The sequence below is a fragment of the Thermodesulfomicrobium thermophilum DSM 16697 genome, assembly GCF_059568695.1.
Window position 1 is genome coordinate 1 of sequence record NZ_JCANTW010000015.1, and the last position, 57,671, is coordinate 57,671.

Annotated in this window: 43 protein-coding genes and 2 pseudogenes (1 of these 45 running past the window's edge); 25 read left to right on the forward strand and 20 right to left on the reverse strand. The window is 60.7% G+C overall.

Annotation, left to right across the window (positions count from 1 at the left end; all coding sequences use genetic code 11):
- Window positions 1-254, forward strand: a pseudogene (locus tag BR00_RS08515) (ISNCY family transposase); the annotation flags it as partial.
- Window positions 255-335: 81 nt separating this feature from the next.
- Window positions 336-632: pseudogene (locus tag BR00_RS08520) on the forward strand (secondary thiamine-phosphate synthase enzyme YjbQ); the annotation flags it as partial.
- Here BR00_RS08520 and BR00_RS08525 read toward each other — a convergent pair.
- The 5 genes from BR00_RS08525 to BR00_RS08545 all read right to left on the reverse strand — a co-directional run bounded on the left by BR00_RS08525 (window position 633) and on the right by BR00_RS08545 (window position 6,729).
- Window positions 633-1,211, reverse strand: a complete 579-nt coding sequence (locus BR00_RS08525) for a class I SAM-dependent methyltransferase (protein WP_496477169.1) — start codon at window positions 1,209-1,211, stop codon at window positions 633-635. It lies immediately after the preceding pseudogene.
- Between the two features lie 77 nt (window positions 1,212-1,288).
- Complete coding sequence (gene ilvD / locus BR00_RS08530; protein WP_496477170.1) at window positions 1,289-2,950, reverse strand: dihydroxy-acid dehydratase; 1,662 nt, start codon at window positions 2,948-2,950, stop codon at window positions 1,289-1,291.
- A gap of 15 nt (window positions 2,951-2,965) precedes the next feature.
- Window positions 2,966-3,823: a cell division protein FtsX gene (locus BR00_RS08535; protein WP_496477171.1), complete on the reverse strand. Its 858-nt coding sequence runs from the start codon at window positions 3,821-3,823 to the stop codon at window positions 2,966-2,968.
- Window positions 3,820-4,470: a cell division ATP-binding protein FtsE gene (locus BR00_RS08540; protein WP_496477172.1), complete on the reverse strand. Its 651-nt coding sequence runs from the start codon at window positions 4,468-4,470 to the stop codon at window positions 3,820-3,822. Before BR00_RS08540 ends, BR00_RS08535 begins: the two co-directional genes overlap by 4 nt.
- 15 nt (window positions 4,471-4,485) lie before the next feature.
- Window positions 4,486-6,729 carry a vitamin B12-dependent ribonucleotide reductase gene (locus tag BR00_RS08545; protein WP_496477173.1) on the reverse strand — a complete coding sequence of 748 codons (2,244 nt, stop codon included), beginning with the start codon at window positions 6,727-6,729 and terminating at the stop codon, window positions 4,486-4,488.
- Window positions 6,730-7,182: 453 nt separating this feature from the next.
- Between BR00_RS08545 and BR00_RS08550 the strand changes: the two genes are divergently transcribed.
- From BR00_RS08550 to BR00_RS08640, 19 genes are all read left to right on the forward strand, one after another.
- Window positions 7,183-8,370, forward strand: coding sequence for an iron-containing alcohol dehydrogenase (locus BR00_RS08550; protein ID WP_496477174.1), 1,188 nt, complete (start codon window positions 7,183-7,185; stop codon window positions 8,368-8,370).
- A 318-nt stretch (window positions 8,371-8,688) separates the two neighbouring features.
- Complete coding sequence (locus tag BR00_RS08555) at window positions 8,689-9,462, forward strand: MogA/MoaB family molybdenum cofactor biosynthesis protein (protein ID WP_496477175.1); 774 nt, start codon at window positions 8,689-8,691, stop codon at window positions 9,460-9,462.
- A 586-nt stretch (window positions 9,463-10,048) separates the two neighbouring features.
- Window positions 10,049-11,056: a two-component system sensor histidine kinase NtrB gene (locus BR00_RS08560; protein WP_496477176.1), complete on the forward strand. Its 1,008-nt coding sequence runs from the start codon at window positions 10,049-10,051 to the stop codon at window positions 11,054-11,056.
- Complete coding sequence (locus BR00_RS08565) at window positions 11,053-14,031, forward strand: UvrD-helicase domain-containing protein (protein ID WP_496477177.1); 2,979 nt, start codon at window positions 11,053-11,055, stop codon at window positions 14,029-14,031. Before BR00_RS08560 ends, BR00_RS08565 begins: the two co-directional genes overlap by 4 nt.
- The gene (cbiR, locus tag BR00_RS08570; RefSeq protein ID WP_496477178.1) at window positions 14,028-14,759 is read left to right on the forward strand and encodes a cobamide remodeling phosphodiesterase CbiR; all 732 of its coding nucleotides are present in this window, start codon (window positions 14,028-14,030) and stop codon (window positions 14,757-14,759) included. The genes BR00_RS08565 and cbiR overlap by 4 nt, the downstream gene beginning before the upstream one ends.
- Window positions 14,747-15,241: a bifunctional adenosylcobinamide kinase/adenosylcobinamide-phosphate guanylyltransferase gene (locus tag BR00_RS08575; protein WP_496477179.1), complete on the forward strand. Its 495-nt coding sequence runs from the start codon at window positions 14,747-14,749 to the stop codon at window positions 15,239-15,241. The genes cbiR and BR00_RS08575 overlap by 13 nt, the downstream gene beginning before the upstream one ends.
- 7 nt (window positions 15,242-15,248) lie before the next feature.
- On the forward strand, window positions 15,249-16,253 hold the full coding sequence (locus tag BR00_RS08580; RefSeq protein WP_496477180.1) for a DHH family phosphoesterase: 1,005 nt from the start codon (window positions 15,249-15,251) through the stop codon (window positions 16,251-16,253).
- Window positions 16,244-18,763, forward strand: coding sequence for a DNA polymerase I (locus BR00_RS08585; protein ID WP_496477181.1), 2,520 nt, complete (start codon window positions 16,244-16,246; stop codon window positions 18,761-18,763). Before BR00_RS08580 ends, BR00_RS08585 begins: the two co-directional genes overlap by 10 nt.
- A 40-nt stretch (window positions 18,764-18,803) precedes the next feature.
- Window positions 18,804-19,973, forward strand: coding sequence for a pyridoxal-phosphate-dependent aminotransferase family protein (locus tag BR00_RS08590; RefSeq protein WP_496477182.1), 1,170 nt, complete (start codon window positions 18,804-18,806; stop codon window positions 19,971-19,973).
- Window positions 19,970-20,254, forward strand: coding sequence for a DUF1844 domain-containing protein (locus BR00_RS08595; RefSeq protein ID WP_496477183.1), 285 nt, complete (start codon window positions 19,970-19,972; stop codon window positions 20,252-20,254). The genes BR00_RS08590 and BR00_RS08595 overlap by 4 nt, the downstream gene beginning before the upstream one ends.
- Before the next feature lie 8 nt (window positions 20,255-20,262).
- Window positions 20,263-21,315 (forward strand): N-acetyl-gamma-glutamyl-phosphate reductase, encoded by a 1,053-nt coding sequence (gene argC, locus BR00_RS08600; protein WP_496477184.1) that lies wholly within the window; start codon window positions 20,263-20,265, stop codon window positions 21,313-21,315.
- A gap of 46 nt (window positions 21,316-21,361) precedes the next feature.
- Window positions 21,362-22,597, forward strand: coding sequence for an EAL and HDOD domain-containing protein (locus tag BR00_RS08605; protein ID WP_496477185.1), 1,236 nt, complete (start codon window positions 21,362-21,364; stop codon window positions 22,595-22,597).
- A complete protein-coding gene (locus BR00_RS08610) occupies window positions 22,597-23,361 on the forward strand; it encodes a prepilin peptidase (protein ID WP_496477319.1) in 765 nt (254 codons plus the stop codon). Before BR00_RS08605 ends, BR00_RS08610 begins: the two co-directional genes overlap by 1 nt.
- Window positions 23,362-23,546: 185 nt before the next feature.
- On the forward strand, window positions 23,547-25,472 hold the full coding sequence (locus BR00_RS08615) for an NADH-quinone oxidoreductase subunit 5 family protein (RefSeq protein WP_496477186.1): 1,926 nt from the start codon (window positions 23,547-23,549) through the stop codon (window positions 25,470-25,472).
- 1 nt (window position 25,473) lies between these two features.
- Window positions 25,474-26,334: a respiratory chain complex I subunit 1 family protein gene (locus tag BR00_RS08620; protein ID WP_496477187.1), complete on the forward strand. Its 861-nt coding sequence runs from the start codon at window positions 25,474-25,476 to the stop codon at window positions 26,332-26,334.
- Window positions 26,335-26,349: 15 nt separating this feature from the next.
- Complete coding sequence (locus BR00_RS08625; RefSeq protein ID WP_496477188.1) at window positions 26,350-26,874, forward strand: NADH-quinone oxidoreductase subunit B family protein; 525 nt, start codon at window positions 26,350-26,352, stop codon at window positions 26,872-26,874.
- 3 nt (window positions 26,875-26,877) lie between these two features.
- Window positions 26,878-27,258: an NADH-quinone oxidoreductase subunit C gene (locus BR00_RS08630; protein ID WP_496477189.1), complete on the forward strand. Its 381-nt coding sequence runs from the start codon at window positions 26,878-26,880 to the stop codon at window positions 27,256-27,258.
- Window positions 27,255-28,334 (forward strand): hydrogenase large subunit, encoded by a 1,080-nt coding sequence (locus BR00_RS08635; RefSeq protein ID WP_496477320.1) that lies wholly within the window; start codon window positions 27,255-27,257, stop codon window positions 28,332-28,334. The genes BR00_RS08630 and BR00_RS08635 overlap by 4 nt, the downstream gene beginning before the upstream one ends.
- An 11-nt stretch (window positions 28,335-28,345) precedes the next feature.
- A complete protein-coding gene (locus tag BR00_RS08640) occupies window positions 28,346-28,714 on the forward strand; it encodes a 4Fe-4S binding protein (protein ID WP_496477190.1) in 369 nt (122 codons plus the stop codon).
- Window positions 28,715-28,986: 272 nt separating this feature from the next.
- Here the strand turns inward: BR00_RS08640 and drmC are convergent, their stop codons facing one another.
- The 10 genes from drmC to BR00_RS08690 all read right to left on the reverse strand — a co-directional run bounded on the left by drmC (window position 28,987) and on the right by BR00_RS08690 (window position 45,373).
- Window positions 28,987-29,763 carry a DISARM system phospholipase D-like protein DrmC gene (gene drmC, locus BR00_RS08645; RefSeq protein WP_496477191.1) on the reverse strand — a complete coding sequence of 259 codons (777 nt, stop codon included), beginning with the start codon at window positions 29,761-29,763 and terminating at the stop codon, window positions 28,987-28,989.
- Complete coding sequence (gene drmB, locus BR00_RS08650) at window positions 29,760-31,607, reverse strand: DrmB family protein (protein ID WP_496477192.1); 1,848 nt, start codon at window positions 31,605-31,607, stop codon at window positions 29,760-29,762. The genes drmC and drmB overlap by 4 nt, the downstream gene beginning before the upstream one ends.
- The gene (gene drmA, locus BR00_RS08655; RefSeq protein ID WP_496477193.1) at window positions 31,604-35,470 is read right to left on the reverse strand and encodes a DISARM system helicase DrmA; all 3,867 of its coding nucleotides are present in this window, start codon (window positions 35,468-35,470) and stop codon (window positions 31,604-31,606) included. Before drmA ends, drmB begins: the two co-directional genes overlap by 4 nt.
- Before the next feature lie 11 nt (window positions 35,471-35,481).
- On the reverse strand, window positions 35,482-35,736 hold the full coding sequence (locus BR00_RS08660) for a hypothetical protein (RefSeq protein ID WP_496477194.1): 255 nt from the start codon (window positions 35,734-35,736) through the stop codon (window positions 35,482-35,484).
- Entirely contained in the window at window positions 35,733-36,161 is a 429-nt protein-coding gene (locus BR00_RS08665; RefSeq protein ID WP_496477195.1) for a hypothetical protein, read from the reverse strand. Before BR00_RS08665 ends, BR00_RS08660 begins: the two co-directional genes overlap by 4 nt.
- Window positions 36,158-38,695: an Eco57I restriction-modification methylase domain-containing protein gene (locus tag BR00_RS08670; RefSeq protein ID WP_496477196.1), complete on the reverse strand. Its 2,538-nt coding sequence runs from the start codon at window positions 38,693-38,695 to the stop codon at window positions 36,158-36,160. Before BR00_RS08670 ends, BR00_RS08665 begins: the two co-directional genes overlap by 4 nt.
- Window positions 38,696-38,773: 78 nt before the next feature.
- Window positions 38,774-40,534: a hypothetical protein gene (locus BR00_RS08675; protein ID WP_496477197.1), complete on the reverse strand. Its 1,761-nt coding sequence runs from the start codon at window positions 40,532-40,534 to the stop codon at window positions 38,774-38,776.
- Window positions 40,535-40,537: 3 nt separating this feature from the next.
- Window positions 40,538-43,726, reverse strand: coding sequence for a DISARM system SNF2-like helicase DrmD (drmD, locus tag BR00_RS08680; protein WP_496477198.1), 3,189 nt, complete (start codon window positions 43,724-43,726; stop codon window positions 40,538-40,540).
- 4 nt (window positions 43,727-43,730) lie between these two features.
- Window positions 43,731-44,225 (reverse strand): very short patch repair endonuclease, encoded by a 495-nt coding sequence (locus BR00_RS08685; protein ID WP_496477199.1) that lies wholly within the window; start codon window positions 44,223-44,225, stop codon window positions 43,731-43,733.
- On the reverse strand, window positions 44,222-45,373 hold the full coding sequence (locus BR00_RS08690) for a DNA cytosine methyltransferase (RefSeq protein WP_496477321.1): 1,152 nt from the start codon (window positions 45,371-45,373) through the stop codon (window positions 44,222-44,224). The genes BR00_RS08685 and BR00_RS08690 overlap by 4 nt, the downstream gene beginning before the upstream one ends.
- 336 nt (window positions 45,374-45,709) lie before the next feature.
- Here BR00_RS08690 and BR00_RS08695 point away from each other — a divergent pair, with 336 nt between their 5' ends.
- Window positions 45,710-46,297 carry a DJ-1/PfpI family protein gene (locus BR00_RS08695; protein ID WP_496477200.1) on the forward strand — a complete coding sequence of 196 codons (588 nt, stop codon included), beginning with the start codon at window positions 45,710-45,712 and terminating at the stop codon, window positions 46,295-46,297.
- 34 nt (window positions 46,298-46,331) lie between these two features.
- On the opposite strand, the gene BR00_RS08700 is transcribed toward BR00_RS08695, so the two are convergent.
- Together BR00_RS08700 and BR00_RS08705 are read right to left on the reverse strand one after the other, a co-directional pair.
- Window positions 46,332-48,194: an acetate--CoA ligase gene (locus BR00_RS08700; protein WP_496477201.1), complete on the reverse strand. Its 1,863-nt coding sequence runs from the start codon at window positions 48,192-48,194 to the stop codon at window positions 46,332-46,334.
- Between the two features lie 29 nt (window positions 48,195-48,223).
- The gene (locus tag BR00_RS08705) at window positions 48,224-49,078 is read right to left on the reverse strand and encodes a LytR/AlgR family response regulator transcription factor (RefSeq protein WP_496477202.1); all 855 of its coding nucleotides are present in this window, start codon (window positions 49,076-49,078) and stop codon (window positions 48,224-48,226) included.
- A 144-nt stretch (window positions 49,079-49,222) separates the two neighbouring features.
- On the opposite strand from BR00_RS08705, the gene lepA reads away from it, so the two are divergent.
- Genes lepA through BR00_RS08720 form a run of 3 tightly spaced genes read left to right on the forward strand, consistent with a single transcriptional unit; the run spans window position 49,223 to window position 53,203 of the window.
- A complete protein-coding gene (lepA, locus tag BR00_RS08710; RefSeq protein WP_496477203.1) occupies window positions 49,223-51,028 on the forward strand; it encodes a translation elongation factor 4 in 1,806 nt (601 codons plus the stop codon).
- A 38-nt stretch (window positions 51,029-51,066) separates the two neighbouring features.
- Window positions 51,067-51,669 (forward strand): signal peptidase I, encoded by a 603-nt coding sequence (gene lepB, locus BR00_RS08715; protein WP_496477204.1) that lies wholly within the window; start codon window positions 51,067-51,069, stop codon window positions 51,667-51,669.
- A 4-nt stretch (window positions 51,670-51,673) separates the two neighbouring features.
- Window positions 51,674-53,203, forward strand: a complete 1,530-nt coding sequence (locus BR00_RS08720) for a YifB family Mg chelatase-like AAA ATPase (RefSeq protein WP_496477205.1) — start codon at window positions 51,674-51,676, stop codon at window positions 53,201-53,203.
- A 17-nt stretch (window positions 53,204-53,220) separates the two neighbouring features.
- On the opposite strand, the gene BR00_RS08725 is transcribed toward BR00_RS08720, so the two are convergent.
- The 3 genes from BR00_RS08725 to ald form a co-directional block, all read right to left on the reverse strand.
- Window positions 53,221-55,230 carry a methyl-accepting chemotaxis protein gene (locus tag BR00_RS08725; protein WP_496477206.1) on the reverse strand — a complete coding sequence of 670 codons (2,010 nt, stop codon included), beginning with the start codon at window positions 55,228-55,230 and terminating at the stop codon, window positions 53,221-53,223.
- A 35-nt stretch (window positions 55,231-55,265) separates the two neighbouring features.
- Window positions 55,266-56,366: a cache domain-containing protein gene (locus BR00_RS08730; RefSeq protein ID WP_496477207.1), complete on the reverse strand. Its 1,101-nt coding sequence runs from the start codon at window positions 56,364-56,366 to the stop codon at window positions 55,266-55,268.
- Between the two features lie 198 nt (window positions 56,367-56,564).
- Window positions 56,565-57,671, reverse strand: the 3' portion of a protein-coding gene (gene ald / locus BR00_RS08735) for an alanine dehydrogenase (protein WP_496477208.1). It continues 9 nt past the right edge of the window; 1,107 of the gene's 1,116 nt are visible here — the last part of the coding sequence; its start codon lies beyond the right edge, outside the window — the gene reads right to left on this strand; the stop codon is at window positions 56,565-56,567.

Consider the following 57,671-nt stretch of genomic DNA (forward strand, 5'->3'; position numbering starts at 1 on the left):
TCACCGTGGTCGAAAAGCTTGATGACGAGCTCATGGCGCTGGCGGACGGAGAGGCCTTTGTCCTTGTCCCCGTTGTCACGGGAAAATCTTCGGAAGAACCGGCTTCTGAGGAAAAATCGTTGGCAAGAGGGGCCCAGGAACGGGAGCAGACCTCCCCTGCGGCAGAATCCTCATGGCACTGGTATCTTCACCCTCGTGAACCCATAGCGAGGGCGATTCATAACCCCCAGGAGACAACTCCGGGGACTTGGTAGGGGAACAACAACCATTGGTGGAAACCATGACATTTTTATTGTCCCAAACCGTCCCAAAAAGGTGACATTTTCATTGGCGGTTTACACGCCATGCACATCACGGCATCGGTTTTTATCAACGACGATGAGCCGGGTCTTCACCACGATTACGAGAAATGGCTGGAGCGGCTCGCGCCTCATGAGCCAGTGCATCAATACCGGCACAACGTGGGGGAAGACAATGCCGACGCCCACATGAAGCGCCAGATCATGGGGCGTGAGGTCGTGGTGGCGGTCACGGAAGGCCGGCTGGACCTCGGACCGTGGGAACAGATCTTTTACGGGGAATTTGACGGCCGCAGAAAAAAACGCGTCCTCGTCAAGATCATCGGCGAGTAATCAGGAGATTTCCACCCCATGCCGCCACGCCCACAGCGGTGTGGTAGTGGGTGTGGGAGAGAAATCGTGCAGGATTCCGCAGCAAGGTCCGATTCCTGGCGGCAAAAGCGGCGTGCTTGCGCCCCAGGGAAGCTTGAGCCCAGGGACGACCGAGGCCGAGCGGATGCGCCCTGCTGGGTGGACCAGACGCAGAAGCCGACGCAGCCCCCACCACGGCCCAGTCTGCGGCAGGGAAGGGGTCAAGGGTCTGGCCAAAGCGAGGGTATCGCCAAAGACCAGCATCACTCCGCTGCGGGCTACGCGGACGGCCTCGGTGACGACGGCCTGACGGTTTTTCGGGGTCATGGCAAAGAGCACGAGGGCGTAGTCCACGGCATCCTCCTCCCAGGGAAGATGGTCTGGTTGCGCCAGATGAACGTCCGCTGCGTCCCCCAAAGATTGCCGTGCCTCGGCCAAGACCCGGGGATCCGGCGCGGCCAAGATCACATCAAAGCCGCACGACCAAAAAAACCGGCAGTGGATCCCGGGGTCGGCGCCAATCACCAAAAGACGCCGCCCCCGGCGCGGCCAGGAGACCATCAAGGCCTCCATCAACCGCTGAATTGTCCACACAGCCGCCATGCCGAGCAAAGACGGGGACCAGATCCCTGCAGCCATCAATCGAACACGGCTCCTTGGGCGGCAGACGCCGCCAAACGGGCATAACGGCGCAGCACCGGCGAAGTGATTTCTTTCTTCACGGGCTTCCAGGCCGCTTTGCGCCGGGCAAGTTCCGCTTCGTCCACCATCAGGTCCAAACGCCGGTTGGGGATATCGATGCCAATGATGTCCCCATCTTGCACCAGCGCGATGGGTCCTGCCTCCGCCGCCTCCGGGCTCACATGGCCGATGGCCGCCCCGCGGGTGCCGCCGCTGAAACGGCCGTCGGTAATGAGGGCCACGCTCTCCCCAAGGCCCATACCGGAAATGGCCGAAGTGGGGGTGAGCATCTCCCGCATGCCTGGGCCGCCCTTGGGGCCCTCGTAACGGATGACCACCACGTCTCCAGGCTGGATGGCGCCGCCCAAAATAGCAGCCACTGCGGCTTCCTCGCCGTCGAACACCCGGGCGCGGGCCTCTCGCTGGAGCATCTCGGCAGCCACGGCCGATTGTTTCACCACAGCCCCATCCGGGGCCAGGCTTCCACGCAAAATAGCGATACCGCCCTCAGGCGAATACGGATCTACAGCCGGCCGAATGACATCGGTGCGCAGCACCCGGACACCAGCGAGATTTTCTCCCAGGGTCTTTCCAGTGACCGTGGACACGGAAAGATCGAGGATACCAAGGTTGGCAAGCTCGCTCATGACCGCAGGGATGCCTCCTGCTTCGTGCAGGTCTTCGATGTGCTGGGATCCTGCGGGAGAGAGACGGCACAAGTTGGGGGTCCCGCGGCTGATGGCATCGAAGAAATCGAGGTCGAGATGCAGTCCTGCCTCCCGGAACACTGCAGGCAAGTGGAGTACGGTATTGGTGGAACACCCCAAGGCCATATCCACAGTGACCGCGTTTTTGAGGCTCTTTTCCGTGATGATATCCCGTGGCCGCACCTCTTGGCGCACCAGATCCATCACCCGCATACCCGCCTCTTTGGCCAGGCGCAGCCGGGCGCTGGTGGCCGCCGGGATGGTCCCATTGCCCGGTAATGCCACTCCCAACGCCTCGCACAGGCAGTTCATGGAATTGGCCGTAAACATGCCGGCGCACGAACCACACCCCGGGCACGCGCATTGGGCGAGGTCTTCCAGTTCGGCCTCGGTCATGGCGCCGGAGCGCACCTTGCCCACGCCCTCAAACACCGTGATGAGATCCACCGCAGCGCCGCCCCGGCGGCCGGCATACATGGGACCACCGCTCACCATGATGCTTGGGATATTGAGGCGGGCCATGGCCATGAGCATACCAGGCACGACTTTGTCGCAATTGGGGATGAACACCAAGCCGTCAAACGGGAGCGCCACGGCGCAGATTTCAATACTGTCGGCAATGAGTTCCCGGCTGGGCAAGCTCATGCGCATGCCGGCATGATTCATGGCAAGCCCATCGCAGACACCGATGACCGGAAATTCCATGGGAACTCCCCCCGCCATGCGCACCCCGTCTTTGACTGCCTGCGCGATGGTATGAAGATGCATATGCCCGGGAACGATCTCATTGGCGGAATTGACGACACCAATGAGCGGCCGCCCCATTTCTTCTTGGGTGAGCCCAAGTGCATACAGAAGAGAGCGATGTGGCGCTTTTTCGAGTCCAGAAGTCATCACCGAGCTGCGACGCATAACCAACCCCAATTTTTAAAATTGACGAAACGAGATATATGAACCAAGAATAGAAAAAAGTATTACTGTTCCAATACATATAAAAATATACGACTGCGGAAGAAAAGAAAACGCAAAGAGCGTTCCTTGAAACATTGTTTGAAGATACCGATGTACTCCGTAAAGCATGGAAATGGCGATGAGACTTGCTAAAATCCCTTGTGTTGCCGCGCCGACGACCAATGGAATACGCATAAAGAATGGACTTGCGCCGACCAGGCTCAGAAGCTCCAATTCTTCCCGTTTCACCGCAAGAGTCACCCGTACTGCAACACCACTGGCAAGGGCAATCAACGTCAAAAGGACTGTCGCAACGGGGATAAAGAGGCGTTTGCTCCAGGAAAACCACGACGCTGCGCCATCCACCCGCAAGGGATCATAATGGACCTGCTCGACCCCTGGAAGCGCAAGCAAACGATCATGCATGGCCTGCATCCAGGCCCGCGGGTCGGCTTCTGGTACACGAGCATAGATCAATGCGGTATAAGGGAGGGTTGTTTCCAGAGAAAGATTATCCTCAATGGAAAACCGATCTTTGAGCTTGTTCAGCGCGTCCAGTGGTGTGAACGTCTCCAAGGAAATGACGCCGGGCATTTCGCCAATGGAGCTCCAATGCTGAAAAACGGTCTCTTTGGGTGCATCCGGCTTCCAATAGATTTGAAAGACGACTTCACCTTGTGATGCTTTGATATTGCGATCAAGATTATAAAGAACGAAGAGAAAAGAACTTCCTAAAAAAATAACGACCGTTAGCGAAAGCACCGTGGTGGCAAGAGAAAGCGGCGTCCGAAAAATATCCCGCACTCCCTGGGAAACGAGACGAACAAGCATCATACGACCCGGCCCTCCTGAATGTTCAGGACACGCGCTTCCGGGACACGTGCAACCATCTCCGGATTATGGGTTGCCAGAAGCACTGTAGTACCAAATCGATTGAATTGGCGAAACACGTCCATCATGCGCAGAGCAAGAGTGCGATCGAGATTTCCTGTGGGTTCATCGGCCAAAAGGACTTTCGGTTTGACCACAATGGCCCGAGCCACGGCAACGCGTTGCTGCTCACCGCCGGAAAGCTCTTCGCAGCGCACCTGGACTTTATCTTCGAGGTGCAGGCTACGCAGTACGACAGCAACACGTTTATGAATGATATCTTTTGCTGTTCCACGGACAAACAGCGGCAACGCGACGTTGTCGAAAACCGTACGGTGGGGAAGGACTTTGAAATCCTGGAAGACGACACTGACCATGCGGCGCAGCAGATGGCGGTTCCAGGAAGTAATTTTACGCAGTTCAAATCCTGCCACGGTGGCCTTTCCCCGAGTCAGCGGCAGGGCACCGTGGAGGATACGCAGCAGCGTCGTTTTTCCAGATCCCGATGGCCCCATGAGAAACGCAAACTCCCCTTGTCCCAAGGTGAAGGAGACATCCTGGAGCACCAGGTGATTTCCAAAGGAAAAGGAGAGGTGAGTGACGTCAATCATGGAAAGCCAGCCACATCATCCACACCGGGTAAACCCACATGCCGCACACAAAAAGCAGCCTTCCTGGAAGGTCAGCTCCCGTCCACAATCGGGACAGATGGGTTTCACCAGACTCGTTGCCGACGATGGAATATTTTCCTCGCCCAGATAGTGCTGGGCCAAGACCCAGGCGACGGCGTCCGGAATGGAAAGGAGCATGCCTTTTTTCTGAAACACCGGATGCTCACCGCCGATCCCCTTGAGCTGCTTGACGATCTCGCGCACGTGAATGCCTGAGCGCAACGCCAAGGACACCAGACGACCGATGGCTTCGGCCTTGGCGGTGATGGAGCGGCCAGAGCGACCGATAGTGGCAAAGACCTCAAAAGGCCGGCCGTCGATCTCGTTGACGGTGAGATAGAGATCTCCCAAGCCAGTCTTTACCTTTTGGGTGAATCCATACACGATATCCGGCCGCTCCATGGGGGTGCATTCCCCCAGAACCCTGGGGGTGTCTTCCTTGTTGGCGGCGCCATCTCCCGTGCAAAGAACTTGGCTCGCCTTGCAACCGTCGCGGTATACCGTCACTCCTTTGCAGCCTTCCTGATACGCCAGGAGATAGATGGTCCGGATGTCTTCTTCCGTCGCCGCATTGGGGAGATTGACCGTCTTGGAGACGGCATTGTCCGTATGGCGTTGGAAGGCGGCTTGCATCTTCAAATGCCATACCGGCTCGATGTCCATGGCCGTGACAAAGACCCGGCGCACGGTTTCCGGAAGGAAGGCAAGCTCCCGTACAGAACCCGTGGCCAGTACATGCTCCACAACGGCCTGCTCATCCACTCCATCCACTTCCCGAAGGGCTTCGAGGAAATAGGGGTTGATTTCGCGAAGCTTTTCCCCATCCATGACCTGGCGCACAAAGGCGAGCGCAAACAACGGCTCGATGCCGGAAGAACATCCCGCAAGAATCGAAAGCGTCCCTGTCGGGGCAATGGTGGTCGTGGTCGCGTTGCGATACGGGCCTTCACCACGGGCGGCGTAGACTGACGTCGCGTAGGCAGGGAACGGACCACGTTCTTCGGCAAGCGCTGCAGAGGCAATTTTGCTTTCGTGCTGGATGAACGCCATTACCTCTTCAGCAAGATCGAGCGCCTCAGGGCAGTCATAGGGAATACGAAGTTGAAAGAGCATATCTGCCCATCCCATGATTCCCAGACCGATCTTGCGATTGCGGTGCACTGTTTCTGTGATGCGCTGCAATGGGTATTGCGATGCATCGATGACGTTATCGAGAAAACGCACTGCGAGATGGATCGTTTCCCGAAGCCTCTCCCATTGGATCGGCGTATCGTGCTCCGGATCCACAAAGAGCGCGAGATTGATCGATCCGAGATTACACGCCTCATAGGGAAGGAGCGGTTGCTCACCACATGGGTTGGTGCTTTCGATCTCCCCTTGGTCGGGGGTGGGATTGTCGCGGTTGATGCGGTCAAGAAAGATGATGCCCGGGTCTCCGCTCTCCCAGGCCTTGCGCACCAAGAGATCGAACACTTCCCGGGCCTTCAAGGTGCGGACGATATTGCCGGTGTGGGGGGCAATGAGGGGATAGTCCTCGTCGCGTTCCACCGCCTGCATGAAGGATTCGGTGAGGGCAACGGAAAGATTGAAGTTATTGAGCTCACCGTCCTTTTCCTTGGCACGGATGAAATCCAGGATATCCGGATGGTCCACCCGTAAAATCCCCATGTTGGCCCCGCGTCGGGTGCCGCCTTGCTTCACCTGCTCGGTGGCGGTGTTGAAAATCTTGAGAAAGGAAAGAGGTCCGGAGGCGATGCCCCCGGTGGATCCCACCCGGCTTTTGTGCGGCCGCAGTCGGGAAAAAGAAAATCCCGTACCGCCGCCGGATTTATGAATCAGGGCGGCGTGTTTTACCGCATCGAAGATTTCTTCCATGGAATCGCCCACTGGCAGCACAAAGCAGGCGGCCAGCTGTCCCAGCTCGGTGCCGGCGTTCATGAGGGTCGGAGAATTGGGAAGAAAGACCCGGTTCACCATCAGGTCGTAAAAGACCCGGGCAAGTTCGGGCGCTTTCCAGGGTGAGTTCGGGTACTGGATTTCCACCTGGGCAATGGACGAAGCAACACGCCAGAAGAGCTCCTGCGGGGTTTCCGTGGGCTGCCCTTCGAGGTTTTTGCGAAGATAGCGTTTGGTGAGCACGAGTTCGGCGTTGGCGGACAGGTGCACTGGCGGCAGATCCGAAGGCATGGGAATGGACATCACTGATCACCTCGAAAAAATGGAACGTGGAGACGAAGTGCCGCCGTGTGTAGCCCACACCCGCGGGAACCGCAATGCGCCTCTCCTGGGAGGATATGGAGACAATGACTCCAACTATCTTGAAGAAAGAAAAATTTGTGGAAGAGAATAGGGGGTGTACTCATGTTTCTTTTTACGGTATTTGTTTGATTTTTTTGGGTAAATTATGACATATCCTCCAACATGTCTGGAAACACGAAAACGGTTTCGGCAGAAGTAGGAGGGGAGAGAACGAGAGCGGGACAACTCGAACACCCATGTTCCACAGGTGTTCTTTGTGCACGTGCTCGATGTCCTGCCGTGCTCATGTGCGCAGCTTGCCATCGGCCCGAGTTGCCTCAGGCTTCTCGAACAGATACTCTTTGAGGCGATTGGATGGATGTTATGAAACTTTGATGAACAGGAGGAATTCGTATGCATTTTGAATTCTACAACCCAACACGGCTTGTTTTCGGGATTGGAAATCTTTCAAAAATTGGAGAAATCACCAAGAAATATGGCTCAAAGGCGCTGATCGTCACCGGAGGTGGCAGTGTCAAACGTGCAGGGATCTTCGATCGCGTCGTCACAAGTCTGCACGAAGCTGGAGTTCGCTTTGCGGAATGTTCTGGAGTGGAGCCCAACCCCAGAATCGATACCGTCAAGCGTGGTGCAGAAATCGCAAGAATCGAGCAATGTGATGTGGTCATCGCCTTGGGTGGCGGAAGCACCATGGATGCCGCGAAAGTCATGGCTGCGGCGTTGTATTACGACGGAGATCCATGGGATATGATTCATGACGGAAAAAAGGATCCGTATATTCCGCAAAAGGCATTACCGATCATCACGGTACCGACACTTGCGGCAACGGGTTCCGAGATGAACGCCAATGCAGTCATTACTAACCCAAAAACAAAAGTAAAATCATTTGTCCGTGCCGAGTGTCTGTATCCGAAAGTGGCTCTCGTGGATCCGGAACTGACGGTGAGTGTGCCCAAAAACCATACGGCCTATGGAATCTGTGACCTGATCACCCATGTGACGGAATCGTACTTCAATGGGGTCGATCACACCCCCATTCAAGACCGTTTTGCGGAAGGGGTCATTCTTGCTGCCATGGAGTGGGGCCCGAAAGCACTGGCTGATGGACACGATCTGCAGGCCCGCACCCAGGTTCAATGGGCGTCCATCGTGGCGCTCAACGGCTGGGTCAGCGCAGGAACCAATGGCGCCTTTCCCGTGCATATGATCGAGCATACGCTGTCCGCGTACCATGACATTCCCCATGCGGCAGGGCTTGCGGTGGTGAATCCGGCATGGATGCGCTTTGCCGCCAGAAAACGTCCGGAAAAATTTGTCCAGTTTGCCCGCCGTATCTTTGGCATAGAGGTCAAAGGGCCAGAGGATATCGCAGGTGCGCTTCAGGGGATCGATGCCTTCGAGGCGTTTCTCCAACGCATTGGGTGCCCAACGCGGTTTTCCGACCTTCAGATCGATGGGACGCTGATTCCACAGTATGCCAAGGATACTTTGCAGGTGGTTCATGATGAAAATGGGAACCTCCCGGGGCGTCCCCCGATGACCGAGGCCGATATCATCACGGTGCTCCAGTCTGCGCTGTGATCGACCCGGATTTGAAATGCGGCACAGGAACGGGCCTTTCCGACAAAGAGAGGCCCGGTATCATTTATGAAAAAATGGTGGAAAAGTTTGAGGCTGTGTTTTTGTCGATAAAATATATAATCATTTGATTTTTATATATAAAATATGAACACTGAAGTATCGGCATCAGTGACTTGAGAAACGAAGAGCGCGGGATCTCCGCGAAAACCTTTGAAAACATTCCGAGAATCCTTGTGGTATTCCACAGGTGTTCCCATGGGTGACAGGGCAGCGTGCCTTTGTTAGGCACCCATCGCCATATGCATCAGGAGGCCTCATATGCATCTCGTTGCCAATCGCCTTTCCAGTTCGAACTTTTGGGCCTGGATAGCAGTTCCTGGATCGGAAGCGCCTTTGCCGTGTCCGGTGCGCATCGAGGAAGCGCCGCGCCGTTTGCGCGTGGGAGATGTGTGCACGGTGCGCAGCACTCAGGTAATGGTGCATGCGGTGAGCATCTGTCCGGACGCACAAGGAATGCTTCACCAATTGGTGGCATGCCGAATCACCTCGGGCAGACTGGCTCAAGGGGCCTCCACTGTGGAGCTGACGCGGCCTGGTCTGGCAGTGGCAGTGGTCACCTTGAGCGACAAGGGATCGCGCGGTGAACGCGAGGATACCAGCGGACCTGCGGTCTTGGAGCTGCTTCAGGACTCCCTTGCCGTGACCACCCATGCCATGGTGGTCATCCCTGACGACGCCCCCACGCTCAAGCGCTATCTCATGGACCTCTGCTTGGTGCAGGGATTCGATCTCGTCGTCACCAGCGGCGGTACTGGCGTGGCCCCGCGGGACATCACCCCAGAGGTGACCCTTGCGGCCATCGAGCGGCGTTTGCCGGGGCTCGAAACCGCCATGATGCTCGCAGCCTTGCAAAAAACCCCGCATGCGGCCCTTTCCCGGGCAGTTGCAGGCACTTTGGGGGAGAGCATCGTCCTCAACCTCCCCGGAAGCCCCAAGGCTGTTCGAGAAAATTTGGCCGCAGTGGTTTCCGCCCTGCCCCACGCCATTGCCAAGCTTCAGGGAGACGAGTCGGACTGTGGCTCCAAACATTGACGCAGCCTTTGCCCTGCAGCTGCGCTCTTTCTTTCTGAAGTGTACTGCTTCCCGTTTGGGGATTGTTACTGTCTGTCTTTTGACCGTGATTGCTGAGTGGCTTCATCTCTCAGTACGGGAGATGGTCTTTATTCCTCAGCGCCAGCTTTTATACGGAATATTTTTCTTTTTTGGATTTGGAGCGAACATCGTTTATCTCTTGCTCCAACGTTGGTTTCTTCATGAGCACTGGTTTTTTTCTTCTCAAATTGTTATCGATATTATTCTTTCCACTTTTTGGATTTTTTTGACAGGAGTAACGTTTAGTCCATTTCTTTTTATTATCTTTATCATGATTTTTTATTATGGAAAATTTCATGGAATCCAAAAATCGATAATTATTTCTTTTGTTTTTATATTTTCACTTTTTTTTCTTTCGTGTTTTCAATTTTATTTTCCTTATTATTGGGGAGAAGAACATATTCGAGGTTCATATATCGCATACAATTTTTGTATGCTTTGTGTTGGATTTTTGCTTGTCAACGGATTGGTCCGTATCCAAAAACACGGAGAATTGGAGATTCTACGCCGTCTTCATGAGCGGGATATGGCCCTCAAAAAGGCGGAGGATCTCCAACGCAAAGTGTTTCATGGCCTCGACACGTCATTGGTCCTTCTCGATCCCCATGGCCGCATTACTTCCCTCAATGCCGCCGCCATGGCGGAAGTAGGCGGTCATGGATCCGTGGAAGGCAAGTCGTTGGTGGAGATTTTTCCCGAATTTGCTCCTTTTTGGCAGGAGCGCTTCCGTCTTCCGGTGCGCAACATCGTGCACAGCCTGGCGCGGGGCAAAGTCTATGGATTTCGGCTCAGCCCTTTGGGCGAGGACGGATGGATCCTGCTTTTCTCCGACATCACGGAAATCCAACGTTTGGAGCGGCAGGTGCAGGAAATGGAGCGCTTGGTGGCGGTGGCGGACTTGGCCGCCGGCCTTGCCCACGAGATGAAAAACCCCCTGGCCGGCATCAAGGCGAGTTTGCAATTGTTCATGGCTGGCGATTTGGAAGAGGCCCATCGCCGCCGGTTGGCCCACGTGGTGGTGCGGGATGTGGACCGCTTGGATGCCTTGGTGCATGATTTTCTCGTCTTTGCCCGGCCTTCGGACCCCTGTCTGGAGGAAATTGCATTAGTTCCGTTTTTGCAAGAAATGGCGGAAACCATGCGTCTGCGCTATCCCCGGGTGGAAGTGATCCTGCAAGTGACGGACGCCGTCTGGGTGTTCGACCGCACCCATTTGCACCACATCGTGAGTAATGTGCTCGCCAACGCCTGCCAGGCTGTGGACAGCAAGCCCTATCCCCCCCGTCAGGTGGTGGTGGAAAACACCGAAGGGCCGGAAGCCCAGTCCCTTGCCGTGCGTGACACCGGTCCGGGAATGACGGCGGACATGCTGCGCCGTTGCTTTGATCCCTTCGTGACCACCAAACCTCAGGGCACAGGGCTTGGGCTTGCCATTTCCCGGCGCTTGGCTGCACAAAACGGTGCCCTGCTCGAGGTGGCGGCCAATTCCGATGCGGGCGTGACCTTTACCCTGACCCGGCCGAGGACTTCGTGAACGAACTTTACTATACGGACTTCCATATTCATTCGAGATATTCTCGGGCCACGAGCAAAACACTGGACCTGGAACTTCTGGCGGCGTGGGCGGAAGTGAAAGGCATCGCCGTGGTGGCCACGGGAGATTGTCTTCATGGAGCGTGGCTTGAGGCCATCGAGGAAAAGCTGGAGCCTGATGGCAGCGGGTTTTTGACCCTTTGCCGCCCGGAAAGCGCGGCCGAGCGCCTTGCCTGGTATCCCGGCGCTATTGCTGGCACGGCCCGTTTCATCTTGAGCACCGAGATCAGCTCCATTTACAAAAAAAACGGCCGCGTCCGCAAAATCCACAATTTAGTCTACCTGCCGACACTGGAGGCGGCCAAGGCCTTGCGGGAGCGCCTGGGCAAAATCGGCAACCTCGATTCCGACGGCCGCCCCATCCTGGGGCTCGACAGCCAGGACCTGCTCGCCATGGTGCTCGATATCCATGCCGACGCCTTTCTGGTGCCTGCCCATGTGTGGACGCCCTGGTTTTCTCTGTTTGGCTCCCAATCGGGATTCGATCACATCGAAGAATGCTTCGGCCCTCTGGCGAGCGAGATCTTTGCCCTGGAAACAGGACTTTCTTCAGATCCGGACATGAACTGGCTCGTGAGCAGCCTGGATCGCTTCCAGCTCATCTCCAATTCCGATGCCCATTCTGGAGAAAAACTGGGTCGTGAGGCCAACCGTTTTGCCGGGGCCATGGATTTCAGCGCCCTGCGCGGGGCCCTTTCCGGTACCAGCTCCCGAGCGCAGTTCTTGGGTACCGTGGAATTTTTCCCGGAGGAAGGGAAATACCACCTCGATGGGCACCGTGCCTGCCAGGTGGTGCTCTCCCCCCGGCAGACCAAAGAGTTACAGGGGATATGCCCTCAATGCGGAAAGCCCTTGACCCTTGGGGTACTGCACCGGGTCTTCCAATTGGCCGATCGCGATGAGCCGCAACAGCCCGCCGCCCATCCGGGATTTGTTTCCGTGATCCCGCTGGCGGAGATTGTCTCCGAGGTCTTGGGGGTCGGCGCGGCCTCCAAGCGCGTTCAGGAGATGTATGCCCGCGCCATCGCCGCCTTGGGTCCGGAGCTCCCGCTGCTGTTGGAAGTGCCGGAAAGCGATCTGCGCCAATTCCATCCGCTGCTCGGGGAGGCCATCTCCCGCATGCGCCAGGGAAACGTCGTCCGCACCCCGGGCTATGATGGGCAGTATGGTCGCATCCATACCCTCACCGCCGAAGACCGCGTGCGTTTTGGTCCTGTTGCCCACGACGCCCCGCGCCGCAGCCGGCGCCGCCGCGAAGAAGTGGAAAGGTCCTTGCAGGATGCCGCGGCAACCCAATCCACAAACCACGCTGTGTTTCCCAATGCGGAACAACACGCCGCCATTGCCGCTTCCGGTCCGGTACTCGTGAGCGCGGGGCCAGGCACCGGAAAGACCCATACCTTGGTGGCTCAGGTCCTTGCGCTGGCGAAGCAGGGGGTGCCGCTTTCCCAAATCCTCGTGGTGACCTTCACCCGCAAGGCCGCCCAGGAGCTGCGGGAGCGCCTGCGCGCCCATCTGGGAAACAGCGCCGATCTCGTTCAGGCCGATACCCTGCATGCCGCGGCTTGGGCCTCCTTGGAGGCAGAGCGTGTGCTCCTTGCAGACGACGAGGCCCGCGCCGTGTTTGCCGCTGCTCATCCGGAGCTTTCCGGCCGGGCGCTGCGTGATGCATACGCCGCCATGCAGCGGGGCCGGGAAACCCTCTCCGCCTTGCCAGATCCTGCCTATACCGCCCGCAAAGAGCTTCTTGGGGTGTGGGATTATACGGACCTTTTGGAAAATTGGCTGGAAGCGCTGCGTCAAGAAAAAAGGCCGCCGTATACTCATGTGCTCGTGGACGAAGCCCAGGACCTTTCGCCGTTGCAATGGCGCATCATCGGGTATCTGGCGCGGGAAGACGGTTCTGGGGTGTTTCTCATTGGAGATGCCGATCAGTCCATCTACGGGTTTCGCGGATCAGCCCCCCTGGAGGAGGCAGCGCGCGCCCTCTGGCCTGGGCTGCAGGTGGTGCGTTTGACACAGAATTACCGCAGCGCGCCGCAAATTCTCCGCGCGGCGGCCCCTTTTTCTTGTCATCCCATGCTTCAGCCCGTGTTCCACCACGTGGGAGAGGTACGCCTGGGGAGCTTTGCCCACGCCGAGCAAGAAGCCCGCTGGATCGCCAGCACCATTGCCGCCATGGTGGGGCAGTCCGGCCATTGGCAGATGGACGGTAAAAGTGCGGCAGAACCTTTGGCCTTGGAGGATGTGGCCGTTTTGGTGCGGGCCCAGAGCCTGATGCCTCCTGTGGAAACCGCCTTGCGCGAGGCCGGGGTGCCGGTTTACCGGGCCGAAGGCGAGCCCATGTGGAATCATCCGGGGGTGCGCATGGTGCTCGATACGGCGCGCCAGGCCCTTGCCGGGGAGCTTGAGATGGATGCCGGCACCCTTGCCGGCGGCCCGCCTGCCGTCGTGCACTGGCTGCACGCGCAGGGGAGGATGCCGCAAGCCTCCCAAAGTTCCCCCATGGAGGAGTTGGCGGCTCGCTACCGCGAGGCAGGATCGTGGGAGCGCCTCCTTTCCCAGCTCCAGCTGGATATGGCCAACCATGCGGTCTTCCGTGCGGCCCAAAAGGTGCCGCTTTTGACCATTCATGGGGCCAAGGGACTGGAGTTCCATACGGTTTTTGTGCCATGCCTCGAAGATGGGCTGCTGCCGTGGGCGGAGAGCCCTGAGGACGAAGAGATGCGCATCTTCTACGTTGCCCTCACCCGGGCCAAACGGCGCCTTGTCCTCACCTCCTCCCGGCAGCGCCGCCTGTGGGGAAAGGTGCAGACCATGGCGCCGTCGCGGTTTCTTTCCCAAATTCCCAGCGATGTGGTGCGGCTCGTGGATGAGCGCACCAAGGTCGTCTCCCGGCAACTGGTGTTCCCATGAGCGCGTTTCGCCGTGCAGCCCCTTCCTGTGTGTATCCCTTGCCCGTGGGGCCGGCGTGTGCGCGCCTGGCCGGCGTGGTGCCTGAGGTGGCGCTCATGTTTTTGGAAACCGAGGCGTGTCTCGCGTACGGCGAAGAGGACCTTCCCTCGGAGCTTGCCACGCTTCCTCTGCGCTACCATGTGCATTTGCCGCTGGACGTGCCGTGGGAGCGCGGTGTGGAAGCTGCGGGAGCGGCCATCGATGCCTTGGTCCACAAGGCCGCCTTCGTCGGCCCGCACGCCTTGGTGCTGCATCCGCCGACGCCCTATCAGCTGGAAGGGCTTTTGGAGCGCTCTCCAAAGCTGGCGGCGTCCCTGGCCCTCGAAAACGTCCCCGGAGCCGACCTTACGGCAGTCTGGCCGCTGATCGAGGCATATAACCTCGGGGTGTGTTTGGACGTGGGGCACCTCGTCACCTATGGCCAGCAGCGCATTCTCGATCTTCCGGATTTCTTTTCCCGCATCCGCCTGCTGCACGTCTACGGCGGCGAGCCTTCGGGTCGGCACCTGCCCCTTGGAGCGTTTCCGGATCCAGAGCTTTTGCGGCAGATTCTCTGCGCCACCGCTGCGTTTGCGGCAGCCGCGCCGGTGTCATTGGTGCTGGAAGTCTTTTCCTGGCCCCATTGGGAGGCGAGCGCAGCAACCCTTTCCCAGTGGGCGCAGGAGTGGGGGCTTTCATGGTCGAGTTGATTTTAGGGGGCGCTGCTTCAGGCAAGTCTCGGTTTGCCGTGGAGCGGCTGCTTTCCCTTCCCCATCCGGTCTTTCTCGCCACGGGCAAGGCCCATGACCTTGGCTTTCGAGAGCAGATCGAGGCGCACCGCCGAGAGCGCCCGGGGCATTTGCCGGTGGTGGAGTGCGGTGTGCATCTGGCCACAGCGCTCAGGAGTCTGCAAGGGGCGTCCGTCTTGGTGGAGAGTCTCGATTTTTGGGCCTTTGCCGCCCTGGATGCCGGGGTGTGGTCAGCGGAGAGCGCCGCCTTGATGGAGGTGGTGGAAAACTGGCGGCAGGGGCGGCTGCTTATGGTATCTCAGGAGATGGGTCTTTCCCCCTTGGCGATGGACGCCGGGGCCCGCAGGTTGGCCCGCGTCCTGGGGGGCCTGCACCAGAAGCTTGCGGCTGTGTGCCAGCACGTCTATCTGGTAGTGGCTGGGTTACCCCAAACCCTCAAGTGAGGCCGGTATGGCATATTTTCGCAAGCTTGGGTCAAAGCTGGAGAAGCTTCTCGATTTATTGGATAAAAATGAGCGTTGGCTCATCGTGATCGTTGCCGATCCGGACGCCATGGCCTCGGCCATGGCGCTCAAGCGCATCATGGCCGGTCGTGTGGCGGAGGTGGGCATTGCCCATGTCAATGAGATCTCCCGGCCGGACAACCTGGCTATGATGCGCCTTTTGCGCATCCCCTCCAAGAAATACACGCCGTTGCTTCGCGCCCAGTATGACCGTTTCGCCTTGGTGGATTCCCAGCCGCACCATAATACCCAACTCACAGACATTCCTTTTTCTTTGGTCATCGATCATCATCCCAAGGCACCAGAATCTCCGGTACAGGCGGATTTTGTGGAGATTGTCTCCGAATACGGCGCCAATTCCACGATCATGACCGAATATCTCTATAATCTCGATATCCGACCGGGAAAGCTCTTAGCCACTGCTTTGCTCTACGGCATCAAGACCGACACACAAAGCTTTGAGCGTGATTTTCATGATACGGACATGCGGGCGTTTCGGTATCTTGCGAAATTTTACCATCGCCCACTGCTCCATAAAATTATCCGCTCGGAATTCAAATTGGAGTGGCTTACCTATTTTGCTCAAGCATTTCGTAAAATACGTGTTTTTGGAAAAGGCATCTTCATCTTCATGGGCAAAGTAGAATCCAGCGACATTTTGGTCATCCTTGCGGATTTTTTCCTGCGTGTCCACGGGGTTTCTGCCACCATTGTCAGCGGTATTTTTCAAGATCGATTGGTTGTGGTTTTTCGTGGTGATGGATTGCGTCAGGATATGGGTAAATATGCCCAGCGCCTTTTTGGCGAGTTCGGCTCTGCAGGCGGGCATCGCACCATGGCCCGGGCGGAGATCCCCTTGGCCAACGTCAGTGACCAGCACGTGAGCCAATTCGTGTGGGATCGTCTGCAGGCCTGCTCCCGAAAACGCAAAGAGGATGGCCCATGTCAGTAGCCGCTTCGTTGGGATGGAAGACTCCGCCGCTCTTCCTGGTGGATGGCCATGCCTTCATCCATCGTGGTTTTCATGCCTATCCGGATTTTCGCGCTCCGGACGGTTTTCCCACCAGCGCGTTGTTTTTCGTTTTCCGCGTCCTTTTGAAGATCTTGCGCGAAGAGAATCCCACGCATATCGCCTTTGTCATGGAAGGCCGCGGCCCCACCTTTCGGCACGAGCGTTTTCCTGCCTACAAGGCGGGGAGACCCGCCATGGCCGAGGACTTGGCCGTACAGATTCCCGCCATTCGCGAGGCGGTGGCGCATCTGGGCATCCCGGTGCTCGCCCAAGACGGCTGTGAGGCCGACGACGTCCTCGCCAGTCTGGCGGCGCGATTTGCCGCCCGCCGGGTGGTCTTGGTGGGCGCGGACAAAGACCTGTGCCAATGTCTTGGGCCGTCGGTGGTGTTGTGGGACCCTGCGGGCCGGGGCGAACGGATCACCCAGGCGGCGGACGTTTTGGCCACCCATGGCGTCACGACGGCGCAGTGGCCGGATTTTCAGGCGCTCACCGGCGATAGTGTGGACAACATCCCCGGAGTGCCCCGGGTGGGACCCAAAACCGCGGCCCGCTGGCTGCGCCAGTTTCCGGACCTGGAGTCCTTGTGCGCCAATCTCCATCAGTTGTCCCCCAAGGACCAAAAGTTGCTCTCTCCCCACATGGAGGACGTGTTCGTCTACCGGGAGCTCACCACCCTGCGCACGGACTGTGTCCCGGAGATCACCTGGGAAGATTTGGCGCGAAGCCCCATGGACCCGGAGAAAGTGGCCGCCTTGGTGCAACGCTTTGGCTTCCGCTCTTTGGAAGCCGAACTGCAGGAATTTGTGGGCTTCCCCTCTGCGCCGCGGCAGGGCCCCGCTCCGGCGGCGCGCACACTGGCTTCGTGGGAGGATCTTCCGGATCTTTCCGGCCAGGCGGTTGCCCTTTGGCGGGAAGACGACGTGACGGAGCTTGCCGCAGGCGAGCATTTGTGGCGTGTGCCTGGCCCGCCGCCGCGCCGCGCCCTGGATCAGGTCAGGGGGACCGTGGTCTCTTCCAAGGCGCTGCGCCGGGCAGGATGGGAGATGGATGCGTGGGCCGCGGTATGGGACGTGGAACTCATGGCCTATCTCCTGGATCCCGAAGCCCGGGACTATTCTTGGCCGCGTTTGGCTGGCCAGCTTTTGGGGGACACTGCTGCCGTCGGTGCCCGCGCCGTGGCCCGGGCCGGGGAAGTGCTCCAGGAGCGTCTCGAGGCGGCTGGGCTTACGGACCTCTATTTGCGCTTGGAGCTGCCGCTGGTGCGGGTGCTCGTGGCCATGGAGGCGCGCGGCATCGCCTTGGACAGGGCGCGGTGCGCGAACTTGCTGGAGCAGGTGGAGGCGCGCTTGGAGGATCTGACCCAGCGTATTTATGCTGCTTCTGGAACGCAGTTCAACATCCGATCCAGCCAACAGCTTGCTCAGGTGCTCTACGATCAATTGGGACTGCCTGCGCCGCGCAAGACCGCAGGCGGGGCGCGCTCCACGGCGGTGGAGGCCCTGGAGGCGATCCGCCATGCCCACCCCGTGGTGGAGATGGTCTTGGAGTTTCGCATGCTGGAGAAGCTGCGCTCCACCTATCTCGTGCCGCTTCCCGCCGCTGCCGACGCTACAGACCGCATCCACACCACCTTCAACCACCTGGCCACAGCCACCGGTCGCCTTTCCAGCAGCGACCCCAACTTGCAAAACATCCCCATCCGGGGGCCGCTGGGCGCCCCGGTGCGGGCGTGCTTCGTGGCCCCGCCGGGAAAGACGCTCATTGCTGCGGACTATTCGCAAATCGAGTTGCGCGTGCTCGCCCACTTGAGCGCGGACCCTGCCCTCACCGCCGCCTTTGCCCAGGGAGAAGACATCCATACGCGCACCGCCAGCCTGCTTTTCGATCTCCCGCCAGAGGCTGTGGGCAAAGAAGAGCGGCGCCGGGCCAAGACCATCAATTTCGGGTTGCTCTACGGCATGGGTCCGGCCAAACTGGCCCGCGAGCTCGGGATCACCCAAAAGGAGGCCAAGGCGTTTATCGCGCGGTATTTCGAAAAACTGGGCGGAGTGCGGGAGTTTTATTCGATGGTGGAAGAGTCCGCCCGGCGGCAGGGGTATGTACTCACCCTGGCTGGACGGCGCCGACTCCTTCCAGGTATGACTTCGGCAAATCCCGCGGTCCTTCAGGCCGCCCGGCGTATGGCCGTCAACACCGTGGTGCAGGGATCGGCGGCGGACATCATCAAAATGGCCATGCTCCAGGTGGAGGAGGATGCCACGGTGCGCCAGCTGGGAGGCGCGCTCCTTTTGCAGGTGCATGACGAACTTGTCCTGGAGGCCCCTACGGCTACCGCCCAGGCGGTGGGGGAGCGGGTGGCGGCCATCATGACTTCCGTGGTTTCCCTGCAGGTCCCCCTGGCGGTGGATTTCGGTATTGGTCCGGACTGGGCCGCGGCCCATGGATAGGATTTGTGCGGATTCGATGAACACAAGGATTGCCACACCAATGGAACATAAGTTGCGACTTCTGACCCCAGGCCCCACTCCGCTGCCCGAAGCCGTGCGTCTGGCCCTGGCGCAGGACATGATCCACCACCGCAAGGCCGCCTTCGTGGAGATCATGGAAGAGCTCCAACCGCGCCTCATGCGGCTCTTTGGCACGACCCAGCCGGTCTTGCCTCTTTCGTGCTCCGGCACCGGCGCCATGGTGGCCGTGGCAGGGAGCCTTTTTGCCCCGGGAGAAAAGGTCGTGGTGGTGGAAGGCGGAAAATTCGGCGAGCGCTGGCGGGAGATTGCCGAGAGCCTGGGGCTTGTGGTGACGGTGCTTGCCGTGCCCTGGGGCACGGCCGTGGACCCGCAGGAGCTGCGCGCGGTCTTGGATGCGGATCCGAGTGTTGTGGGGGTGCTGGTGCAGGTCTCCGAGACGTCCACCGGGGTGCTCCATCCGGTACGTGAACTCGCCGCCATCACTCGGCAGCGCTCGGTGCTTTTGGTGGCGGATGGCATCTCTGCGGTGGGGGTTTCTCCCTGTCCCATGGATGCTTGGGGGATCGACGCCCTGCTCACCGGATCGCAAAAAGGCCTCATGCTGCCGCCCGGTCTGGCCTTGGCGGCCCTTTCCGAGCGCGCCTGGGCCAAGGCGGAGTCCTTGGGACCGCGGCATTTCTATTTCAACCTGCTTGCCGAACGTGCCAAGGCCCGGCAGGGGCAGACGCTCTTTACCTCGCCGGTGAATCTCCTGCGGGGCCTGGCCGTCAGCCTTGCCCTTTTCGAAGAAGCAGGCATGGAACAGGTCTTTCGGAAACAATGGGCCCTGACCTGCATGGCCCGGCGCGGCGTGCAGAGTCTGGGGCTGGAGCTCTTGGCCAAGACACATTTCACCTGGGGCCTCACTGCCGTGCGTCTGCCTGCTGGAGTGGACGGGGACCGGGTGCTGAAGTCCGCGGCCAAGCGAGGCGTGGTCATGGCCGGCGGGCAAGGACAGCTCAAGGGCCGGATTGTCCGCCTCGGCCATATGGGACACGTGGATTTCGGCGATCTTCTGGCCGGGCTCTATGCCCTGCGTCAGGGAATCATGGAGGCCGGCGGTTTCAGCGCGGCCCGTACGTATTTGGAAGACGCCATGGCGGCGTACGAAGCCGCCCTGCAGGCAGGACTGCCCGAGGAGGCGCTATGAGCACCCAAGAAGATCTTTCGTGCGTGTGCAAGGAACTTCCGCAAGTGGATTTTTCCACCTTTGTGCTCTCCATGGCCTCCACGGCCCTGGTGCATTTGGGGGAAGTGCCGGAACCGGAAAGCGGTGTGGTGCGCACTGACTTGATCGCCGCCAAACAGACCATCGAGATCTTGTGCATGCTGCAGTGTAAGACGCAAGGAAATTTGACGGATACCGAAGCCCGTTTGCTCAAGGATCTGCTCTACGAGTTGCGGCTCAAATACGTTCAGCGGGCAGGGTAGGGGGACGCATGGAACGCAAACGCGTGGGTTTGGTGGGGGTGACCGGATATACGGGCATGGAGTTGTGCCGCCTGGTACTCCATCACCCGGGTATGGAACTCGTGGCCGCCACCTCTCGGGCCGAGGCGGGCAAACGCTTGGGAGATCTCTATCCTCATCTGTATGGCACCACCATGGCGGAGGTCCCGGTGCAGTCTCCGGATTACGCCGCCTTGGCCGCCGCCTGCGACGTGGTCTTTTTGGCGGTCCCCCACGGCACGGCCATGCATGCGGCCAAGGAGCTCGTGGCCGCAGGCTGCCGGGTGGTGGACCTCAGTGCGGATTTCCGGCTGCGGGATGTGGGAACGTACACCGCGTGGTATGCCATGGATCACGCATGTCCAAAGTTGGTGCCCGAAGCCGTGTACGGCCTGCCCGAGCTCTACGCCGAAGCCGTGGCTGGCGCGCGCCTGGTGGCCAATCCAGGCTGCTATCCTACCGCGAGCATCCTCGCCTTGTATCCGGCCGTGGCTGCGGGGCTGGTGGAACCGGAGGACTTGATCATCGACGCCAAATCCGGGGCCTCGGGCGCGGGCCGCAAGGCCAATGTGGCCACTCTCTTTTGTGAGGTGCACGACAGTTTCCGGGCGTACAATTTGGGCCGCCACCGCCATACCCCGGAAATCGAGCAGGAGCTTTCCCGCGCCGCAGGCAAGGCGCTCACCGTGTCGTTCAATCCCCATTTGGTGCCCATGGACCGGGGCATTCTCGCTACCTGCTATGGTCGGCTGCGGCCCCACGTGGACGAAGCCCGCGTGCGGGAGGTGTATGCAGCCTTTGCCTCCGGCAAGCCTTGGGTGCGGTTTTTGCCGCCAGGGGTGTTGCCGGAGACCCGCTGGGTGCGGGGCACCAATTTTTGCGATATCGCCGTGGTGGTGGACGAGCGCACCCGGCGGCTCATCGTGGTGTCGTGTATCGACAACTTGTGCCGAGGAGCCTCTGGCCAGGCCTTGGTCAATGCCAATGTGATGCTCGGCTTTCCTGAGGACGCGGGCCTGTCCCGAGCGCCGCTGGTGCCGTAGGCGCTGTGGACTTCCGCACCCAGGAGGATTTCCGCGGAGAAGTATCATGAGTGAATCGTACTACGAAACCATCGTGGTGGCACGGCAGCCCGTATTTACTGCGGATCAAAGGGTCTGGGGATACGAGCTCCTTTTTCGCAGCAAAACCGATTTGAGCCAGGCGGTGATCACGGATGCGGATCAGGCCACGCTTCAAGTGATTGCCGATGGGTTTGCCGTGGCCACGGAAAACGTCCCCGCGGAAGCTCGGGTATTGATCAATTTTCCTCGCAACCTGCTTCTGGGGGAGGCGCCTTATGTATTGCCCGCCGATCGCTCCATCGTGGAAATCCTGGAGACCGTGACTCCGGAGCCGGAGGTCTTGGCCGCTTGTGCGCGCCTCAAGGAAGCAGGGTATACCTTGGCCCTGGATGACTTCGTCGGACAAAGCGGCTTTGAGCCGCTGTGCGCCTTGGCGGATATCGTCAAGGTGGATCTCCTGACGCAGACGCCGGAGAGCGTCATGGCCATTGTCAAGAGTCTGCGCCGCTACAATATCACCCTGCTGGCGGAAAAGGTCGAGACCCGGGAGATGTTCGAGGTGTGTAAGCGCCTGGGGTTCGTCTATTTTCAGGGGTATTTTTTCCGTAAGCCGGAAATTGTCGAAGGCCGCAAACTCACCGCCAGTCAAGCAAGCCGCATCCGTCTGCTGCATGAGCTCTCCCACGGGGCGGACCTGGAGCAGCTGGTGCGGATCTTGGAAGCGGACGTCTCGCTCTCGTACCGCTTGCTGCGCTACATCAATTCCGTGCGCTTCGCCTTGGTGAAAAAGGTGGAGTCCATCCAGCGGGCCGCTTCCATGCTGGGCCGCAAGAACCTCCAGCAATGGCTGCAGGTGACCCTGCTGGCCGATATGAATGCCGCCCCCAGGGCCCAAGAGTTGGTCCGCCTCTCCGTGATCCGCGCGCGCTTCTTCCAGATTTTGGCGGAAGCAGGCCAAGCCCCCTTGGGACCTGATGCCATGTTTTTGCTGGGCTTTTTCTCTCTGCTCGATGGTATCTTGGATCAGCCCATGGAGGCGGTGCTTGCGGAGCTGCCCCTGGATCCTGCGGTGCAGGCCATCCTGGTGGACCCCGCAAGTCCCCACGCCCCGTGGCTTCTCCTGGCGCAGGAGTTGGACCGCTGCCATTGGCCTGGAGTGCGCGCCCAGACCGAGGTCTTGGGGTTGCCCCTTGCCCAGGTGGGCGCCGCGTATCATGAGGCCATGGTCTGGACCGATGCCATGTTGGGGGCCGGGGAGTGATGGAAGCGGCCTTTCCCTGGATTGCCCTGGTGTTGGGGCTGTGTCTGGGGAGCTTTTACACGGTGTGTGTGCATCGGTACCTCACCGGCGGATCAATTCTGTGGCCAGGATCCCATTGTCCGGTCTGCGGGCATCGCTTACGGCCCTGGGAGAACATTCCGCTCTTCTCGTTTGTGATCCAGCGCGGTCGTTGCCGTGCCTGCGCTGCCCCGATCCCCTGGCGTTACCCCATCCTCGAAGGCCTTTCTGGGGCCGCGGCCATGATCTTGGCCCTGCGTTTTGGCCTGAGCCCGGCGTTTTTCGTGTACCTCGTGGCCACGGGCATCTTTCTCGTAGCCGGGGCCATCGATTGGGAGACCTATCTCCTGCCGGATATCTTCACCTATCCCTTGGCGGTATTGGGCCTCATTCATCCCTTGTGGGTGCCGGTGTCCTGGATGGACACCGTGCTTGGGGCGGTTTTGGGAGCAGGGCTCTTGTGGGCGGTGCGAGAAGGATACGCCCGCCTGCGCCACGTGGAGGGCCTGGGTCTGGGAGATGTGAAGCTCATGCTGGGCTTGGGGGCCCTGACCGGGGCGACCCAACTCCCCCTGACCATACTCTGCGCCTCGCTGTTTGCCCTGGCGACCTTTGCCCTGTGCATCGCCCGCACGTCGCGTTCGCAGGGACTTGCCACCGCCATTCCCTTTGGACCGTTCCTGTGCGCCGGCGCTTGGCTGGTGCTGGTGGCTGGAGAATGGTTTGCCACATGGGGGCTTGGTTAGATAACCAAGGCAGTTTTCCCCCAACCTCCCTTGACGAAAGATAATCCCTTGGCTAGCACCCTTCCCCACCAAAAAATCCGCTCTTCGGAGTGGAGGACCTCCCGTGGCCTCGGCATGGAGGAAACCGGGTTGTTCCGGTTGACCATAAAAGATGTGGCTGTTGGACGTTTTTTCAAGGAGGTTGTATGGTCTCTCAAATGATGTGGGTCAGCATCGTGCTGCCGTTCCTCGCGGCATTGGGATGTCTGATCGACAGTAAACCCCTACGTTCCATACTGGTCATTGGTACTGGTGTGGCCGTATCCCTGGCATCCCTGCTATTAGTGCAAGGGCAAGCATTCTCTCTGACGCCGGAAATACTTTTTGGCATTCCGGTGGATGGGCTTGTTGCGTTTCTCGATTTTGCTTTGCTCTTCGTGATTCTGGGGATAAGCTATCAGCTCAAGAACAAACTCATTGCAACGCTTACTGTATTACAGATTGTTCCATTGGCGTTTCTTGAGCTCTTTTTGCATGGTGGTGAGGCGGCAGGTCCAAGCCTCTACGGTGATCAGCTTTCCATGATCATGAGTCTCGTCATCTCCATCATCGGATCGCTCATCTGTATTTACGGACTTTCCTATATGGATGAGCATGAGCACCATTTGCATTTGGAAAAGTCCCGCCAGGGGCGGTTTTTCTTTTTCATGGTGCTCTTTTTGGGGGCCATGAATGGGCTCGTGTTCGCCAACAACCTGCTGTGGCTCTATTTCTTCTGGGAAGTGACCACTCTGTGCTCCTTCATGCTCATCAAGCATGACGGTACGGAAGTGGCCGTGACCAACGCCACCCGTGCCCTGTGGATGAACATGCTTGGCGGCGTGGCCTTCGTACTGGCCTTGGTGGTGCTGCGCGCCAAAGGCATGCCCTTGTATCTGCAGGAACTCATCGCCACCCCGGGTGTGGCGGCCGTGGCCCTGCTGCCCATTGGGCTCATGTGCTTTGCGGGCTTTACCAAGTCTGCTCAAGTGCCCTTTCAGAGCTGGCTGTGCGGCGCCATGGTGGCCCCCACTCCAGTCTCGGCCTTGCTCCATTCGAGCACCATGGTGAAGGCAGGGGTGTACCTGGTCATCCGTCTGGCCCCGGCCTTTGCCGGCACGGTATTCAGCCACTATGTGGCCCTCTTTGGGGCCTTCACCTTCCTGACCACGGCCCTGCTCGCCATCTCCCAGAGCAATGGGAAAAAGATCCTGGCTTACTCCACCATCAGCAACCTCGGCATGATCATCGCTTGCGCCGGCATCAATACCCCGGCGGCCATGGCGGCAGCCATTTTGCTCATCGTCTTCCACGCCATCTCCAAGGGGCTCATGTTCTTGTGCGTGGGCACCATTGAACAGAAGATCGGCAGCCGCGACATCGAAGACATGCGTGGGCTCATCCGCATCATGCCCAAGACCGCGATGATCGTGGTGGTAGGTATCGTGACCATGTTCCTGCCGCCCTTCGGCGCCCTGCTTTCCAAGTGGATGGCGGTGGAGGCCTCGGCACAGTTGCCGTTGGTGGTACTCATGCTCGCCATAGGCTCGGCCTTCACCATGGTCTTCTGGGGCCGCTGGCTGGGGCTCATCATGACTTCGGTCATGGGTGAAGAGCAGGCGGCAGAGGCCCAATCTCCGCTGGTGCGCGTGCCGCTGCTCATCTTGGCTTCGGCTGCCGTGGTGGTGAGCTTTGTGGCTCCGGGCCTGTACTCATCCATGGTACTGCCGGTCTTGGAGCGTTTCTACTCGACGGATCTGTATATTGCCGCACAGGGCGTCTTCTCCAATAACATCGGGATGTTTGCCGTGTTCCCCATCTTTTTGGTCATGGTCTTGGGCGTCGTTTGGGCGGCCCGTGCCTCGTCCAAAAAGCGGGTGAGCCAGCGCTCCTATAGCGTTCCGTACGTCGCCGGATTGCAAGATCCTACTGATCCGCGTCGAATTGGATTCAAAGGCCCGCTGGGGCAGTGGTCGGATTTTACCACATCCAACTACTATATGGACCAATGGATTGGTGAGGGCCGTATTACTGGATGGATCAACCTGGTCTCTACGGGGATCCTCATCATCTTGCTGACGGGGGTACTCTAAGATGGAAGCGAAAACCATCATTTTCGTGATTGTTGCTTTAATCCTTGCCCCCATCGTGGGCGGTTTGCTGGCAGGGCTCGATCGTCGGCTCACGGCCTGGTGCCAGGGACGTTTTGGCCCGCCCATCTTGCAGCCCTTCTACGATGTCTTCAAATTGCTGGGCAAAGACCGCCAGGCGGTGAACACGTGGCAGATCTTTTGCGCCCACATCTATCTCATCGCCTCCATGCTCTCCTTGGCCCTGTTCGTCATTCAGGGCGATTTGCTCATGATCTTCTTTGTCATGACCATCGGCGCGGTGTTCATGGTGGTGGGCGCCCTGTCCACACCGTCGCCGTATTCTCAGATCGGCGCGCAGCGTGAGCTCATCCAGATGCTCACGTACGAGCCGCTCTTGGTCATCGTGTTCGTGGGCATCTACTTCGTGACCGGGAGCTTCAAGATCAGCGATATCCTGGCCTATGAGCGGCCCATCTTCCTCATGCTGCCGCTGCTCTATCTGGTGCTCACCTTCGCTTTGACCATCAAGCTGCGCAAATCGCCCTTTGATATCTCCGCCTGCCATCATGGCCATCAGGAGATCGTTCGCGGTGTACTCACCGAGTATTCGGGGCCGTACTTGGCCATTTTGGAAATCGCCCATTGGTATGACATCATCCTCATTTTGGCTATCTGCAGCCTCTTTTGGAGCACCAGCTTTATTGGGATGATCATGCTCCTGGCAATTACGTATCTGGCGGAGATTGCCATTGACAATATCACCCCGCGCATGACGTGGAAATGGATGCTCACCTACGTGTGGGCCGTGGGGATTACATTGTCCCTCTTCAATATGGCGCTCCTTTACGCCAAGAGCTTCTAGGAACAGGAGACTGGTATGGGATTCTTCAAAAATCTGGTAGAAACCTCGCGCGTCAAGTCTCCGTGGATCGTGCATTTCGATTGCGGAAGCTGCAACGGTTGCGACATTGAAGTCCTGGCATGCTTGACCCCTCTCTATGATGTGGAGCGCTTTGGCATCCTCAATATTGGAAATCCCAAGCATGCGGATATCCTGATCGTTTCGGGCACGGTGAATTATCGGAACGCCAAGGCCCTGCGTAATGTGTACGACCAGATGCCCGAGCCCCGGGCGGTGATCGCCATCGGCGCCTGCGGTACTTCCGGCGGAATTTTCCGCGACGCCTATAACGTGGTGGGCGGCGTGGACAAGGTCATCCCGGTGGACGTGTATGTGCCGGGCTGTCCGGCCAAGCCGGAAGCCATCATCGATGGTGTGGTGCTGGCCTTGGCGAAGCTCAAGGAGCGCCGCAGCACCAAGGATACCGATGCCTTGGCCGAGGAGCTGCACAAGGCTCGGGAATTCTATGCAAACCGTGAAGACCGTCAGGTGGTGGAGTAAGCCATGGCCCTGGAAACCAAGAATATTGCGAAAAATCAGCTTGTTGCTGAGGTGAAATCCCTCAAGGCGCAAGGGTACCGTTTCGTCACCATGACCTGTGTGGATTTGGGAGACGGCTTCGATCTCCTGTATCACTTTGACCGTGATCTGCAGATGACGCATCTGCGCATCACAGTGCTCAAAGGCGATACGGTGCCGAGCATCTCGGGGATCTATTTTGCGGCCCTGTGCATTGAAAACGAAACCAAGGACCATTTTGGGATCTCCTTCGATGGTCTGGTGCTGGATTTCGGCGGGCATTTCTATCTGGAGGAGGAAGTCAAGCGCTATCCCTTCTGTAAGGTGTCCGTACAGGAATCCCAAGCTCCCAAGGAGGGCAACTGATGTCCACCATCATTCCTTTTGGACCGCAGCATCCGGTTCTGCCGGAACCACTCCATCTCAAAATTACCTTGAAGGACGAGATCGTCACTGAGGCCATCCCCATGCTCGGCTACGTGCACCGGGGTTTGGAGACCTTGGTTTCCTTGAAAGACGTGGATCAGATGGTGCAGGTGGTGGAGCGGGTATGCGGCATCTGCAGCTGCATCCATGCCCACACCTACTGCATGTGCGTGGAGGGCATTTTGGGCATCGAGGTGCCCCAGCGCGCTGAATTCTTGCGCATCATCTGGTCGGAGCTGCACCGCATGCATTCGCACCTCTTGTGGCTGGGCCTTTTGGCGGACGCCTTTGGCATGGAGAGCCTGTTCATGCATTGCTGGCGCATCCGCGAACGGGTCATGGACGTCATGGAGGCCACGGCGGGCAACCGCGTCATCATCTCCGTCAACAAGGTGGGCGGCGTGCGCCGCGACCTGTCGGCGGACCAGATCCGCTGGATCCGTCAGGTCATCGACGAGTTGGAAGCCGAGCTCGACAAGATCAAGCCCGTGCTCACCAACGACTACACGGTGAAGAAACGCACCGTGGGCGTGGGCGTACTCACCAAGGAACAGGCTTACGAATTGGGGGCCGTGGGCCCGGTGCTGCGCGGCTCGGGCGTTGCCCAGGACGCGCGCATGACCGGTTATGGCGCCTATAAGTACGTGGACTTCGAGCCGGTGGTGGAGACGGACGGCGACTCGTGGGCCCGCACCATGGTGCGCTTCCGGGAACTCTACCAGGCCATCGACATCGTGCGCCAGCTCATCAACAAGCTCCCGGACGGCGAGATCAGTGTGAAGGTCAAGGCGGCCAAGCCGGAAGGGGAGATCGTCTGCCGCTCGGAGCAGCCCCGCGGTGAGCTCATGTACTACGTCAAGGGAAATGGCTCCAAGTTCTTGGAGCGGGTGCGCATCCGCACCCCCACATTTGCCAATGTGCCGCCGCTTCTGGCCATGCTCCCGGGCATTGAGATGGCGGATGTGCCGGTAGTGGCTTTGTCTATCGACCCGTGCATCAGCTGCACGGAGCGCTAAAGGAGGATATCATGTTCGACATGACGCGAACCATCATCGAGAACTTCTTCTCCAAGGCGCATACACGGCTCTATCCTCTCCAGACCCGTGAGCCGTTTCCCAATGTGCGGGGAAATCTCTTCAACAATATCGAAGAGTGCATCCTCTGCGGCATGTGCCAGAAGAAATGTCCGTCCCAGTGCATCACCGTGGATAAGGACGCCAAAACCTGGCAGGTAGATCCATATGCCTGTGTGTACTGTGGAATTTGTGTGGAGAACTGCCCGGTCAATTGCCTCTATATGGAAAGCCCGCACCGCAAGCCTACAGCAGAGAAAATCATGAACCAGATGGTGCAGGTGAAAGGCCCGGAGAAGAAAAAGAAGACAGCAGAAAAATAACGCCATCCCGGATGGATGTTTGTGTTGGGGCCGCGCTTGCGGCCCCAATGCGTTGTGTGTCTGGATGAAATGGATCCCAGTGAGTAAAAGCGACTGAGCGTGCGGGAAAGATTGAAGTATTGTCTGGGACCAAGGGCGGAAAGAGGACTACTGTCAAGCAGAGCGAGCAGATAAAGATTCTCTAAGTTCTCGTGATCAAGTGGATGTTCAAAAGTTTTCTCCAAAGTCCTCTCTACGGCCTAGAAGAAATCCTCAAGTACTGTCTATGCGCCTCAGACTTGTGCTATCTGTTTCGTCACGATCAACGCCTCCAGGTGCCTCTGTATGGACTGAGGGATTCTCCCCCCAGTGACCAGGAGACCCAGCTCCATGTTTTTCTCCAGCGCTGCATCGGTCAGATTCGCGCTGGTCACGAAAGCGATCTTTCCGTCGGCCACTGCGCATTTGGCGTGGACCGATCCGTGCCTACCAGCATCGTCGAGCTCCCTGTTCTCGGGAGGCCAAGTATAAATTCTCACTCCCGGCAGGCTTTCTCTCAACGGAACCACGGGGTCGAATGACAGCATGCCCCCATGTTCCTTGCCCCGCTCGACCAGGATCGAGACGGCGACGTTCCTGGCCATCGCATCCCTCAGGGCTTCCTTGAGGGTGGGCACCCCATGGGCCACGAAGCTCACGAGGAACACCGATTTCTTCGCCGAGCGGATCAGTTCGAGAAGAACTTGTTCCGTCCTTCTCACAGGAACGAACTCCGTCCTGGGCCCCGTCCATACGATTTCTATGGAGTGGTCTTCCGAGGCCTCATGTATATGAGCTGCGGCTTCCATCGCCAGTGCCAGGGAAGCGGGATCAAGTTCGGTGTTCCTCTTCCATTCGCGTACGAGGTCGTTCACACAGTCGGCAGCCTTCCCTTGAAAACCCAACGAGAGGATCGAACCGGCTCCTTCGACGCCTTCCAAGCCACGAATGACGCCGACGAGACGCCGTAACCGTCCTGGTTCGAGTTCCCTCACCACACGAGAAATCGCTCGATACAATCCGCTGTTCATGGCGACCATCCGAAGAAGGCGGCGTTTTCGTGACCGACGATGGGAACCAAGAGCGCACGATCGAGGTAGCGGTTCCCGCGCTCACAGGACGTCTCTGCGGCGAAGCTACAAGCGTGGCATGCCGCGGCGTGCAGACTCCGGTCCTTCTCGGGGAGATGCTCCGAACACAGGGGATCCGATGAACAGATACGCGCCCTGTCCAGTGCCTGGGCCATCAACCGACCAAGATTGTTGGGTTTCCCGAGTTCCACCAACCCACCCAGTGTTCCGTCGGAGTCTGCGGCGGCGGTGTAGAGGAGGACACCCGCCATGACGACCTCGTCTCCTTCCTTGGATGCGTAGACACGCTCTCGAATGCTCGCGGCGTTGTATCCACACTCGAGTGTGAGTTCACGGAGCAGTAGATGGGCGAAGGTGTGCAGCAAGACGTATTTGATTCCAGGATAACCTTCGTTCGGGTCCAGTCTCCTGGCGTTCCTCCAACCTCGATGTCCTTTCCGCAGTTCCTCGTCCCGTGCCAAGACCTCGGTCCGACCGAGCCATTCGGCGATTCTGGCCTCGTCGAACTGGATGAAGATTCCTTCCCCGTGCACCTCGTTCACCGGCACCCAACGGGGAGGCCCATTGCCGATCGGGGCCAGCTTTGGTCGTTCCTCGTTCTCGCCGGCTTCCTCCGGCGGCTCGACGCGTGTGAAGCCTACCAGAGCATTGACCTCTCGTAGACGCTCGACGAGCACCACCGAGCGAATCCAGTCGGCGTATCTGGTCGGCGCGTCTACTTTCGTCACCATGAAATGTGGCCAGTCGAGAGGAGGTTCGGACGCTGTGAACACCTGCCACTCGGGTACTTTCATGTCGACGTCCGTGACGAGGTCGCTCTCGCTGTCGCCTCGCCTTCGGCTCTCGATCTCGTTCCAGATCGCTTCGGGTGCGTGCTTGTCTATCCCAGGAACGGCGTTGCGCTTGACCAGGGTCCTGATCGTGATGCGGAGCTCCTCCAGCGACTCCACGTCACCGAACACGTCCCAGTTCTCCTCGACCAATTGCGTCACAGGATCGGTTCCCAGGGGAATGGCCAAGGAGGAAATGGAGATCGGGAACCATCCATTCGTGGCGCCGAGAAGGATGGCACGAGGGGGTTCGTCACAATCCTCGAATCGGTCGAGGTGTGGATGTCTACCTCGGCATCCGGGGAGATTCTCGGCTCCCATCTGGCCGAAGGCTCGAGCCATGGACTTCCTTGCACCGCATTCGTCACACTTGACCCATAGATTCTCCGTTTGGAGCGACGCGCCGCTCTCGAAGAATCTCAGGGTTCCCTTGCACGAAGAGGGCCCGCCATGCACGAACCAGTGCCAAGGGAAGTCGTCCAGATGCCCTTTCCTGCACGCGAGGAGAAAACGAGCCGGGACGGCATCTGCGTTGCGCCCCTTGTCACAACTCTTGTGGACGAACCGCGTGAGTTCTGGACGGAAAGGATTCGGTTTGCATTCGAACAGGCCGGAGTCGAACTCTGCCAACAGCCCGCACTTGACGCACCGGAGCCATCGCGGGAAAGGCTTGACGGGTACGCCTCGTTTGGCCTCCTCGGAAAAGGGGTCGAGTCGTTCATCCGGACTGACGGGAGGTATCAATAGACGTTCGACCTGATGTCCCAACACCCGACGCACCGCATACAGGAGACGTGGCTCCTGGACGGGCCTGCAGAGGTCTGGATCCCAACGGTCCAGCCCCATCGTCACCACCGACAGGTTCGGCAGGTCGATCGACGCACCAGGACCATAGGTCCAGAGAAGCTGACTGGGGCGAATCTCGCCCACCACGGTTTCTTTCGTACCGTTCATTCGTCCCCTCCATCCTCATCGGACTTTCGGCGGGGCCAATCGGGACCAGGGCCGATCCTGTCGATATGCATCACCAGTCGCACACCGGGCTCCACCTCGCGCATGGACATGGGGACGGTGAAATCGCCCCAAGCCTCCTTGCCGGGCCTTCTCAAGAGTGGAACGGTCACACCGTCCCGACTCCGGTCGTACCCCAGTCTGCGGCCACCGGTCCCGGCCTCGTGAGCCCAGTCGTCGAGACGCTTGGCGACCATCGCGTCGGTACGATCACGAATCTCCTTGGTGTCGGAGACCTGCCAAGCGCGTTCCACCACGATGTCCCTCGCTCGAACCGCCGCTGGACGAGTCGAGGAGGTCATCCTCTCGGCGCCGGAGTTGGGGTTGAGTTCCGGGTCCATGTGCCGTATCAGCGATACCAGGACACCCGTCGATCCCCTGTCCAGTGCCCGTGGTGCGAACGGGGTCACCGACTGGGCTTCCACGTGCTGGTAGAAAGTGGCGTGATAGTGCTCGAAGGTCTCGTAGTGGGATAGATCGCGGGGCCGTGCCCACGTGAACACCGTACACACCAGGCCTGGGAAGGCACGGCCGACTCGACTCGTGGCCTGAATGTACTCGGCCGTCGTCTTGGGTTGACCGTTGACCACCATCAGACCGAGTCGATTCACGTCCACCCCCACCGACAACATGTTGGTGGCCAATACCACGTCGAGCGCCCGTATCTCTCCCCTTTCCCAGTCGGCCTTGTAGGGTACTTCGAGTCGGTCGAGCTTTCGCGGGATCTCCTTGTTGGAGACGCGGGAAGTCAACTCGTCGATCTGAGAGACGGATCGTTGGGCCAGTCCCGGGCGTATCACGTCGCTCATCTGCACGCGATAGCAACGGGTCTGGACGTCGTCCTCCGCCAAGCGCCGCATGCCGCCGAGCTCCCGAAGAGAATTGAAGTATCCCACCAGTGTCATGTAGGGGTCGGCGATGTGTCCGAACCGGTCGAACAAGGCCTTCGCCGCCGTCAGGAAGGCGACGTACACACGGATCAACATCGCAGGCCGTGAACTCCCCGGGGCACAGATTCCCAGATAACGTCGGCCGGGGCGCGCCTCCAAGGGACGTCGAATCGAGAAGAAGTCGTCCTCGACGTCCAGTCCATGCGGCGGGAAGATCGCCACCCGGCGAAGGAACACGTTGTGTACCTGCTCTTGAGCCTTGCGCGCCGTAGCGGTGGATGCGACGACTTTCGGGTGGATCCGCCTGCCCTCCATCTCCCAGGTGCACAGCGCTTCCACGGCCGTCTCGTAGAGTCCCACCATGGTGCCGAGTGGACCGCTGATGAGATGGAACTCGTCCTGGATGATGAGGTCTGGAGGGCGAATGGGCTGGACGGGTTCCTTGCGCCTCACAGCGGGGAGGTCTCTGTATTTCCGATGAGTGCCGGTGTCCTCCGATCCGGGCCAGATCAGACCGTGGCGTTCGCATTCCGCTACGGCGCGCCCGAACAACGTCTGAATCTGTCCCCGCCAGGCCATGAGGGCGAACTTGTCCACGGTGGCGATCAACATGGAAGGGGGCCTGCGATAGATCTCGTCGTCCACCACCAGGACCGGCAGCCCACGTCCCTTGGACTGGCGCCGACTGAACTCGCAACGACCCAGCCGATCGGAACAGTAGAGGATCGTCCGTCCCTCACCGCCCCTGAAGGGAGAGACCTCGATGTCACGACTCGGAGAGATCTCCGAGCCACACCACGGACAGCTCGTGATCTGGGCGGGGCTTCCCGCGCCCGTCGGCCTTCCCCCGGTACCACGTTCCTGCCGAACGGCCGCCTCGCTCTCCTCCGTGGTGTTGGGCGTCACGCGCTGTCCCACCCATAGACCGATGGTGAAGGGTTCTTCTCCCCAAGACCGATCACCCGCTTCGATGGCTTTCCTGCGAAGGTGCTCCATGGCGCATATCAGGGTGCTGGCACGCTGGAACTGTTGGAGGGTGAGCAGGCGCAACGTGTAACGCATGATCACCGTCAGTCCTCGCGTCCCGTCGTAGCCCCCGAGCCTTCCCTGCAGACGGCGGATGGCCATGGCGAATGCGGCCAGCCCCAGATAGGCTTCCGTCTTGCCGCCGCCCGTTGGAAACCAGAGCAGGTCGGCGTAGGCCTCCAGTGGAACCGTGCGGTCCCGGTGGGTCGGATCTGCGAGCGAGGGGAGGGCCAACAACAGGAAGGCCAGCTGGAACGGCCGCCAAGTGCGGTTCTTCGGTATGTCGACGTCCTCCGGTGCGATGTCCTTCCCCCTGCGACGATCACGTGCGTAGATGCTACGGACACGCTGCAGTGCCATCGCTCGATTGGCGAAACGGAATGCCTCGAGCGCTTCGTCGTCGGTTTCGAGGACCCTGATTCCTTCTTCGAGACGCGACAAGATCTCCGAACACCGTTCCATGGCCGAACGAGCCGCCTCGTCATGACCGATCACGTCCTTTCCGATCCGGGTCCGCTGCTCTTCGATCCACTCCCGGTAGTCGTCGGTCAGGACTCGGAGAGCCTCTACCAACTCGTGGCGTTCCATCTCGGCCAACCGCGCCATGTCGATCGATCCTTCCTCGATCATGCGGCGCATGGCGGGCCGGTCCTGTGGCTCCATGCCCGGTGTCTCGGTGACCGGCACCTCGTACCGGGGCACGACGCGAGTTCGCACCTCCACCGCCCGTTCGGGGTCCTCGGGACTGGTCTCGGCGTGCACGGAGACGCCGTGCCCTACCGCGAACTCCACATGCCGGCGGTAGATCATGGCGAGCGACTCGCGCTCGAGATCGTGATTCAACTCGGCGACTGGCCGGCGACGGAAGATGGCGGAACCGTCCTCGGAGCGCACGATCAACTCCGGCTGGAAGATCCAGGCCTCGTCCTGATTGGTCTCGGGCTTCTCCTGCGTGTTGACGAGGAAGAGCGTCACCAGACGGTCTCCGTTCGGCAGTTTCTCGCGAACGATGCCTTCGACGACAACGCCGGGTTGTTCCTCGTCCGGGGCGAACGGTTCGATCCTCCCTTCTCGAAGCCGGACGACCTTGGTCCCACCTCGAGGGACGCGTTTCCATGCGCGCCTGGGTTTACCCGTCTCCTCGTCGAAGAACCTCTCGCTCTCGCCTCGCTCGTAACGCCCCCACCGTGCCTCCACCTTGATCGTCTCCACCTCGCCGTCGACGCAGAACGTGAAGCCGAAGGAAGAGGGCACCAGGGATTGGCTCGTGGATGCGTCGATCTCTCGCTCGGCTCCGTCGGGATCGGTGGTGGCCGAGTCGGGAAGATCCTCCACCTGATCGTCCGGTACACGGGTGTCTGGAGGGGCGAGCTTGCCGACCAAGTAACGGTCGCGCACGCTCATGCCCACCACTTCCTCGAATGGCCCGTCGGCAGGACCGAGCAGGTCGTCGACGACCGCCATCTGGAGGAGGTCACGAACATAGGCGTGATCTTCTATCGGCGGGATGGATTCGGGATCGGACACCCCAACGCTTTGCAGGAGCGAGACGGCCTTCGCCCATTCGATGCGCGTCGCCCACGTCGAGTCGTCCGGCTCCAACTCCAGTTCCTCCAGGATCACGGGAGTCTTCAGATCCAGCTCGGCATCGAACAGGAAGGTGATCGAGTCCAGATCCACCCGAATCCGATAGACCCGTCCGATCGTCACGACCGACCGCCGCCCCTCCCGCTCCTCATGCAAAAAGAGCAGGTCGCCCTCCAAGATGCCATGACATCTCTTCGAGCTCTCCGTCACCACGATTCCGTGGTACAGCCGCTCGACTCCTTCACCATCCACGCGGACCAACCAGGCGTTGGGCTTCGTCTGTTTCCCGTTCTTCTCGTTCATTTCCCTATGCATCACGCGTCAATCTCTCCCCCGTAGATCATCGAATTCATTTTTTTGACCAGCGTTTCGGTGAACTCTTGACACTTACGTCCATAGTCCGGAGTGATAGCCCTTGGTTCATGATGAGTATCCAAGTCGCCTTCGTGAGCAATCTGGTTCCGTCGCTTGACGTAATCACTCAGGCGTTTGGTTATGTCATCTCTGGATGATTTGGGCCCCGTCCAACGTTCTGCGACGACTTTAAAGATGTCTTCGATGCCGATCATCTTGAATGCCGATACGATCTTGTCGGGCGCTTGATAAGACTCGAACTGCAATCGTCTTTCTCGAATGAGGTCTGCCAACTCTTTCGGTCCATTTTTCGACCTGATGAATCGCATCGCAGTTTCCACTTCATTGCTTTTTTCATAGGAACGGCATCGATGATTAACTCCGCCAAACGACCTGGGATCCGTTGGTTTTCGTCAACAAGGATTCTTGGGATCTTATCGTAGAGCACTTGATGTACATAGGCATCCAAGGCGCTCAACGATGCCACCACCATGGCGCGAGGCAACCACATGAGATATTGGTTTTCAGCCGAAAGCTTCCCCTTGGCCCCCAAATTTTTCAGAGACCGAAGTTCTCTGTACATCTTCCTGTAATGCGAGGCTGCCTCTATATTCTTTTGGAATTGGTCGTATGGGGTCATTCGCCACCTCCTGTTGCAGACGTCGCAGCCCGGTACTTTGCCCCGCGACGTTCTCCCAGACGAACGACTCTTCCTTCGGCCAACAACTCGTTTATCACGGCGTTCCATCGGCCGTCCGGGATGCCCGTCGCGGCTACGAGGTCCCTCTTCGCGTGCCAGCCGGGATGAGTTCGGAGGTACTCTAGGAGGACGCGGCCGGGATTCGCCGAGGGCGACGGCTCCGACGGAGCCGCGACGAGTTCGAGTTGCAGCGGTCGTCGAGCTGCGGTGGTCCCCGCGGAGGCCGCCTTTCGGGAACCCTTCCGGCGAGACCTCCCCTTCTGGTTCCCCTTTTCGTGGAGGCCTCGGGCCACCTCCTCCTCGCAGCGCTCCCGGTTCAGCTCGGCCAGGCGGCGCAGGACCTCGATGCGGGCGGGCTCGGAGAGGGTGAAGCGCGCGCGGTCGTTCTCGGGGAGGTACGGCACCTCATGGAAGCCGTGGCCGAGGTCGAGGTCGTCCCAGCCGTAGGCGCGGGCGACGGCCACGTCGATCTCGCGGTGCAGCTCTCGTAGTTCCTCGAGGCGCGGATCGCGGTCGTCGGGGTCGTGGAAGCGGTTGTAGAGCTGGGTTAAGCCAATGCGTTCGGTGCACATGAATTCGGCACGGAGCAAGTGGTATTTCTCTCCCAAAAGCTTCAGGGCGGATCTATCGTTCGAAGGAAAGGGAAATGTCCCGAAGGCATTCCCGGGCGAATACTTTAAGTCCATCTTCAGTTTCGATGAGTATCTCCATGCCCAAACTATGTGAACAGATGATTGAAGCAATGCAAAATCAACAGCCGATTCAATGGCAAACACATCAATATTGGCCGACATGATCGAAGTGTTAACTATAAAGGAGAATGCCAGATGTTTGTTGACCTCACTGCATACCAACACTCGCTCCATCGGCTTCGTCGCCGGGTCCCAGCCGTCCGGGTGCCGCTCGAAGGCGTGGCCGCGGCCGATGGCGTGGTAGAGTTCCGGCCGGACGTTCCAGTGCCGCCACCAAATCGACATGATGTTCCGGTACGACTTGGACTTGCTCTTTTCAAGCCGCTCTGGCTTCACTCGTTCTTCGACCCATTTCCACGGTAGCTCATATGCCTGCGCCCGTTCCTCCGGCCAGTCCCAGAAATTGATCACCCAGCGGCTCGGTCGCTGCTCGGGGTCGGAGTTCAAGTCCTCGCCGTTGAGGTAGGGCAAGATCACGTCGGCGTTCTTCGGGTCGGCGTCGAGCATACGCTTCGCCTCGTCGGGCGTGAGCACGAAGCCCATCCCGAGGACGATGGAGCCCTGGAAGGCGATGCCCTCGTTGGCCTTGAGGCGTTTCGGCGTCCACTCCTCGCGGTCGGAGAGGAAGGGGGAGATGAACGGCACGGAGCGGCCCGACAGGCGGCGCTCGCCCTGCCACGGCCCCTTGTGCACGTGCACGCGGCTCGTGACCACGGCGGCCGATCCGGGCCAGGGCTCGTTCGGGTAGGCGGCGTGGATGACGGCGCCGTGCTTCAGCAGCCACTCGAGTCCGCTCTGCCGCGTGTCGCCCTCTGCGATCGTGTTGGTCGCGAGCAGGCCGAAGTGCCCGCCGCCGCGCAGTAGCACGAATGCGCGACGGAAGAAGTGCGCCACCAGGTCGGCGTTCTTGCTTGTTCCCGCATGTATGGCGACGAGCCATTCGTTGTACGCCGGCCCCATGACGGTGCTGATTCGCTTGCCCCCGAGGAACGGCGGGTTGCCCACGAAGGCGTCGAAGCCGCCGTTTTCGCGCACGAACACCTCGGGGAAGGCAAGGGGCCAGTGGAAGGGACGCCTCGGTGGCTTGGCCGCGGGCAGATCGGTGTCCAAGGCTTTTCGGGCAATGTGAGCGATGCGTCGTCCCGCCTCACCGTCGCCGGAGAGGTACGGCCCAACTTGCATCGACAATCCCAACCAGGCCTGCCTCGCTCTTCGTTCGTCACCACCGCTGGCCAACGTCAGGCCGACGAGCGCATCGGCGACGATCCTCGGGGCTTCGACCACTTGGCGGGACTCCTCCTCCATCTCTGCGGCGTCGCGCACGTCACGCACGTCATGGATCGGCGTGGCCCGGATCGTTCGACGCCACTCCAGACTTTCCTTGATGGCCTGCTCGATGTTCTGGGCAAAGAGTGGCCTATGCCTACCCCGGTCTGGATTCAGGTCGAGGTAGAGGAGTTGATTGAGATCACGGATCCCGAGCAGGCTGTCACCACAACGCAGGTTGTGGTCGAGAAACTCAAGAGGTCGTCCCTTCGACAGGGTGACCAACCAGATCGAGAGCTTCGCCAGCTCCACCGCCAGGGGATTCACGTCCACGCCATAGAGACAGCGCTCGGCCACGAGACGTCGGGCGATCACGAGCCGTTCGTCCTCGTCCTTCGGAAGGGGTTCGACGGCTTCTTCCGGTGTGTGGGTCAGGCCATCCATTCCAACGACACGCCCACCATCCTCTTTCAGGCCCCATGCCTCGACGAGCCGCTCCGAGAGGTAGCGGCACACTTGGACGAGGAATGCCCCCGATCCCATCGCCGGATCGCAGATCTTCAGATCGAGAATCTCCTGAGGTGGCTTCAGTCTTCAAGACTCCCTCGGTTCTCCCTCCGCGGGACCGACGTAGACCAATGGCTCCAGGGTCTCGGCCACGATCGCCTCGGTGAGCGACTTGGGGGTGTAGTGGCTGCCGGTCTCGCGTCGATCGGCGCCATGACCGACCGCCATCCCGCCGGCTCGGTAGACGAGCGGATATCCCCATACGTCGTCCCTGAGCAGGTGTACGAAGGGGCGAACGCGTTCGGCGAGCTTCTTATCGTTTCCGCAGGCGAGCAGCAGTTGGCCTTCGGTCTCGGCATCCACCTCGCGACGAAGCTCGTTGGAGAGCGCGCTGGCGGAACGGCCCGTTCGTTCTTCGAGCAGCTTCACCAGGACGGTCTCGCCATCGACCCGTGCCGACTCGAGATCGGACAGCCTGACGTTGGGGTTGGGCGCCTTCTGGGAACCTCTGAGTCCCAGCGTGGGCTCTTCGAGCCGGGCGACGGTGTGTTCGAGCAGGCCCTCGTAGACGTAGCCTATCTGTTCCACGTCCAATCCACGATAGGAGAGCAAACGAGCCCCACCCCGGTCCTCCAGCACCTGCAACGATTCCAGGAGCAGAAGGACGGTACGGTCGTCGATGGGTAGCGGTCGAGCGGGCGTCTCGCGCCAACGACTGCCAGGGGGACGCCCCTCGAGGAACGGGAAGCGATCGGGGTCGAACAGGGAGCCACCCAGGGCGGGCATACGCAACGTCGGGTGTTCGACACCCGCGTACACGGCGCGGAACGTGGCCAGCAGGCGCGACCAGGCTTCCCAACGCCGCTCCAGCACCTCGAGTCCCTCGTGGTCGGCTCGTTCCCGAAGCTGGGCGCGGAGGGTGGAGATGGCGTAGTGGGAATCGTAGAGAGGATCGCCCAGCAGGAGCAGACCCCGTTCCTCCGCCGCAAGAAGGAACACCAAACGCATCATCACCGTGAGCGCCGCCTCGTAGAGCACCTGTGGTGAGACCTCCTGCAGCAGTTCTCCGTTGCGATCGACGTCGGCGCGGTCCAAGGCTTGAATCAGGACCTCCACCGCATGCAGGACCTGCTCCCCGAGTCGATCGGTGACCTCGTCCTGGTATTCGAGCGAACGGTCGAGTAGTGCCGGCAGAGTCTGGTCGTCGGGCCCGAAATGGCGACGCACGCCCAGCAAGGATCGAAAGGCCTGCAGGGTGATCGGCTCCTGCCACCAGAGTCGCGCGTACCAAGAGGCGTGACCGGACACACCGTCCCTGGTGACGTGAACCAGCGTCCAGCGCTCCCCGTCGGTGACGAGGCCTATGCGGACACCGGTGGCCCGGCAAAGCATGGTCGCTCGTTCGAGGGGTGAAGCTGGCCAGCGTGCGCCCGACAGTGGTCGTTCCAGGTCGGTGTCGGGAGGCAAGACGAAGATCGGCGCGATGACCGAGGTGCGGTCGGCGGCGACCACGGCGAGGTCGGGTCGGATGGTCTCCCCGTGCTCGGCCACGTGATGGGACAGGGAACCTGGGAGGTCGTCCCCAGCCACGAGGACCCGATCGTCGTATTCGAGGCACTCTTCCAGGACCAACCTCGTCCATGCTCTATGTAGCGCTTCGAGGTCGGAATCCTCCGTGTCGACGGCTTCGCGCCACTCCTCGTAGGCTTCGCGCAACCGGTGCCGAACGGGCGTCTCCACCCTCTCGAGTCCCTGGGGAAAGACCTCTTCGAGGACTCTCGGCACCAGGAAAGGCCCGGAGACCTCGATCAGAGAAAGCCATTCGGTTTGACGAATCACGGCGGCCATGGATCAGTCCCTCCTCGCCATGGATTCGGGTACCAGGAAGACCACACTGACCGGGAAGGTATGGACACGGGGATCGGCATAGCGTCGAGCCACCGTCTCGACCTCCCGTTCTTTCTCTTCCGGGATGCGCTCGAGACGTCGCCGCAATCCCTCCAAGTCACGCTGATACTGCCGCTTCTCTTCTTCCGGCCAGAGTGTGAGCTGAACAGGCTTTTCGTGCTCCGCCAGTTCCTTCTCGATGGCATCGGCCAGTTCGTTCAGGACGGAACGGACGTCTCGGATGTCCTGCTCCTTGCGCCGCTCCAATGTGTTGGTGAGGTACTGGAGTCGGTCTCGAGAGCGGGCTTCTATGGCGGAGACCAGGCTCGACTCGTGTCTCTGGAAACGGTCGGCGAGGATGGCGAAGAGGCGATCGTTCCGTCGTACCGAATCCAGCGGTCGGGCTTCGTCCACCAGACGCTGGAGTACTGTGACGCGCACCTCACGGGTGAAACGGTCGTGGCGCAAGAGGCCTCCGGCGAGTGTGAGCTCTTCGTGCAGCCGGTGCTGATCGCCGCCGGTGATCACGAGACGAAACCAGACCACGGCCATGGGTGCCTCGAGTCGACCGTCCGGCAGAGTGGCGATCGTCACACGATGAAGGCGCTTGACGTCCTCACGTGCCCAGATCTCCGCGCGCAAGAGGCGAAGACACATCTGAACCAACGGGTGATCGAGATGGACCAGGACGACGTCGTCACGGCCATCCGCCACCTCGTGGTCGAAGGTGATGGGACGTCGCTCGCCCGTGTGGGGGTGCCGCAAACCTTCCGTACACCTGGCCCAGGACCCCTGCAGCGAGGGCATGTGGAATACGGTGCCGTCGGGAGCGTCGGGCAGTTTCGCGGGTGTGAGCGGTGGCTGCCCTCCGAGCTCCAGGCCCACCCGGACCGCCCTGAGGATTCGCTCGGGAGTGAGACACAGCGCCTCGCGCGTCTCCAGCAAGCGCTCGTGCAGCCGTGAGATGCGTTCACGGAGCTTGCGTTCTGCGGAAACCAGTCGTCTCGCCGACTGGACACGGGTCTCGACCGAGCGAGTGTCGAGATCCTTCCGCCTGCCGAGCATGGCCTCCTCTATCTGTCTTGCGATCACGGGACCGACGCTACCCAAGTCTTCACGGATGGCGTCGACCTTCAACGCGGCCCGCATCAAGAATTCGGTATCGCCTTCGAGATCGTCGGCTTTCGTGCCTTCGACACCGATCTGGCGTTCGTACGCCTTGCCGACCGGATGCCAGATCAGGATTTCTCGTTCCCGCTGACCATGTCGGTCGATCCGACCGTTGCGCTGCTCCATGACGTTCGGGTTCCAGGGGATCTCGACATGGATGAGTTTGTTGCAGTGGTTCTGCAGGTCTATACCCTCCGAAGCCGCGTCCGTGGCCAAGAGGATACGTACCGGGGAAACGGACGGGTGGGCCTGGAAGGCTGCCTTCACTCTCTCGCGTTCGTCGGAATCCATCCCGCCGTGCAGGATCATCAACCGTTCACCACCATATCCGTGAGTGGTGAGTATCTGGTGCAACCAGCGGTGGGTATCCAGGTACTCCGTGAAGAGGATCACCCTCTGGTCGTTCCATTCTCCGTCCTCGATGAGATGGGTCTCGATCCACTCGAGAATCGCCCTGGCCTTGGCATCCACTCGTTCCGCGTTGCGCTCGGCCCACGAGCGCATGGCGTCGAGCAGCCGCCGCTCATCGGTCGTGAGCGGCGGTACCATGCGACTCGACGCTTCCACTGCCTCGTCCAGCGCCCGTTCCTTCGATTCGTCGTCGGCGTATTCCTCTTCCGTGCGGACGATGGCCCTGCGCAGTATCCGCTCCTCGAAACGTCCGGGCTTGCCTCTCGAGTCATGGACACCTCGTTCCAGACTCTCCATGTACTTCACGAGGGTGCGGCGGAAGGCGGCCGGTGAAGAGAAGAGACGCTTCTTCAGAAGCTTCAGCACGAACTCGGTGCCGAAGAGGTGTCTGGTTCCACGTAGGCGCGCGATACGACTCTCGGTGTATCGCTGGAGCATCCAATGGATCTCTCGTTCCTCGTCCGTGTAATGGATCTCCAGCGGCATCAGTCGACGCGTGGGATAGATGGGATCGCCGTTCGCGTCGACCAGGTCGGTCTTCAGACGACGGACCATGACTCTGTCCAGTTGCCTACGGTCCGGCATCACCGTCCGTGCGAAGCGACGGTCGTCCAGCAGTTCCAGCAGCGCCGTGAAGGATTCTTGATATCCGTTGTGAGGAGTGGCGCTGAGAAAGAGTTTGTGTTCGAAGTGAGGGGCGATGGTACGAATGAAACGCGTGCGCTGGCTCTCCAGTGCATAGCGAGTCGCGGCGGCTGGAGCGACGTTGTGTGCCTCGTCCACGACCAGTATGTCGAAACGCCTTGGATATGTCGGATGGAGGGGGAGTGCGTCCTTCATCGCACGCAAAGGTTCACCGGACTTTGCCCAGTCGATGGAGGTGATGAGACGAGGATAGGAGGTCCAGGGATTCGCATGGATGCCTCGCGTGCGACGGAGCCACTTGAGGTAGTTCGTATCCACGATGCGGAAGTCCAGACCGAACTTGTCCCGCATCTCCTCCTGCCACTTGACCTGCAGGGAGGCCGGGCAAACGATCAGGACGGTTCGCGCGCGGTGCCTCAGTAGGAGTTCTCGGATCACGAGACCGGCTTCGATGGTCTTGCCCAGTCCCACGTCGTCCGCTATCAGGAGACTGGTTCGCGCCATGTCGATGGCTCTCACCAGAGGATCCAACTGATAGTCCTCGATGGTGATCCCACTTCGAAACGGAGCCTGCAGGAGGGCGCGATCGGCGTGAGTCACGGCTCCCCATCGAACGGCATCCAAGAAGGCCTCGAGGCGTTCCACGTCGTCGAGGCCCGAGAGGTCGGGAAGACCGGCGCGCTCCAAGACTCGCGCGCCGGGTTCGAGTTCCCACACGACCTCGATGTCCTCACCCAGCGAATCGTCTTCCAACGAGGAGAGACTCACGACGTGTTGGGCGATGAAGGAGGTTCCACAGTCCTCCCCGAGAGCGCCACCGTTCACTTCGGTGACACTCCAGAGGCGTCGGCGAACCTCGACCATCTGTCCAGGCTCCGGAATCACGGTCACCATTTTCTGGACCGAAGCCTCGCGTGCCGTCGGCATGTCTCTACTCTCCATCCGTTCGCATCCCACGTCGTTTGGTGAATCGTTTTCTGCGCTCTTCCACGGCTCTCACGATCCGTTCCACCACATCGTCTGGCGGCTCGTGCTCCCATACGCGGATGACCAACCAGCCATTCTCTCGTAGCCTTCTGTCCGTGTCGGCATCACGCGCCCGGTTGGTCTTGATCTTCTCCCGCCAGAAATCGGCGTTCGCCTTGGGCCAAGTGCCGTGTACTGGACACCCATGCCAGAAACATCCATCTACGAAGACGGCGACCTTGATTCCAGGGAACACGATGTCTCCTCTACGCCGCGGTTTGGTCAGGACCGGATAGTCGACTCGGTATCTCAGTCCCTTGGCGAAGAGACGCTTTCTGATCTCTTTTTCCGGTGGGGTATCCCTCTGTCCCGTCGCCGACATGCGGCGACTCACTGCCGCCGAAGAAGGGAGAGGTGGCGTGTCATTCCTCGTTTTCTTTCCTGTCGTATCCCGCTTCACATCGCCCCTCCCACTCGAATCGCTTCACGTCGATCACGTGTCGAATGGCGTCCTCGCGCGATCGACGTTTTCGGCTTCACTCCGCACTGGTCGATGTGCCGAATGATGCTTTTCGCTATGGCACGCCCCAGATCGACGGGCACGGCGTTTCCAATCAGGCGTCCCACGGTTTTGAAGCAGACTTCCTCACCGGGAGGGACGAACTTGTAGCTCCTCGGGAAACCCTGCAATATCGCAGCCTCACGTAGCGAGATCGCCCGATCCTGCTCTGGATGTCCGAAGCGCCCGTTGCCGAACCCGTAACATTGAGTGGTGATCGTCGGCGCTGGTTTGTCCCACTCCATTCGTCCGTACACGCTGGGGTAGGTGCGTCCGGTATCGAGCCTGTGGCACTTGGCCACGAGATGGCGAGGCCAGTCTCGCCACGTACCCCCAGGTTTTGAGGCTCTGATGCGTGCGAGGTTCTTCTCGGAGAGTTTCGAAGCGACGTGCAGTTTGTCTCTCGGATCCGATTCTCCCGCCTTGATGGGTGGCAATTGCCCGATGGCCTGCCTGACGGTCTTGTATCCTTTCTCATCAAGGATTGGATCGATCAGTTTGATCGGGCCATGTAGAGATGCGAGCAGAACCAAGCGTTTTCGGGACTGAGGGACGCCGTATGCTGCGCAGTCGATCACGTCGTGCCATACTTCGTAACCCAACTCCAAGAGGGTCTTCACGAAGTCGTCGAAGACCTCGTGTCTCCTTATTGCGGGAACGTTCTCCATGGTGACGATGTCGGGCATCACCCCCGCGGCAATTCGCGCGAATTCATACAGCAGCCTCCATTTGTGGTCGGCTTTGGTGTCATACCGCTGGCTGTAGGTCGAAAACGGCTGACAAGGCGCACATCCGGCCAGAACCCAAATGGTGCCCGATGTGAAGAGTTTCGCGACATCCGACGTCTCCATGTTGGAGATGTCTCGTTGAATGAACGTCGCATCGTTGTTCGCCGAATAGGGGTAACGGCACGCGGGGTCGAGGTCTATGCCCGCGTTGACACGAAGCCCTTCTTGGACGAAACCGTGCGTTAAACCTCCGGCACCGCAGAACAATTCTACGCAACGTACTATCAAGATGGTCTCCTCTCGAACGCTTGTTGAGCGCACCAAAGAAGAGATAGTTTTGTCATGTCGACTTGTGCATCGTTCATGTGGGTCATTATTGTCAAATTTTGAGCTAGTGTCATGGTGCGGTTCGCTGATTCACAATGTAATTATAGTATCGATCAAGCTGCCGGACTTCAAGACTCTGGCTGTTCGGGGGGGGGCGGTTACAGGATCTAGACTGCCGATATGCTTTTCCGTGAGTACATCCAATTTGTTTAGCCCTCAATGTCTGAGGGCGGGATTGGTGGAGACAGGAAAGTTCTTGCCGTCCGGACTGCGCTTCGTCTACATACGTGGGGCACGTTTCCATGTATTTTCTATTGTTGAGGAGGTGTTATGGCTGCCAAGAAGGTTTTGATGCTCGTGGGTGATTTTGTGGAAGACTACGAGGTCATGGTTCCGTTTCAGATGCTGCTCATGGTGGGGCACGAGGTCCACGCCGTCTGTCCCGGGAAAAAGGCGGGCGAGCAGGTGCGCACGGCGGTGCACGACTTCGAGGGGGATCAGACCTACACGGAAAAGCCCGGGCACAACTTTACGCTCACCGCGACGTTCGACGAAGTGCGCCCGGAAGACTATGACGGCTTGGTGATCCCTGGCGGTCGGGCCCCGGAGTACATCCGCCTCAATCCGCGGGTTTTGGAGATCGTGCGTCACTTTGCTGCTGCCAAGAAACCAGTGGCCTCCATTTGCCACGGCCAGCAGGTGCTCGTGGCCGCGGGGGTGGTGCAGGGCTGCCAGTGCACGGCCTATCCCGCGGTCCGTCCGGACCTGGAGGCTGCAGGCGCCACGTGGGCGGAGGTCAACGAAACCTTCACCAATGCGGTGGTGGATGGGTGGCTGGTGACGGCTCCCGCGTGGCCGGCCCATCCGCAATGGATGCGGGCCTTTGTGGAACTTTTGGGGACCCGTATCGAGGCGTAGGGATTCAACCGGGGGGGGGCGGCTGCCCCCCTTTTTATTCGCTTTCTTGGGCCTTGAGGGCAGCGCGGTCGGGAGCACCGTCCTCAGCGCGTGGGATGGCCTCCACGAAGACCACCGAGCGCAATACCGCCACTGGCCCGATTTCTTTGCGCACATGTTGGCGGAGCAGGCGGATGATCTCGCCGGGATCCTCCAGGGCGGCGAATTCCGGCGTGAGGACCACGAAGGCCTTGGCCACCTCGCCTTTGATGCGGTCCGGCACGCCGATGACCGCAGCCGCGGCCACCGCCTTGTGGGTTGTAAGCGCGAGCTCGATCTCGGCGCAGCTTAAGCGGTGGCCGGCGATATTGAGCACCGCGTCCGCCCGTCCTTGGATGTGGATGAGGCCGTCTTCGTCGCGCACGGCCAGATCGCCGGTATCAAATTGTCCATTCTGCCAGGCGGACGGGGCTTCGCCGGCCTCGTGGACGCACTCCAGGGGCATGGACGGCCAGGGCTGGGTGATGACGAGCCGCCCCACGACGCCGCTGGGTACGCTCGCCCCGTGGGCATCGACGATGTCTGCGCTGATGCCGGGAAGGGGGCGATGCACGGAGCCGGGCTTGAGGACCGACACCGGGAAGGGGGAGATCATACAGCACCCGGTCTCGGTCTGCCACCAGGTGTCCAGCAGCGGGCAGCGGGAGTGGCCGACGTTTTTGTAGAGCCACAGCCATGCCTCCCCCCCCAGTGCCTCGCCGGCCGAGGCCAGCAGCCGCAGCGTGGAGAGGTCGTGCATGGCCGGGTACTGGTCGCCGTAGCGCATGAGCATGCGGATGATGGTGGGCGCGGTGTAGAGGATGGTGATCCCGTAGCGGTCCACGATGTCCCACATGCGGTCTGCCTGGGGATAGAGGGGGTGCCCCTCGTACATGACCGTGGTGGTACCGGCGAGCATGGGGCCATAGAGCACGTAGCTGTGTCCGGTGATCCAGGCCATGTCGCTGGTGCACCAAAAGATGTCCGTGGGCTTGATGTCGAAGAGCCACAAGAGCGTGCGCGCCAAGGCCACCATGTAGCCCGCGTGCCCGTGGACCACGGCCTTGCGCCGGCCGCCGTCTTCCGAGGTGGTGAGGATGAACAGCGGATCGTCGTGGAGCATGACTTCGGTGGCGGCTTCCCAGCGCTCCCGGCGCACCACGGCGTCGTAGTCGAGGTCGCGGGACTCGTTCATGGGGGTGTCCAGGCCTGCCCGGCGCACCACGATGGCCCCTTCCACGAAATCGCATCCGGTTTCCAAGGCTTCGTCCACCATGCTCTTGAGTGCAACGAGGCGTCCGCCCCGGTAGAACCCGTCGGCGGTGATGACGAGGCGCGGCCGCAGTTCCTGGATGCGGCTGCGCAGGGCCTTGGCGGAAAACCCCGGAAATACGGCGCAGTGTACCGCGCCGATCTTGGCCGTGGCGAGCATGGCAAAGGCGGTTTGGGGAAGCAGCGGCAGGAAGAGCAGCACGCGGTCCCCCTTGCCGATCCCCAGGGAGCGCAGGGCATTGGCCAGCTTGTTCACCTCGCGATACACCTCGTAATAGGTGTATTTGCGGGTGTCCCCGGCTTCGCCTTCCCAAATGAGGGCGAGTTTGTTCTTCACCCCGGTGGCGATGTGCCGGTCCAGGCAGTTGTGGACGATATTGGTCTGCGCCCCGACAAACCAGCGGGGGGAGGACGGAGCGGTCGTATCGAGGATAGTGTCCCATTTGCGGAACCACTCCAGCTCTTGGGCCGCCTCTTCCCAGTACGCCAATGGGTCTTGGGCCGCGGCGGCGTGGGCCCGGGAGAGCTGGTGGGGGTTGACGTTGGCTTCGATGACGAGCTGCGGGAGAGGTCGAAAAACCCGTTCAGCATTGGAGGGGACGATCATAGGAAGCTCCTGCCATTGGCCATAGCTGGCTAAAATTGAAGAATCTTTTTGAGCTCGCCCACCCGGCGGCGGCTCACGGGAAGCTCGATGCGTTTGCGGCCTGCGGTGCGCAGGAGAAAATTGCCGCCGGGCATGGAGGCGATTTCGGTCACCATGTCGAGGTTGACGAGGTATTTGCGGTGCACCCGGCAAAAGCCATGGGGGCCCAGGCGCGCTTCGAGATTTTTGAGGCGGTAGGAGGTGAGGTAGCGCTCCGTGGCCGTGTGCACGAAACTATAGTCCTCCGACGCCTCCACATAGACGATCTGCGTATATGGGATGAGGATGTGGCGGCCGTCTTGGTTGACCGGCAGTTTTTCGATCTCCGGGGGCCGGACTTGGGCCGGGTCCCAGGCCTGGCGCAGGGCGTTGACCAAAAGGTCTTCTTCGTCCTCGGCGAGGGCGAGCTGTACGGTCTCCTCGCCGGTGCCCCGCGCTGGCCGGCCCGGTGGCATGGCCGGGGCCACGGTGGGGGGGATGGGGGCCAGGGCGCGCAGCCGCTCTACGGTGCGGGCAAAGCGGGAAGTCGTCACCGGCCGCAAGAGATAGTCCACGGCCCCCAGCTCAAAGGCCTCGAAGGCATGCTCTTCACTTTCCGCGAGAAAGACCACCGCAGGAGGCCGGCCGCTCAAATGCCGCGCCAAGTCCATGCCGCTTACCCCATGGGGGAGATCCATGCCCAAAAAGAGGACGTCGTAAGGCACGTACGCGAGCAGTCCCATGGCCTCGAAGGAGGTCACGGCCTCGCCCAGGACGAGGACCTCTTTCACCGGGTCGAGGAGTTCCCGGAGGTGGCCGCGCAATTGGGCATCGGGATGGACGATGAGGGCTTTGAGATGGCTCATGGCGTCGGGAAAGATTGGGGGATGCAGGAGAGCTGTATGGTATCCGCAATGGCCGACGCCTTCAAGGGGGTCGTGCATGGACAACCAGACAGGGATGCTTTAGAAATGCCTCTCACGTTTTCGGGGGAGGAACAAAGCCCGCTCATGGCACGTCAAGAAAATATCCGCAACTTCAGTATCATCGCGCACATCGATCACGGCAAGTCCACACTGGCGGACCGCATTCTGGAGCTCACTCGGCTCATCAATGAGCGCCAGAAGAAGGACCAATACCTGGACCGTATGGAGCTGGAGCAGGAGCGCGGCATTACCATCAAGGCCCAGACTGTACGCATCCCCTACACCGCCCGGGACGGTCGCATCTACATACTGAATCTCATCGACACCCCCGGACATGTAGACTTTTCCTACGAAGTCTCCCGAAGTCTGGCGGCCTGCGATGGGGCGCTCCTGGTGGTGGACGCCTCCCAAGGGGTGGAGGCCCAGACCTTGGCCAACGTGTACCTGGCCTTGGACCATGACCTCGAGGTCATTCCCGTGCTCAACAAGATCGATCTGCCCAGCGCCGAGCCCGACCGGGTGGCGGCGGAGATCGAAGAGGTCATCGGCCTGGACTGCACGGACATCCTCAAGGTTTCCGCCAAGACCGGCGAGGGGGTGGACGCCCTCTTGGAGCGCATCATCGCCCAGGTGCCGCCGCCCAGCGGGGATACGGACGCCCCATTGCGGGCCCTCATCTTCGATTCGTGGTATGACTCCTACCAGGGCGTGGTGGTGCTCTTTCGCGTGCTCGACGGCCGTATCTCCCTGGGGCAGCGCATCCGCATGTGGTCCACGGGCAAGGAGTTCGAGGTCACCAAGCTGGGCGTGTTCTCGCCCGAGGCCGTGGACATCGCCTCCTTGGCCGCCGGTGAGGTGGGCTTTTTGTGCGCCTCCATCAAGGCCCTGCGGGATGCGCCGGTGGGGGACACCATCATCGATCCAGCCCGGCCCGCGGACAAGCCCTTTCCTGGATTCAAGGCGGTCAAGCCCATGGTTTTCTGCGGTCTGTACCCCGTGGAGCCCGCGGAGTACGACACCTTGAAATCCGCCCTGGAGAAGCTCCAGCTCAACGACGCGGCCCTGACTTTCGAGCCCGAGACTTCGCAGGCCCTGGGCTTCGGCTTCCGCTGCGGGTTTTTGGGGCTGCTCCACATGGACGTGATCCAGGAGCGTCTGGAGCGGGAATTCCAGGCCAAGCTCATCGCCACCGCCCCGTCGGTGATCTACCGCGTGACCCGCACGGACGGCACGGTGCTCGACATCGACAATCCGAGCAAACTCCCCCCGCAGGAGAAGATCGCCTCCATTGCCGAGCCGTATGTGCGCATGGAGATCCATGTGCCGGGAGAGTTCGTGGGCAACGTCATGGGGCTGTGCGAAGAAAAGCGCGGCATCCAGAAGGACATGCGCTACCTGACCTCCACCCGCGTGGTGCTCACGTACGAGATCCCCTTTGCGGAAATCGTCTATGACTTCTTCGACCGCCTCAAGTCCGTGACCCGGGGCTTTGCCTCCTTGGACTACGAGTTCTTGGACTTCCGGCCTTCGGACCTGGTGAAGCTCGACATCCTCATCAATGGGGAGCCGGTGGACGCCATGTCCGTCATCGTGCACCGGCAGGCCGCGCCCTACCGAGGCCGGGCCCTCGCCCTCAAGCTCAAGCGGGTCATCCACCGGCAGCTCTTCGAGATCGTCATTCAGGCGGCCATCGGCGCCAAGATCATCGCCCGCGAGCGGGTGGCGCCCTTGCGCAAGGACGTCACCGCCAAATGCTATGGCGGTGACATCACCCGCAAGCGCAAGCTCCTGGAAAAGCAAAAAGAAGGCAAAAAGCGCATGAAGCGCATGGGCAGCGTGGAGATCCCCCAGGAGGCCTTTTTGGCCGCCCTGCAACCCGGGAACGAGTAAGCTGCCGCTCTCTTCATCTTCTCAAATCGGGATGTACCATGAACCCTCGTTGGCAAACCTTGCTCAAAGAATACGTCGAGGCATTGCTCATTGCTCTGTTCCTCGCCTTCGTGATCCGCTCGTTCGTTGTGCAGGCCTTCAAGATCCCTTCGGGATCCATGCTCCAGACCCTGCAGATCGGTGATCATCTCTTGGTCAATAAATTCCTCTACGGCATCAAGATCCCTTTTACCCATGTCTTCATCACCCAGTTCGACGGTCCCAAGCACGGGGATATCGTCGTCTTCGAATTTCCCCAGGATCCGTCCAAGGACTTCATCAAGCGGGTGATCGGCGTCCCGGGCGACGTCATCGAGGTGCGGGAAAAGCAGGTATACCGCAACGGCGAGCTGCTCCAGGAGCCCTACGTGCAGCACACCGACCCCCGGACCAATGTCCCCAAGCGCGATAACTTCGGCCCCGTGACCGTGCCGGAGGGCAAGTATTTCGTCATGGGGGACAACCGCGACGAATCCTACGACTCCCGCTTCTGGGGCTTCGTGGACCGCGGCGCCATCGAGGGTAAGGCCTGGATCCTCTACTGGTCCTGGGAGAGCCTGACGTCCATCCGCTGGGAGCGCATCGGCCGTTTGGTGGAGTGAGCGCGTGATCGCCCAGGTGGCCACGGCAGCGCTGGTGGGCATCGAGGCCCATACGGTGCAGGTGGAGGTGGATTTTTCCCGCTCCGGGATGCCGTCCTTCACCTTGGTGGGCCTGGCCGAAGGCGCGGTGCGCGAGGCCAAGGAGCGGGTGTTCGCCGCCTTGCGCAACTCCGGGTTCCGTCTGCCGCCGGCGCGCATCACCGTGAACATGGCCCCGGCGGCCCTGCGCAAGGATGGCTCCGCCTACGATCTTCCCCTGGCCCTGGCCCTGGTGGCCGGGGCGGAAATACTGCCGCACGCATCCCTTGCGGGGGTGTGGTGCGCCGGTGAGCTCTCCCTGGACGGGACCCTCAAGCCGGTGCCCGGGATTTTGCCTCTCGCCCTGCGAGCACGCCGGGAAGGGGCGCGCGTCCTGATCGTGCCGCAGGAAAGCGCCGCCGAGGCCGCGGTGGCGCAGGACATCCCGGTCTTTGGCTGCAGCTCTCTGGCCGAGGTGGTGGGGTTTCTCACCGGAGAACGCACGCAAGCGCCGCAATCTGCGGACATCGCCTCCTTGTGGGAGACCGGCCGGTCGTTTCCCGTGGACTTTGCCGAGGTCAAAGGTCAGGACCACGCCAAGCGGGCGGTGGTGGTGGCCTGCGCGGGCACTCACAATCTCCTTTTTCTCGGGCCGCCGGGCAGCGGCAAGACCATGCTCGCCCAGCGCATCCCATCGGTGCTGCCGCCGCTCACCTTTGACGAGGCCCTGGAGGTGACGGCCGTCTACTCCGTGGCCGGTCGGCTGGAGCCGGGGCAAGCCCTGGTGGTGCATCGGCCCTTCCGCGCCCCGCACCACACCGTCTCCGACGCCGGGCTCATCGGCGGCGGCCAGATCCCCCGGCCGGGGGAGGTCTCCTTGGCGCACCGGGGCGTGCTCTTCCTCGACGAGCTGCCGGAATTCAAAAAGCATGTGCTCGAGGTGCTGCGCCAGCCCTTGGAGGATGGCCGGGTGACCATCTCCCGGGCCGCCTTGGCCGTGGAGTTTCCTGCGGACGTCATGCTCGTGGCGGCCATGAATCCGTGTCCGTGCGGCTACTTGGGGGACCCGCGCCATGCGTGCACGTGCACGCCGCTGCAGGTGCAGCGTTACCGCAGCCGTCTTTCCGGCCCGCTGCTCGACCGTATCGATCTGCATGTGGAGGTGCCGGCGGTGCCGTACGGGGATTTGGCAGGCCAAGGCCAGGGGCTGGATTCGGCCACCATGCGTGCCCAGATCGCCGCGGCCCGGGCCATCCAGGCCGAGCGCTACGCAGGGCTCCCCCTGCTCTCCAATGCCGATCTCTCGGGCCAGTGGCTGGAGCGCTTCTGCGCCCTGGGCGCGGCCGAACACCGTTTCCTGGAGGCGGCGGTGGCGCGCCTTGGGCTCTCCGCCCGGGCCTATACCCGGGTGCTGCGCATCGCCCGCACCATCGCCGACCTTGCCGGAGCCGAGCGCGTCGCCGTGCCGCACCTGGCCGAGGCCATCAACCTACGTAGCCTGGATCGGGCCGCCTAGGCGGTGGCGCGGCCTTGTCAACACCCCCGAAATCTTCCCACAAGGCCGTGCAATTCCTGGGCAAGCCCCGCCAGTTGTTCCGCTGCTGCCAGGGTTTGGCGGCTGGCATCCAGCGCCTGCACCAAGGCCGTGCTCGCCGCAGCCATCTCCCCGGTAATGGTGGAGGAGGCAATTTTGCTTTTCTCGGCAAGGCCGCCGATCTCACGCACCTCCCCTGAGGAGGCGGCGATGTTGGCCGCCATTTCGCGCATGGCCAGCGATTGCTCCTCGATGGCCGAGGCGATGTTTTCCACGATGTCTCCCACCTGCTGGAAGACCCCGGCAAAGCGCTCCACGGCGGTGTTGACGGCGTCAGTCGTCTTCTGGATGCCCTCGATGCGGTTATGAATCTGATCCGTGGCTTTGGCCGTTTGGTTGGCGAGTTCCTTGATTTCTCCTGCCACCACGGCAAAGCCCCGTCCTGCCTCTCCTGCCCGGGCCGCCTCGATAGTGGCGTTGAGGGCGAGTAAATTGGTCTGGGACGAGATGGCGGCAATGGATTGACTGACCTCGCCGATTTCCCGTGCAGCGGCCACGAGCCCGTCGAGGATCTTCTGCACCTCGCCGATCTGCGTGCCCGCTTGTTTGCTGATGCTCCGCGCCTGTCCTGTCTGCCCGGTAATCTCTTGGATGGTGGCGCTCATCTGCTCCGTGGCTGCAGCCACCGCCGCCAAGGTGGAGGTGGCCGTGACGATGCGCTCGGCTACCGCTGCCGTGTCGGCGTGCATTTGTTCCGATGCAGCGGCCACGGTATCGGCGCGCGCTGAGGTCTCTTCCATGGTGATCTCCATCTGCCGGGCGCGCTCTTTGGTGTCTTTAGCGTTGGTATCGAGCTGCGACGAGACGGCACCGATGCTCTGGACCAGGGATGCGATGGAGCCCACAAAGACGTTGAAGTTGCGCGCAAGCCGCCCCAGCTCGTCATGGCCTTCGGGCAGGCGGGCCGTAAGATCCGCTTCTCCCTGGGCGATGTCTTCCATGGCGGCGCCCACCTGGCGGAGGCGGCGTACGATGCCCACGATGAAATAGACGGCAAGGATGAGTGTCACAGCGGTGACCGCCACGACCAGGGCGATGGACTTCCAGAAGGATCGCACAGCCTCGTCGTGAATGGCGGCAAGGCGTTTTTCGAGCAGATTGATTTCGCTGCGGAGAATCTCGGCGAGATCCTCGATTTTCTTCGAGATGGCCTCGAAGTAGCTGGTGGGCGAGATACCAAAACCGCCGCTTTGGGCGCGCTGGATGATGGCGCTTAAGGCCTGTTCGGTCTGCTGCCAATGGGGCTGATTGGGAAATTCCTGGAGTTTTTTGCGGTTTTCCGCGCTGAGGACCAGTGCCGGCGAAGTGAGGCTGGCCTCGGCTTCGCCCTTGACCTGCATCAGAAGGGTCAATTCGTCCAAAGACAAGGGCTGATCTGCCTCCAGAATACCTCCTCCCAGCGCCCGCAGCTGTCCGAATTTTTCTTTACCGTAATCCATGAGCAGAACTCCGCCCAGGACCTTGCCCAATCCACTGCTGGTGCGGGCATTGACCACCGCTCCCTGGAGCCTGAGGAGCTCGGTGATAAAGCCGGAATAGGCGGCCATGATGCGTTCGCGGAGGTTAGGATCGCGAGTGGACAACGTGCTGCGCACCTCCTGGATGCGGGATTTGAGCGCGCGCACCCCATCGAGGGAGAAGGCGCCGAGCGCCGCTTGCCCGAGGCGCTTTTCGAACTCCACCCAGGCAGCGTCGGCGGCTGCCCGGACGTTTTGGACTTCGTGCATGTCTAAAGCCCCGGATAGCCATAGTGTGGTGGTGCCGCGCTCTTTTTGGAGGCGGTCGATGAGGGTGGAGGCGGCGGCGAACAGGGGGATGTTGCCTTGCATCTCGGCGACGATGGCATGTTCGACCAAGAGGTCGCGCACGGTGAGCCCTTCCGCCACCAGGAAGGCTGTCAGCGGGATGATTGTGATGAGGATGATGCGCTGCAGGATGGAAAGATGCATGGTGTACCTCTGACGTTTATGGTAATGCCAAATGCCTAGATCTCGACGTCCAGGCTGCCGTTTCGGATATCCAGGGCCGCACGGGTGAGGCGATGCAGCGGCCGCAGTACCGTGCGGGATATGGTGATATGGATGACCCCGTACACCAGGGCAAGGAGTGCTAGGCCGACAATCCATGCCAGAGAGCCGGCGCGCCGCATCAATGCGGTCAATTCTTGGGTATCCTGGGCGATGGCGAGGACCCCGATCTGCTTTTTGGAAAAGTCGTGCAGGGGGAAGGCCAGGAGCACGCGATTCGTGCTTGCACGCAAGGTGCGTCCTCCCGAGGCTTGCATGAGCCAGTCTGGGTCCATGGCCGCGACGGTGGCACTGTCGGCCGGGGCGCGAATTTGAACGAAACCGCCCAGGTGTGGGTATTTGCTGGTGTCTTGAAGCTGGATGGCGATGGGTAGCAGATTGTCGTTCATGAACAGAGCGAGGTCCACACCGAGGCGGTGCGCGGCTTCGTCGAGGATGGTACCGAGTTCCACCAGGACCTCGACGCTGCCGAGGTGCGTGCCGTCGGCGGCGGTAATGGGCAGGACGCTGCGCAGGTCGAAGCCGCCCACCCCCACTTCAACACCGCTTTGCGGCTGGCGTTCGGCATTGGCGCGGACCACGGTCTGGCGGAAGGAGCTGATGTCGTCGGAGATGTCCAGGTCTTTGCCGCCACGCTGAAAATTGACGCTGCGCCACAACCGCACCAGGCTGCGGTTGCTTGGAAGATGGAAATGAAGCTTGAGTTTGTTTCCCGTGGTCTTCTCGTATCCGGCAAGGAGAGGTTTGAGGGCCGTGCGTAGCATCTGCCGCGCCTCCTGCGCCTTGGGGTCGTCTTCGGCATTGATGTTGCCCGAAAGGGCGATGCGGTACGCGGCCTCCACCTCGGGCAAGCGGAGGAACAAGGCGGCGACGTCGCGCGCCTCGGTGATGCTGTGCTCCATGAGCAGGCGGATCGTGGTTTCGTAGTTGTGGGCCAGGCGCTCCAAAAGGTGCCGTTGGATATCCTGGGCGATGAAATAACCCAAGGCAAGGACGAGAAGGGCGGCAGCCGTCAACACCGCACCAAGGGGAAGGAAGATCTTGGGGGCAAGGCGCATGGCGTCCTCCGGGAAACGAAGATGGTCGATTCCGGATACACGCTTGACGCCATGGGATCAAGGTGGAGTGGCGCGAAAAAGCCCTTGCGCTTCAAAGCACATGGCTTGCGCCGTCCAAGCCGGCGATGGCCGGATGCCGCTGGCCTGTTTTGTGCTTTTTGGAACGATCCCCGGGGCAGCCGTATGGCCGCCCAGGGTTTAGGCGAGGATTTCGGCGACTGGGGTAAGGGGCAGGCCGAAGGCCTCCGCCACTCCAGGATGGGTGATGTGCCCGGCCACCATGTTGAGGCCCGCGGCCAGCCCGGAGTCCTCCTGGCAGGCCCGCTTCCAGCCCTTGCCGGCGATGGCCAATACGTACGGCAGGGTGGCGTTGGTGAGTGCCATGGTGGAGGTGATGGGCACGGCCCCAGGCATGTTGGCCACGCAGTAGTGGATGATGCCGTCCACCTCGAAGATGGGGTCCGCGTGGGTGGTGGGGTGCGAGGTCTCGAAACAGCCGCCCTGGTCGATGGCCACGTCCACGAGCACGCACCCGGGCTTGAGGTCGCGCAGCATCTCCCGGGTGATGAGCTTGGGCGCCTTGGCCCCGGCCACGAGCACGGCGCCGATGATGGCGTCGGCCTCGCATGCCAGATCCCGGATCGCTGCCGGAGAGCTTGCCAGGGGGGTGACGTTTTTGGGCATGACCTCCGAAAGGTACCGGAGACGATCCATGTTGGTGTCCAAAAGGAGCACTCGGGCTCCGAGACCCGCGGCCATGAAGGCGGCGTTGGTGCCTACGATGCCGCCGCCGATGATGAGCACCGTAGCTGGGGCCACGCCGGTCACCCCGCCAAGCAAGATGCCGCGGCCGCCGTGGGTGCGCTCGTTGTATTTGGCCGCCTCCTGCACCGCCATGCGGCCGGCCACTTCGCTCATGGGGGTGAGCAGCGGCAGCCCGCCGTCCTTGCCGCGCACGGTCTCGTACGCCAGGGCCACGCAGCCGCTTGTGCGGATGGCTGCAGTCAGGCCGGCGTCGGCGGCGAAGTGGAAGTAGGTGAAGACCGTGTGGTGGGACTGGATGAGATCGTATTCCGATGGCTGCGGTTCCTTGACGTGGAGGATGAGCTCGGCCTCGGCGAAGACGTCTTGGGGGCGCTCCAGGATGCGGGCGCCTGCGGCTGTGTAGGCCGCGTCGTCAAACCCGCTGCCCACGCCTGCGCTTGTCTCCACCACCACCGTATGCCCCCGGGCCACGGCCATCTCCACTCCCGCAGGGGTCATGCTGACGCGGTTTTCCTGCACTTTGATCTCTTTGAGTACACC

What these genes read in the sequence shown, in the direction of transcription:
- BR00_RS08630 (WP_496477189.1), top strand. Translation starts at nt 26,878, where the DNA reads ATGGCCCTGGAAACCAAGAATATTGCGAAAAATCAGCTTGTTGCTGAG.
- BR00_RS08695 (WP_496477200.1), top strand. Translation starts at nt 45,710, where the DNA reads ATGGCTGCCAAGAAGGTTTTGATGCTCGTGGGTGATTTTGTGGAAGAC.
- BR00_RS08585 (WP_496477181.1), top strand. Translation starts at nt 16,244, where the DNA reads ATGTCAGTAGCCGCTTCGTTGGGATGGAAGACTCCGCCGCTCTTCCTG.
- BR00_RS08625 (WP_496477188.1), top strand. Translation starts at nt 26,350, where the DNA reads ATGGGATTCTTCAAAAATCTGGTAGAAACCTCGCGCGTCAAGTCTCCG.
- lepB (WP_496477204.1), top strand. Translation starts at nt 51,067, where the DNA reads ATGAACCCTCGTTGGCAAACCTTGCTCAAAGAATACGTCGAGGCATTG.
- drmB (WP_496477192.1), bottom strand. Translation starts at nt 31,607, where the DNA reads ATGAACGGTACGAAAGAAACCGTGGTGGGCGAGATTCGCCCCAGTCAG.
- drmD (WP_496477198.1), bottom strand. Translation starts at nt 43,726, where the DNA reads ATGCCGACGGCACGCGAGGCTTCGGTCCAGAAAATGGTGACCGTGATT.
- BR00_RS08640 (WP_496477190.1), top strand. Translation starts at nt 28,346, where the DNA reads ATGTTCGACATGACGCGAACCATCATCGAGAACTTCTTCTCCAAGGCG.
- BR00_RS08705 (WP_496477202.1), bottom strand. Translation starts at nt 49,078, where the DNA reads ATGAGCCATCTCAAAGCCCTCATCGTCCATCCCGATGCCCAATTGCGC.
- BR00_RS08605 (WP_496477185.1), top strand. Translation starts at nt 21,362, where the DNA reads ATGAGTGAATCGTACTACGAAACCATCGTGGTGGCACGGCAGCCCGTA.
- BR00_RS08550 (WP_496477174.1), top strand. Translation starts at nt 7,183, where the DNA reads ATGCATTTTGAATTCTACAACCCAACACGGCTTGTTTTCGGGATTGGA.
- BR00_RS08560 (WP_496477176.1), top strand. Translation starts at nt 10,049, where the DNA reads ATGGCCCTCAAAAAGGCGGAGGATCTCCAACGCAAAGTGTTTCATGGC.
- BR00_RS08700 (WP_496477201.1), bottom strand. Translation starts at nt 48,194, where the DNA reads ATGATCGTCCCCTCCAATGCTGAACGGGTTTTTCGACCTCTCCCGCAG.
- ilvD (WP_496477170.1), bottom strand. Translation starts at nt 2,950, where the DNA reads ATGCGTCGCAGCTCGGTGATGACTTCTGGACTCGAAAAAGCGCCACAT.
- BR00_RS08615 (WP_496477186.1), top strand. Translation starts at nt 23,547, where the DNA reads ATGGTCTCTCAAATGATGTGGGTCAGCATCGTGCTGCCGTTCCTCGCG.
- BR00_RS08660 (WP_496477194.1), bottom strand. Translation starts at nt 35,736, where the DNA reads ATGATCGGCATCGAAGACATCTTTAAAGTCGTCGCAGAACGTTGGACG.
- BR00_RS08675 (WP_496477197.1), bottom strand. Translation starts at nt 40,534, where the DNA reads ATGGCCGCCGTGATTCGTCAAACCGAATGGCTTTCTCTGATCGAGGTC.
- BR00_RS08540 (WP_496477172.1), bottom strand. Translation starts at nt 4,470, where the DNA reads ATGATTGACGTCACTCACCTCTCCTTTTCCTTTGGAAATCACCTGGTG.
- cbiR (WP_496477178.1), top strand. Translation starts at nt 14,028, where the DNA reads ATGAGCGCGTTTCGCCGTGCAGCCCCTTCCTGTGTGTATCCCTTGCCC.
- BR00_RS08595 (WP_496477183.1), top strand. Translation starts at nt 19,970, where the DNA reads ATGAGCACCCAAGAAGATCTTTCGTGCGTGTGCAAGGAACTTCCGCAA.
- BR00_RS08525 (WP_496477169.1), bottom strand. Translation starts at nt 1,211, where the DNA reads ATGGTCTCCTGGCCGCGCCGGGGGCGGCGTCTTTTGGTGATTGGCGCC.
- drmA (WP_496477193.1), bottom strand. Translation starts at nt 35,470, where the DNA reads ATGAACGAGAAGAACGGGAAACAGACGAAGCCCAACGCCTGGTTGGTC.
- drmC (WP_496477191.1), bottom strand. Translation starts at nt 29,763, where the DNA reads ATGAACAGCGGATTGTATCGAGCGATTTCTCGTGTGGTGAGGGAACTC.
- BR00_RS08590 (WP_496477182.1), top strand. Translation starts at nt 18,804, where the DNA reads ATGGAACATAAGTTGCGACTTCTGACCCCAGGCCCCACTCCGCTGCCC.
- BR00_RS08535 (WP_496477171.1), bottom strand. Translation starts at nt 3,823, where the DNA reads ATGATGCTTGTTCGTCTCGTTTCCCAGGGAGTGCGGGATATTTTTCGG.
- BR00_RS08725 (WP_496477206.1), bottom strand. Translation starts at nt 55,230, where the DNA reads ATGCATCTTTCCATCCTGCAGCGCATCATCCTCATCACAATCATCCCG.
- BR00_RS08665 (WP_496477195.1), bottom strand. Translation starts at nt 36,161, where the DNA reads ATGACCCCATACGACCAATTCCAAAAGAATATAGAGGCAGCCTCGCAT.
- BR00_RS08545 (WP_496477173.1), bottom strand. Translation starts at nt 6,729, where the DNA reads ATGTCCATTCCCATGCCTTCGGATCTGCCGCCAGTGCACCTGTCCGCC.
- argC (WP_496477184.1), top strand. Translation starts at nt 20,263, where the DNA reads ATGGAACGCAAACGCGTGGGTTTGGTGGGGGTGACCGGATATACGGGC.
- BR00_RS08620 (WP_496477187.1), top strand. Translation starts at nt 25,474, where the DNA reads ATGGAAGCGAAAACCATCATTTTCGTGATTGTTGCTTTAATCCTTGCC.
- BR00_RS08575 (WP_496477179.1), top strand. Translation starts at nt 14,747, where the DNA reads ATGGTCGAGTTGATTTTAGGGGGCGCTGCTTCAGGCAAGTCTCGGTTT.
- BR00_RS08580 (WP_496477180.1), top strand. Translation starts at nt 15,249, where the DNA reads ATGGCATATTTTCGCAAGCTTGGGTCAAAGCTGGAGAAGCTTCTCGAT.
- BR00_RS08730 (WP_496477207.1), bottom strand. Translation starts at nt 56,366, where the DNA reads ATGCGCCTTGCCCCCAAGATCTTCCTTCCCCTTGGTGCGGTGTTGACG.
- BR00_RS08555 (WP_496477175.1), top strand. Translation starts at nt 8,689, where the DNA reads ATGCATCTCGTTGCCAATCGCCTTTCCAGTTCGAACTTTTGGGCCTGG.
- lepA (WP_496477203.1), top strand. Translation starts at nt 49,223, where the DNA reads ATGGCACGTCAAGAAAATATCCGCAACTTCAGTATCATCGCGCACATC.
- BR00_RS08610 (WP_496477319.1), top strand. Translation starts at nt 22,597, where the DNA reads ATGGAAGCGGCCTTTCCCTGGATTGCCCTGGTGTTGGGGCTGTGTCTG.